This is a genomic window from Bacillus thermotolerans (genome assembly GCF_000812025.2).
Lineage (GTDB): Bacteria > Bacillota > Bacilli > Bacillales > Domibacillaceae > Quasibacillus > Quasibacillus thermotolerans.
Window position 1 is genome coordinate 57,437 of the sequence record NZ_JWJE02000008.1, and the last position, 57,671, is coordinate 115,107.

At 46.9% G+C, this 57,671-nt stretch carries 59 protein-coding genes and 1 pseudogene (2 of these 60 running past the window's edge); 19 read left to right on the forward strand and 41 right to left on the reverse strand.

What is annotated here, in order from left to right:
• The 18 genes from QY97_RS05180 to QY97_RS05265 all read right to left on the reverse strand — a co-directional run.
• Positions 1-455 carry the start of a 1-propanol dehydrogenase PduQ gene (locus QY97_RS05180; RefSeq protein ID WP_039235345.1) on the reverse strand. 679 nt of this gene lie to the left of the window's left edge, so only the first 455 of its 1,134 coding nucleotides appear in the window; the start codon lies at positions 453-455; the stop codon falls past the left edge of the window.
• Between the two features lie 39 nt (positions 456-494).
• The gene (locus QY97_RS05185; RefSeq protein ID WP_039235348.1) at positions 495-1,886 is read right to left on the reverse strand and encodes an aldehyde dehydrogenase family protein; all 1,392 of its coding nucleotides are present in this window, start codon (positions 1,884-1,886) and stop codon (positions 495-497) included.
• A gap of 5 nt (positions 1,887-1,891) precedes the next feature.
• On the reverse strand, positions 1,892-2,878 hold the full coding sequence (locus tag QY97_RS05190) for a cob(I)yrinic acid a,c-diamide adenosyltransferase (protein WP_039235351.1): 987 nt from the start codon (positions 2,876-2,878) through the stop codon (positions 1,892-1,894).
• Positions 2,878-3,168 carry a EutN/CcmL family microcompartment protein gene (locus QY97_RS05195; RefSeq protein WP_039235353.1) on the reverse strand — a complete coding sequence of 97 codons (291 nt, stop codon included), beginning with the start codon at positions 3,166-3,168 and terminating at the stop codon, positions 2,878-2,880. The genes QY97_RS05190 and QY97_RS05195 overlap by 1 nt, the downstream gene beginning before the upstream one ends.
• Positions 3,169-3,183: 15 nt before the next feature.
• Positions 3,184-3,960 carry a flavoprotein gene (locus QY97_RS05200; RefSeq protein WP_039235356.1) on the reverse strand — a complete coding sequence of 259 codons (777 nt, stop codon included), beginning with the start codon at positions 3,958-3,960 and terminating at the stop codon, positions 3,184-3,186.
• A gap of 10 nt (positions 3,961-3,970) precedes the next feature.
• Positions 3,971-4,798: an ethanolamine utilization protein EutJ gene (gene eutJ / locus QY97_RS05205; protein ID WP_039235359.1), complete on the reverse strand. Its 828-nt coding sequence runs from the start codon at positions 4,796-4,798 to the stop codon at positions 3,971-3,973.
• Positions 4,795-5,451 (reverse strand): phosphate propanoyltransferase, encoded by a 657-nt coding sequence (gene pduL, locus QY97_RS05210; protein WP_039235363.1) that lies wholly within the window; start codon positions 5,449-5,451, stop codon positions 4,795-4,797. Before pduL ends, eutJ begins: the two co-directional genes overlap by 4 nt.
• A gap of 30 nt (positions 5,452-5,481) precedes the next feature.
• Positions 5,482-5,766, reverse strand: coding sequence for a propanediol utilization microcompartment protein PduA (gene pduA / locus QY97_RS05215; RefSeq protein ID WP_039235366.1), 285 nt, complete (start codon positions 5,764-5,766; stop codon positions 5,482-5,484).
• A gap of 27 nt (positions 5,767-5,793) precedes the next feature.
• Complete coding sequence (locus QY97_RS20955) at positions 5,794-6,315, reverse strand: BMC domain-containing protein (protein ID WP_046128678.1); 522 nt, start codon at positions 6,313-6,315, stop codon at positions 5,794-5,796.
• Entirely contained in the window at positions 6,312-6,788 is a 477-nt protein-coding gene (locus QY97_RS05225) for a glycerol dehydratase reactivase beta/small subunit family protein (protein WP_232506246.1), read from the reverse strand. The genes QY97_RS20955 and QY97_RS05225 overlap by 4 nt, the downstream gene beginning before the upstream one ends.
• The gene (locus QY97_RS05230) at positions 6,779-8,611 is read right to left on the reverse strand and encodes a diol dehydratase reactivase subunit alpha (protein WP_039235369.1); all 1,833 of its coding nucleotides are present in this window, start codon (positions 8,609-8,611) and stop codon (positions 6,779-6,781) included. Before QY97_RS05230 ends, QY97_RS05225 begins: the two co-directional genes overlap by 10 nt.
• Positions 8,612-8,639: 28 nt before the next feature.
• Positions 8,640-9,167, reverse strand: a complete 528-nt coding sequence (locus tag QY97_RS05235) for a diol dehydratase small subunit (protein ID WP_039235372.1) — start codon at positions 9,165-9,167, stop codon at positions 8,640-8,642.
• A gap of 15 nt (positions 9,168-9,182) precedes the next feature.
• Entirely contained in the window at positions 9,183-9,872 is a 690-nt protein-coding gene (locus QY97_RS05240; protein ID WP_039235375.1) for a propanediol/glycerol family dehydratase medium subunit, read from the reverse strand.
• Between the two features lie 22 nt (positions 9,873-9,894).
• Positions 9,895-11,559, reverse strand: a complete 1,665-nt coding sequence (locus QY97_RS05245) for a propanediol/glycerol family dehydratase large subunit (RefSeq protein WP_039235379.1) — start codon at positions 11,557-11,559, stop codon at positions 9,895-9,897.
• Between the two features lie 30 nt (positions 11,560-11,589).
• Complete coding sequence (gene pduB, locus QY97_RS05250) at positions 11,590-12,372, reverse strand: propanediol utilization microcompartment protein PduB (RefSeq protein WP_039235380.1); 783 nt, start codon at positions 12,370-12,372, stop codon at positions 11,590-11,592.
• Positions 12,373-12,391: 19 nt separating this feature from the next.
• Positions 12,392-12,676: a propanediol utilization microcompartment protein PduA gene (gene pduA / locus QY97_RS05255; RefSeq protein WP_039235382.1), complete on the reverse strand. Its 285-nt coding sequence runs from the start codon at positions 12,674-12,676 to the stop codon at positions 12,392-12,394.
• A gap of 321 nt (positions 12,677-12,997) precedes the next feature.
• Positions 12,998-14,080, reverse strand: coding sequence for a helix-turn-helix domain-containing protein (locus tag QY97_RS05260; RefSeq protein ID WP_039235385.1), 1,083 nt, complete (start codon positions 14,078-14,080; stop codon positions 12,998-13,000).
• 10 nt (positions 14,081-14,090) lie between these two features.
• Positions 14,091-15,242: a PocR ligand-binding domain-containing protein gene (locus QY97_RS05265; RefSeq protein WP_052728926.1), complete on the reverse strand. Its 1,152-nt coding sequence runs from the start codon at positions 15,240-15,242 to the stop codon at positions 14,091-14,093.
• 162 nt (positions 15,243-15,404) lie between these two features.
• Here QY97_RS05265 and QY97_RS20375 point away from each other — a divergent pair, with 162 nt between their 5' ends.
• Positions 15,405-15,593: a hypothetical protein gene (locus QY97_RS20375; protein ID WP_157761881.1), complete on the forward strand. Its 189-nt coding sequence runs from the start codon at positions 15,405-15,407 to the stop codon at positions 15,591-15,593.
• A 201-nt stretch (positions 15,594-15,794) separates the two neighbouring features.
• Here the strand turns inward: QY97_RS20375 and fabG are convergent, their stop codons facing one another.
• From fabG to QY97_RS05315, 9 genes are all read right to left on the reverse strand, one after another.
• Entirely contained in the window at positions 15,795-16,532 is a 738-nt protein-coding gene (gene fabG, locus QY97_RS05270) for a 3-oxoacyl-ACP reductase FabG (protein WP_039235387.1), read from the reverse strand.
• A gap of 107 nt (positions 16,533-16,639) precedes the next feature.
• On the reverse strand, positions 16,640-18,031 hold the full coding sequence (locus QY97_RS05275) for a phenylacetate--CoA ligase family protein (RefSeq protein WP_039235389.1): 1,392 nt from the start codon (positions 18,029-18,031) through the stop codon (positions 16,640-16,642).
• 103 nt (positions 18,032-18,134) lie between these two features.
• Positions 18,135-18,527, reverse strand: coding sequence for a cobalamin B12-binding domain-containing protein (locus QY97_RS05280; protein WP_039235391.1), 393 nt, complete (start codon positions 18,525-18,527; stop codon positions 18,135-18,137).
• Between the two features lie 44 nt (positions 18,528-18,571).
• Positions 18,572-20,284 (reverse strand): acyl-CoA mutase large subunit family protein, encoded by a 1,713-nt coding sequence (locus tag QY97_RS05285; RefSeq protein ID WP_046128597.1) that lies wholly within the window; start codon positions 20,282-20,284, stop codon positions 18,572-18,574.
• Complete coding sequence (gene meaB / locus QY97_RS05290; RefSeq protein WP_039235396.1) at positions 20,274-21,248, reverse strand: methylmalonyl Co-A mutase-associated GTPase MeaB; 975 nt, start codon at positions 21,246-21,248, stop codon at positions 20,274-20,276. Before meaB ends, QY97_RS05285 begins: the two co-directional genes overlap by 11 nt.
• A gap of 30 nt (positions 21,249-21,278) precedes the next feature.
• Positions 21,279-21,986 carry a FadR/GntR family transcriptional regulator gene (locus QY97_RS05295; protein WP_039235398.1) on the reverse strand — a complete coding sequence of 236 codons (708 nt, stop codon included), beginning with the start codon at positions 21,984-21,986 and terminating at the stop codon, positions 21,279-21,281.
• 43 nt (positions 21,987-22,029) lie between these two features.
• A complete protein-coding gene (locus tag QY97_RS05300; protein WP_039235402.1) occupies positions 22,030-22,797 on the reverse strand; it encodes a sigma-70 family RNA polymerase sigma factor in 768 nt (255 codons plus the stop codon).
• A 117-nt stretch (positions 22,798-22,914) separates the two neighbouring features.
• Positions 22,915-24,228, reverse strand: coding sequence for an MFS transporter (locus tag QY97_RS05305; protein WP_039235404.1), 1,314 nt, complete (start codon positions 24,226-24,228; stop codon positions 22,915-22,917).
• Positions 24,229-25,176: 948 nt separating this feature from the next.
• Positions 25,177-25,833, reverse strand: a complete 657-nt coding sequence (locus QY97_RS05315; RefSeq protein WP_039235411.1) for a carboxymuconolactone decarboxylase family protein — start codon at positions 25,831-25,833, stop codon at positions 25,177-25,179.
• A 280-nt stretch (positions 25,834-26,113) separates the two neighbouring features.
• Between QY97_RS05315 and QY97_RS05320 the strand changes: the two genes are divergently transcribed.
• The 4 genes from QY97_RS05320 to kynB all read left to right on the forward strand — a co-directional run bounded on the left by QY97_RS05320 (position 26,114) and on the right by kynB (position 30,336).
• On the forward strand, positions 26,114-27,304 hold the full coding sequence (locus tag QY97_RS05320; RefSeq protein ID WP_039235414.1) for an N-acetylmuramoyl-L-alanine amidase: 1,191 nt from the start codon (positions 26,114-26,116) through the stop codon (positions 27,302-27,304).
• Positions 27,305-27,515: 211 nt separating this feature from the next.
• Positions 27,516-28,784, forward strand: a complete 1,269-nt coding sequence (gene kynU, locus QY97_RS05325) for a kynureninase (protein WP_039235417.1) — start codon at positions 27,516-27,518, stop codon at positions 28,782-28,784.
• A 29-nt stretch (positions 28,785-28,813) separates the two neighbouring features.
• On the forward strand, positions 28,814-29,668 hold the full coding sequence (kynA, locus tag QY97_RS05330) for a tryptophan 2,3-dioxygenase (RefSeq protein ID WP_039235420.1): 855 nt from the start codon (positions 28,814-28,816) through the stop codon (positions 29,666-29,668).
• 35 nt (positions 29,669-29,703) lie between these two features.
• Positions 29,704-30,336 carry an arylformamidase gene (gene kynB / locus QY97_RS05335; RefSeq protein ID WP_039235423.1) on the forward strand — a complete coding sequence of 211 codons (633 nt, stop codon included), beginning with the start codon at positions 29,704-29,706 and terminating at the stop codon, positions 30,334-30,336.
• 213 nt (positions 30,337-30,549) lie between these two features.
• On the opposite strand, the gene QY97_RS20220 is transcribed toward kynB, so the two are convergent.
• From QY97_RS20220 to QY97_RS21060, 3 genes and pseudogenes are all read right to left on the reverse strand, one after another.
• Positions 30,550-31,251, reverse strand: coding sequence for a permease prefix domain 1-containing protein (locus QY97_RS20220; protein ID WP_052728927.1), 702 nt, complete (start codon positions 31,249-31,251; stop codon positions 30,550-30,552).
• Complete coding sequence (locus QY97_RS05350) at positions 31,248-31,589, reverse strand: PadR family transcriptional regulator (RefSeq protein WP_039235427.1); 342 nt, start codon at positions 31,587-31,589, stop codon at positions 31,248-31,250. Before QY97_RS05350 ends, QY97_RS20220 begins: the two co-directional genes overlap by 4 nt.
• 141 nt (positions 31,590-31,730) lie before the next feature.
• A pseudogene (locus QY97_RS21060) lies at positions 31,731-32,747 on the reverse strand (insertion element protein); the annotation flags it as partial.
• Between the two features lie 312 nt (positions 32,748-33,059).
• On the opposite strand from QY97_RS21060, the gene QY97_RS05360 reads away from it, so the two are divergent.
• The gene (locus tag QY97_RS05360) at positions 33,060-33,293 is read left to right on the forward strand and encodes a hypothetical protein (protein ID WP_046128621.1); all 234 of its coding nucleotides are present in this window, start codon (positions 33,060-33,062) and stop codon (positions 33,291-33,293) included.
• Positions 33,294-33,415: 122 nt separating this feature from the next.
• Here the strand turns inward: QY97_RS05360 and QY97_RS05365 are convergent, their stop codons facing one another.
• Positions 33,416-34,846: a sigma-54 interaction domain-containing protein gene (locus QY97_RS05365; protein ID WP_039235430.1), complete on the reverse strand. Its 1,431-nt coding sequence runs from the start codon at positions 34,844-34,846 to the stop codon at positions 33,416-33,418.
• A gap of 246 nt (positions 34,847-35,092) precedes the next feature.
• Here QY97_RS05365 and QY97_RS05370 point away from each other — a divergent pair, with 246 nt between their 5' ends.
• From QY97_RS05370 to QY97_RS05390, 5 genes are read left to right on the forward strand one after another with little or no spacing between them, the layout of a single operon-like run.
• Positions 35,093-35,983 carry a carbon-nitrogen hydrolase family protein gene (locus QY97_RS05370; RefSeq protein WP_039235433.1) on the forward strand — a complete coding sequence of 297 codons (891 nt, stop codon included), beginning with the start codon at positions 35,093-35,095 and terminating at the stop codon, positions 35,981-35,983.
• Positions 35,958-37,211, forward strand: coding sequence for a Zn-dependent hydrolase (locus QY97_RS05375; protein WP_039235436.1), 1,254 nt, complete (start codon positions 35,958-35,960; stop codon positions 37,209-37,211). The genes QY97_RS05370 and QY97_RS05375 overlap by 26 nt, the downstream gene beginning before the upstream one ends.
• Positions 37,212-37,234: 23 nt before the next feature.
• Entirely contained in the window at positions 37,235-38,521 is a 1,287-nt protein-coding gene (locus tag QY97_RS05380) for an ArgE/DapE family deacylase (RefSeq protein WP_039235439.1), read from the forward strand.
• A gap of 46 nt (positions 38,522-38,567) precedes the next feature.
• The gene (locus QY97_RS20605) at positions 38,568-38,744 is read left to right on the forward strand and encodes a hypothetical protein (protein WP_166701675.1); all 177 of its coding nucleotides are present in this window, start codon (positions 38,568-38,570) and stop codon (positions 38,742-38,744) included.
• Positions 38,745-38,747: 3 nt separating this feature from the next.
• Positions 38,748-40,340, forward strand: coding sequence for a sodium:solute symporter family protein (locus tag QY97_RS05390; protein ID WP_039235441.1), 1,593 nt, complete (start codon positions 38,748-38,750; stop codon positions 40,338-40,340).
• Positions 40,341-40,483: 143 nt separating this feature from the next.
• Here the strand turns inward: QY97_RS05390 and QY97_RS05395 are convergent, their stop codons facing one another.
• Together QY97_RS05395 and QY97_RS05400 are read right to left on the reverse strand one after the other, a co-directional pair.
• On the reverse strand, positions 40,484-40,981 hold the full coding sequence (locus tag QY97_RS05395) for a 2,4'-dihydroxyacetophenone dioxygenase family protein (protein WP_039235443.1): 498 nt from the start codon (positions 40,979-40,981) through the stop codon (positions 40,484-40,486).
• A 190-nt stretch (positions 40,982-41,171) separates the two neighbouring features.
• Complete coding sequence (locus QY97_RS05400; RefSeq protein WP_039235445.1) at positions 41,172-43,451, reverse strand: sigma-54-dependent Fis family transcriptional regulator; 2,280 nt, start codon at positions 43,449-43,451, stop codon at positions 41,172-41,174.
• A 292-nt stretch (positions 43,452-43,743) separates the two neighbouring features.
• Here QY97_RS05400 and QY97_RS05405 point away from each other — a divergent pair, with 292 nt between their 5' ends.
• The 7 genes from QY97_RS05405 to QY97_RS20380 all read left to right on the forward strand — a co-directional run bounded on the left by QY97_RS05405 (position 43,744) and on the right by QY97_RS20380 (position 50,219).
• Positions 43,744-43,926 carry a hypothetical protein gene (locus QY97_RS05405; protein WP_039235448.1) on the forward strand — a complete coding sequence of 61 codons (183 nt, stop codon included), beginning with the start codon at positions 43,744-43,746 and terminating at the stop codon, positions 43,924-43,926.
• A complete protein-coding gene (locus QY97_RS05410) occupies positions 43,919-45,343 on the forward strand; it encodes an amidase (RefSeq protein ID WP_039235451.1) in 1,425 nt (474 codons plus the stop codon). The genes QY97_RS05405 and QY97_RS05410 overlap by 8 nt, the downstream gene beginning before the upstream one ends.
• Before the next feature lie 266 nt (positions 45,344-45,609).
• The gene (locus tag QY97_RS05415) at positions 45,610-46,881 is read left to right on the forward strand and encodes an ATP-binding protein (protein ID WP_082090278.1); all 1,272 of its coding nucleotides are present in this window, start codon (positions 45,610-45,612) and stop codon (positions 46,879-46,881) included.
• 11 nt (positions 46,882-46,892) lie between these two features.
• A complete protein-coding gene (locus QY97_RS05420; protein ID WP_039235454.1) occupies positions 46,893-47,786 on the forward strand; it encodes a response regulator in 894 nt (297 codons plus the stop codon).
• Positions 47,787-47,930: 144 nt separating this feature from the next.
• Entirely contained in the window at positions 47,931-49,211 is a 1,281-nt protein-coding gene (gene gltP / locus QY97_RS05425) for a glutamate/aspartate:proton symporter GltP (RefSeq protein WP_039235456.1), read from the forward strand.
• A 114-nt stretch (positions 49,212-49,325) separates the two neighbouring features.
• A complete protein-coding gene (locus QY97_RS05430; protein WP_039235459.1) occupies positions 49,326-49,751 on the forward strand; it encodes a MaoC family dehydratase in 426 nt (141 codons plus the stop codon).
• 327 nt (positions 49,752-50,078) lie between these two features.
• Positions 50,079-50,219 carry a hypothetical protein gene (locus tag QY97_RS20380; protein ID WP_157761882.1) on the forward strand — a complete coding sequence of 47 codons (141 nt, stop codon included), beginning with the start codon at positions 50,079-50,081 and terminating at the stop codon, positions 50,217-50,219.
• A 44-nt stretch (positions 50,220-50,263) separates the two neighbouring features.
• On the opposite strand, the gene QY97_RS05435 is transcribed toward QY97_RS20380, so the two are convergent.
• The 6 genes from QY97_RS05435 to QY97_RS05460 all read right to left on the reverse strand — a co-directional run bounded on the left by QY97_RS05435 (position 50,264) and on the right by QY97_RS05460 (position 55,874).
• Positions 50,264-50,623: a hypothetical protein gene (locus tag QY97_RS05435; protein WP_052725959.1), complete on the reverse strand. Its 360-nt coding sequence runs from the start codon at positions 50,621-50,623 to the stop codon at positions 50,264-50,266.
• 190 nt (positions 50,624-50,813) lie between these two features.
• On the reverse strand, positions 50,814-51,023 hold the full coding sequence (locus QY97_RS05440; RefSeq protein ID WP_039235462.1) for a helix-turn-helix domain-containing protein: 210 nt from the start codon (positions 51,021-51,023) through the stop codon (positions 50,814-50,816).
• 10 nt (positions 51,024-51,033) lie between these two features.
• Positions 51,034-51,525, reverse strand: coding sequence for a DUF2975 domain-containing protein (locus QY97_RS05445; RefSeq protein WP_039235465.1), 492 nt, complete (start codon positions 51,523-51,525; stop codon positions 51,034-51,036).
• Positions 51,526-51,762: 237 nt separating this feature from the next.
• A complete protein-coding gene (helD, locus tag QY97_RS05450) occupies positions 51,763-54,099 on the reverse strand; it encodes an RNA polymerase recycling motor HelD (protein WP_039235468.1) in 2,337 nt (778 codons plus the stop codon).
• 257 nt (positions 54,100-54,356) lie between these two features.
• A complete protein-coding gene (locus QY97_RS05455; protein ID WP_039235471.1) occupies positions 54,357-55,475 on the reverse strand; it encodes a metallophosphoesterase in 1,119 nt (372 codons plus the stop codon).
• Positions 55,476-55,601: 126 nt separating this feature from the next.
• A complete protein-coding gene (locus QY97_RS05460; RefSeq protein WP_039235556.1) occupies positions 55,602-55,874 on the reverse strand; it encodes a DUF1292 domain-containing protein in 273 nt (90 codons plus the stop codon).
• Between the two features lie 218 nt (positions 55,875-56,092).
• Here QY97_RS05460 and QY97_RS05465 point away from each other — a divergent pair, with 218 nt between their 5' ends.
• Positions 56,093-56,659, forward strand: coding sequence for a GNAT family N-acetyltransferase (locus tag QY97_RS05465; RefSeq protein ID WP_039235474.1), 567 nt, complete (start codon positions 56,093-56,095; stop codon positions 56,657-56,659).
• Positions 56,660-56,725: 66 nt separating this feature from the next.
• Here the strand turns inward: QY97_RS05465 and QY97_RS05470 are convergent, their stop codons facing one another.
• Together QY97_RS05470 and QY97_RS05475 are read right to left on the reverse strand one after the other, a co-directional pair.
• On the reverse strand, positions 56,726-57,475 hold the full coding sequence (locus tag QY97_RS05470) for an STAS domain-containing protein (protein WP_039235477.1): 750 nt from the start codon (positions 57,473-57,475) through the stop codon (positions 56,726-56,728).
• A protein-coding gene (locus QY97_RS05475) for a cobalamin B12-binding domain-containing protein (protein ID WP_039235480.1) crosses the window boundary here: on the reverse strand, positions 57,468-57,671 show its final stretch. It continues 456 nt past the right edge of the window; only the last 204 of its 660 coding nucleotides appear in the window; its start codon lies beyond the right edge, outside the window; the stop codon is at positions 57,468-57,470. The genes QY97_RS05470 and QY97_RS05475 overlap by 8 nt, the downstream gene beginning before the upstream one ends.

Here is a 57,671-nt window from a genome sequence, read left to right on the forward strand (position 1 = left end):
TCCGGCTGCATCCATTCATCCTGTAAAGGCATTCTCTTATCATCGTTTATGATGGCTGCATAAGGCGTCACCTCGGAACCCGTGCCGCTTACTGTTGGAATCGTAATCAGGAGCGGCTTCCTCTTCTCGGGGATCGCCATCTGACGATAGAAAAAGAGAACCGCTTTTGCCGCTTCGATGGCTCCACTGTCCCCGAGCGCCAGGATGACCTCCGGCTTTTCCTTCAGAAAGGAGGCCAGTCCCTTTTTGACAGCCGTTAAGGACGGTGTGCCTTCTATATCGGAAAACACATGGATCGACGCTTCCTTTAAACGGTTGATCACCTTTCCGGCAATGTGCGTATGGATGACCTGCTTATCGGCGACAAGGAATATCTTCTCTGCCTTTAATTTTTTTAAATACTGTAGTGAATCGCTGCCGTGGTAGATGCTCGGCTGCATGGAAAACATATTCATTGGCTCTCCTCCGACATACGCGGCTGCTTTTTCGCCCTGTTAGCGGACAGATAAACTGTCAACAAGCACACACTTGCGTTTTCTGGCAAAATCCTTCGCAGATGTGAGACCTTCTCCCGTCGGTCCGGCAATGGTGAAGCTTGTGTAGCCTTCACCGCCGACACCGAGCCCGGCATAGGAAGGACCGTTTTTCACAAAAATCGTCGTTTGGATCGCTTTCGCGAACTTCGTTAAGTTGTCGATGTTTTTCGAATGCATAATGGACGTATGGCGGAACCCGTGCTCGGCTTCTACCGCGAGCTCAATCGCTTCATCCACATTCGCTGTACGGACCACCGGAAGGATCGGCATCATTAATTCAGCTGACACTAACGGATGATCAGCCCCTACATCCATAATCGCAATGCGGGCATCCTGAGGAGCGTCCACGCCGATTTGCTTGAGGATATACTGGATGTCTTTCCCGACAAACTCTTTGTTCGCATGCCCGTTATCCACAACCAGCTCGGTCAGCTTCTCTACGTGCTTCGGATCGTTCAATTGAAAAGCACCATGCTTCTTCATATGGAACACTAAGTAGTCAGCGACCGCTTCCACGACGAACAGCTCTTTTTCTGCGACACACGGGATGTTGTTATCGAAGCTGCAGCCATCGACAATATCCTTCGCCGCTTTTTCCAGATCCGCCGTTTCGTCGACCACGACAGGCGGATTTCCCGCTCCGGCGCCGATCGCCTTCTTCCCGCTCGTCAGGACCGCCTTCACCACTCCAGGTCCTCCTGTAGCGACAAGCATTCTCACCTTTTTATGCCTCATCATAATATTCGCCTGGTCGATGGAAGGCTCTGCGATAGAAGTGATGAGATTCTTTGGCCCGCCTGCCTCGACAATAGCCTGGTTGATGATCTCGACCGCTTTTAATGACGTGTCCTTCGCCCCCGGATGAGGGCTGAAGACGACCGAATTGCCCGCCGCAATCATGCCGATGGAATTACAGATAATGGTTTCTGTCGGGTTCGTTGTCGGTGTAATGGAACCAATCACACCATATGGAGAAAGCTCAACGACCGTCAGTCCGTTGTCACCGGATACCGCCTCTGTCTTCAAATCTTCAATGCCGGGCGTTTTATCAATAACGAGTACATTTTTACGCACCTTGTCCTCGTAATTCCCCATGCCGGTTTCTTCGACAGCCATGCGGGCAAAGGTCTCTACGTGTTTCCTGGACGCTTCCCGGATCGCTTCAATAATGGCCCCTCTTTCCTCAAGCGACAGCTTGATCAGCTCTTTCTGCGCCTGCTCGGCCGCTTCAATTGCATCATTCATGTCCTCAAAAACGCCTTGTCCTGCTTCAGGGGTTTCCTCTTTCCTGCTCAGTTCCTCTAATACCTTCTTGACGATGCTTTCTAAATCTCTCTCTTGGACTGCCAATCTGTTCACCCTCTTTCTTGTTCAAATACTTTTAATGCTTCCGCAGCGATCGTCATGTCCTCTTCGACACTGCCGCCGCTTACACCGATGCCGCCGATAATTTTGTTGCCGAGTTTCAGCGGATAGCCCCCGCCAAACGTAACAATTTTGCCTTGGTTGGAAAGCTGCACGCCGTATAGCTCGCCGCCCGGCTGAATGAGCGGGACAAGCTCATGGGTCGCCATTTTTAAAGCAACAGACGTGTAGGCTTTGTTTGGCGAAATATCTAAGCTCGCGAGCAGCGCATCCTCCATTCGGTGGACGAGGATCGGATTTCCTGCAGCATCTGCTACCGAAAATACGACCGGCACGTTGATTTCCGCTGCTTTCGCCTCTGCGGCTCTTGCCATTTTATACGCCAGTTCCAGTGTCACAACCGCTGCTGTGCTTTGTGTTTCTTTCATTTTTTCTGCCACTTTGCTTTTGACCTCCTCTAACAAACTGAAATATACTTCTGCCCGGGCCAGCATAAACAGGACGTCGGATAAGCGGTTGACGTACCGGATCAGTTCACTCCGCACCTCGGTATGCTCACTCAATTCGACGATTAACCGCTCCGCCCGCCGGATGATCGACCGGGAAAAATGAAGGCTCGCTGACGCAGTCGTTTCACCCGGAATGATGAATTCGTGAATCGGACCGAGCTTTTGCTCATACCGATCAATCACCTCTTCAAACCATGCGACATTCTTTTCATTGACCTTCTTCTCCAGCAGCTGGCTTCCTTTTTCATCACTCGCCAGCTCCGCCCCAACCACAAACAGCTCCTGCTGGATGGTTCGGATAATGTTTCGTAATTCCTCATTTGTCACTAAGGAGTAGGCGACGCCCAAGGAAGCATTCGCCTCATCCAGCGTTCCGTAACAGTTGACCTTCAAGCTGTTCTTCGCAATCCGGCTGCCTCCAAAAAGGCCCGTCTCTCCTTTATCGCCCTTCTTTGTGTAAATTGCCATCAAGCTTCACTTCCCTGTTCATTTACTTCCATGGAATCAACGATCGCGACGATCGCCGCATCAATGACTGAAACGGAGGAGCCGAATACGTTTCTCGCTGCTCCTCCCGTGGTGACAAGAACGTGCTCGCCTGTTCCTGCGCCTACATTGTCGACAGCTACCTCCATGCGGTTGTCTACAGCTGTCCCCTTAGACGGATGGACCTTCTGCACGATGAGGAGCTTTTTGCCTACAAGATCATCTTCCTTCGTCGTAGCGACCACACTTCCTACCACTACTCCTACATACATCCTTATCACCTGCACTTATTTATGTCGGATCAGTTCTACTCCCAGCTCCTTGGCTGTGTCAAGAGCCAGCGGGCTTATAATCGTGGCAGAAGAAACGCGTAAAGCAAAAAATTTCTGCTTCGCTTCGATCACATCTGATCTTGTCAGCACTCTTTTCTGCACATCCTTGACTCTTGCGGAGCTGCCCGCTTGCGCTTCTTTGTGAAAACATGGGAGAGCACTTGCTCGAACCACATCAGACAACTCCTTTGCTTTTACCAGCTTGACGCCGAAGCTTTCAAGCTGATGAAGATATTGATCCACTTGATTGACGTAAGCCTGCGGCGCTTTATGCAAGCCAAACTCTTCTCTGATCGGGCTTCGCAGGTCACATCCGTCTCTCGCAGCGATGATCGGGATTCCCTTCATGATCACATGGGAAGCGAGGTTCGTCGCCAGGTTATCCGCGATGCCTAGCGATACCTTGACGGCTGTATTTAGCGTTAAGGTCGGAAAGATTAACGCGCTGATGCCGTCATAGTAAGGCTTCAGTCCTTTGACCTCACGCTCTACATGCACCTCCGAAATCCCAAGCTCCTCCTTGATCAATTGAGGGGTTAATACGTACGCCGCGCTGTTCGAGAGCAGGACGTTTAACTCCCAGCCTTCCTCCTTGAGCTGCTTGATTTGCTGCATGGATTCCTGAAATCCGTAAGCGCCTCCGGTAAAGAAAACCGTCGCCTTCTGCATTCTCTCCTGCAACCGCTTGATGACTTCATTGACAATGGCTTCAATCATTTCCTCCCCACTCATTCTCCTCACCTCATTTCGTGCTATGTAAAGCGATGCCTAATGGGGTGATGAGAAGAGGATGAGCCGGCTTGATAATGTCGATGCCGATTTCCTCATAAAAGACTTTCTCAAATTCATCGAAGCAGCTCGCTCCGCCAACCACATATATTTGATCAAGATCCCAGCGGCTGACATGCCTGTTGACAATAGAAGCCATTTTTTCAATGACAGGCCGGATAACCGGAAACACTTCTCGTTGCCTGTTAGGGTCCTTCTTCAGCTTATCGGCCTCCTCGAAAGACAGCTTGTAGTTGCCGGCAAGAACGAGGGTCATGTGCGTGCCCCCGGTCGGTTCATCCGCTGTGTAGACCACTTGATTGTTCTTCAGGATACTGATGCCTGTCGTCCCGCCGCCCACATCCACGACGGCTCCCTCTGAAATGCCTAACACGGCTGCTGCTGCCGTCGGCTCGTCGACAATACGCTTCATTTCCATCCCGGCTGATTCCACCACATTTGAGAAAGCTTTCATGTTGCCAACCGATGTACCGGGCGGCACAGCCGTGGCTGCATGTGTTAACGTCGTCCCAAGCAAACCCTCCACCTGACCTTTGAGCTCCTTGACAATTTCGACCGCTTCCACATAATCAACAACCAGCCCATCTCTGACAACGGACGCCGGCTGCAGCGCCCCGGCTACCGGCTGGCCGCTCTCATCCACGACCGCCAGCACAATATTCGCTGTTCCAAGGTCAACACCGACGTGCAGCTTCCCCTTGTACTCATTCGTCTTCTTCTCATCTATCAAGGCAGCAAAAGTATCAATATAGTCATTGACCTTGACTAAATCAATGGTCATGAATCTCCTTGGCCTTTCCGGATTTTTCCGATATCGCCCGTCTTGACTCCGGCGGCATTCGCCTCATCTGTATCCAGATGCATCTCTAGCGCATACTGCTCAGACACGCGAATAAGCACATTGCTGAAAATGACTTTTCGCTCTTTGCCAATCTCTACTTCTACTACATCTTTGTCTTTTAATTGATACTTTTCTGCAAATTCAGGCGGTACATGAATATGCCGATGAGCAACGATGACGCCTTCCTTCAGTTCAACCGTGCCTCTTGGTCCTTTTAACGTCATGCCTGGCGTGCCATCCACTTTTCCCGATTCTCTTACAGGGGCGAGGACCCCTAGCTTAAAGCCATCCGTCTTCGAAATTTCCACCTGCGTTTTGCTTCTAACCGGTCCAAGGATGCGCACGTTTGTGATTTCTCCTTTCGGCCCGGTAATCGTAAGCGTTTCATTAGCGGCAAACTGGCCTGGCTGCTTTAAATCTTTCATTTTCGTTAACTGGAAGCCTGGCCCGAACAAAGTCTCTAAGTCACTTTGGCACAGATGGATATGCCGGTTGGACACACCGATTGGTACATACGGCTCTTCCTCTAAGCCTTGCAATCTCTTAACGACTTCTTCAATAATTTGTTCCTGTGTTACTTGATCAAACGACATATTCATCCTCCCACCTTCCCCGTCTCTTCGTTAAACCGTTACAGGACTAAGAGGCAGCATTTTTTCTACATCCATGTGCGGTCTTGGAATCACGTGAACGGATACTACTTCGCCCACCTTCTCACTGGCTGCGGCCCCTGCATCAACGGCCGCCTTGACCGCTCCGACATCGCCTCTGACCATGACTGTAATGAGTCCTGAACCGATCTTTTCGTAGCCGATCAGTGTGACGTTCGCTGCCTTCGTCATCGCATCCGCCGCCTCAATCGCTCCAATTAACCCTTTTGTTTCGATCATTCCTAATGCATTGCTCATGTTCTCTTCCTCCTCGTGTTTTGGTCGTTATCCCTTCTTTTCCTCTTTGGCGCCTACAGACACAGCAGACTGTTCATTTGATTGGCTGGCCTCGTTCGTATCCTTCTTCTGTCTGCGGCCCCGCTGTTTTCCCTCTTGAGGCTTTTGTTCCACCTCCTGCTTCTTTTCTGCGGATGGAGCGGTTTGATCTTTGTCTTCTTCCTCTTTGATTAATTCAGGTTGATCCGCTGCCTTACCGGCGTCTTCTTTTTCCGAGGAAGAGGATTCAGCGGCTGCCTCTTCAGGAGAAATCAGCTTCTCCAGCTCCTTATGCGGTCTTGGAATCAAATGCTGGCTGACGACGGTGCCTATTCGTGCGGCTTCCATGGAAGCGGCTTCGAGTGCGGCCTTCGCTGCTCCGACATCGCCCTCGAACTTAATCGTGACCATGCCGCGGCCCTTAGCCAGTTCATAGCCAAGCAGCGTTACATTCGCTGACTTCACTGCCGTGTCCGCAGCCGCTATGGCCGCTGTCATGCCGATGACTTCGATCATTCCTAACGCATTCATCTCGTTTCCTCCTTCCTGTTCATTTCTTGAAGCTTTTTGACCACAATCTTCACAATGGCGGCAATTTCCTCTTTCGATACTATTTCTTCAGAAGCACTTGTATGCTCCTCGTTTTCATCAAATGCTTTAAATGGAATGCCTTTCACGAGCCTGGCGGCGTTCGCCCCGAGAATTCGCTGCTTAGCAGCTTCCGGCTGGTCGATTTCAAACAGCGGCCGGTCCTTCTTCAGCTTGGAATAGTGAAGAACGAGGCGTTCATCGACCCCAATCCCGACACCTAAGCTGGAATCGAGCGCGGCCTGATAGCCTAACTCCAGCGCTGTATTCTGCCTTCCTTCCTGCAGAAAGATGGGCACGCCTTCTTCTTCGATGCCGTGAAGCAGCGGCTGAAAAGACAGGGAGTCACGGTGCATCGGGTGATAGTACACGTGGATCGCCGGCATGTCTTCCTTCTTGTTTTGCTTCACACCCACTGTACGCTTCTCCCTTCACGGAGAGCTAAGACAAGCCCGGTGGCTACCGCATTTCGCGGCCCCTCTGTTCCCCTGATATTTCCTCTGCCGGCGACAACACCGTATTGAGATAAAGCATCGGTCACCAGTTGCGGCACTTCAAAGTCCAGGGCTGAACCGCCGACTAATACGACAAACTCCATTTCCCGTATATTTCCTGTCGGGGAGATCATGCTCAATGCCCGGATCGCATTTGTGACGAACACCTTTTCTTTCGCCCCGCGCCGGATGGTTCGAATCTTTTCGATGGAATGCTGACCCGGGATCGGAATCATGTACCCATCCTTTAAAATCACGACTCGAGCAAACACGTGCGGCTCGAGCGGTTCTTCAAAAAACTGGACCGCTCCGTCCTCATGGCGAATGTGGAATAAGCTTTCTACCTTCGCCAGCGGGTATTTTTTAATGTCTTCCGCTAAATCAATATCATCGAGCCCCAATTCAGAATTAATAAGCATTGTGACCATGTCGCCGGCTCCGGCTAAATGAACGGATGTAATGTTCCCTTCTCTTGTCATCGTGGACGCGTCGGTTGAGCCCGCTCCCATGTCTACGATCGCAACAGGAAGGTTCGTCCCGGGCGTAGAAAGCGCCCCGCGAACCGCCATATCCGCTTCAACACCGCCGACTTCCACCTCAATATCGACCCTTGATTGGAGTTCATCTGCGATCATTTGCATCTGTAATTTATCGGCTTTGACCATGGCGGCAATGCCCACCGCGTTTTCCATAGAAAACTCTTCGGCTAATCCGCCTTTCACCATCTGCGGGTTAAAGGTATTAACAGCTAACAAGTCTTGAATTTTAATAGCATCCGGCGGCTGTGACGTCAGCTCGGACATCACCTGCCTGACGCGCTCAAGCATTCCGCCCGCATTCGTTCCCGGCTCGCCTTTAATATCTTCAATCGGCGCGGAGGCGGTGAGGACAGACATCATTTTCTCCGCCCCCTCGTCGACATCAACCGTGGCCTTCTTTCTGCCAATGATGTTGATTTTTCCAGCCGGGATGCTTCTTGCCTGGACGTCTCCCTTCGGTGTTTTGATGACGACGGCTGACCGGTTGCCGATCAATGCCCGGGCAATCGGTACAATCAGCTTCGTCTCCTCGCCCGTTAATTCAAACACCGTCGCAATACCGTATGGGTTTGACAAGACTTCTACGACACCGCCAGGCGGGGCGACTTCAATGGCTGCTTTCATGCCAAGCGGCACCTTCTCGATCAGCGTCACTTCATCAATGATCGGCATTTTCTTCTTCACTCTATTGCTGATGAGAACACCGTCATCCTTCTGCGCAATCGCACCGGTAATGTTGATTCCTTTATCCAGGGCCTCATTCATTTTTCTGGCGGCGTCTTCGAAATCGACCTCCTTGCCAATCAGCACGATGACATCTTCTTCTCTGTCCGCCGCTTCCAGCTCATGAATGTTGATTGTTTTTCCGATACCTGATCCTATTCCGCCCGGTGTAGCGGGATTGTGGCCGATCATCGTCGATTCAGTGATAATGGTTTCCGTAATGGTTTCCATCGCGACATCCCCGATCACCGGAGCCGCTTCGTTAATCCGGATCAAGTCCAAGTCTTCTACTTTTCGATTGATGTCCTGAAGCGCACTCTTAAGGGTCTCAAGCACCCCATGAATATTCTGGCGGGTTCCTTTGATCCCCGTTGTTTTTACGAAGCCGCTCGTGAGAACATCGACCTGCTGGTCCTCTGTGACGGTCGCAATGGCTACCTCTGTCGTGGCATTTCCAATATCCACGCCTGCCACTAATTTCATGACGTTACCTCCCAACACTGCCAAAGGGTCAATCCTTTTTCAATCGGTCTCTCGTTTCATATACATCTGCTGCTTCACGCACTAACTTCGCATTGATCGTCGCATTATATTGCTGCTCCAGCTCATCGGCGATGGCTAACAGCTCCTCTTTCGTCGAACGATACGGCCGCAGCGCATTATAAATGTCCAGAATCCGGTCATCCGGAACAGCAATGAGCTCTGCTGCCCGGCGAAGGTTTCTCGCAAATGGGTCTCTTCCAATCGATTCTGCCACCTGGGCCTGCAGCTCCAGTGTTTCTGCAGAAATCCGTACATCCTCAGGCTTAACCTCTCCATTTAATACGCCTTGTAATGTCAGATCATCCAGTGTTTTGCCGGTCGGCGCCTGGATCAGTTCTGGCCGCTTTGTTGCTAACGGGTAATCCTCTTTCGTGACGGACTCTACGACAAGCTTCGGTTCAGCTACGGCGACAGCTGCTTCTTCCTGTGCTGTATTTGCTTGATTCATAGATAACATGACTTCTTTTACGATCTGTTCAATGAGTTGCTGGTTCACTCTGTCCACCTCCGCTTATTGAAATGTAACCTCTAATTCGACGGCTTTTTTATTTTGGTTTACGTGCTGTGTTTCTTTAATATGAAGCAATGCCGCAATGGCCTGGTACTTCGGACGGGCCATCTGATCATTCTTCGTTGGCACAGGGTTTGGCGATTCCCCCTTCGCATACTTCGCGGCGTTCTTGCCGATTAAGCGGAAGGTTTCCAAATCCAATAACGGTGCTTGCGGGAATAATTCCAGGTTATTTAATGGCTGTAAATCCTTTTGATGAATGACGGTCGTGCCTTTCGACTGAATGCCGATGCCAATGCCAGAGCCGCTGAGCTTCGCCGCTTCATGGGCGACAAACCCGACATCGGACGTGCGGTGTACGCGAATGACCCGGGCGGTTAATCCTTCCTCTTCAATGCCGGCGATGACTTCTCGTAACAGCTCGTCATGCGGAATGCCCACGATCGTTTTCGTTTGATGGATGCCAAATGCTGCGGTCAGCGCGATAACCACTTCATCTTTTCTTGTGCCGGGTACAGCGTTGTCTTTTTCCGCGAGCTCTAATTTCTTTGAACGATCCGCCAAAGAGGCGGGCTTCTCACTCACCGCCTCTTTGGCACTTCCAGCCTCGTTCTTTTTCTTCTCTTCCATGTTGAAGCTCTGTAACACCTCTTCGATCACTTCTCGGATTAACTTTTCGTTCATAGACATCTTTCTCCACCCCTCTCCTTTCTTAGTTCACGTCTTCCGGACGAATGGCGCGAGGAATATTTTTAATTTCTTCCCATCGTTCGTCGCTCATTCGATAGCCGGTGCCTGGCCCTGTGTAATCATTAATATCATTCACCGCACTAATGACATTAAAGTCCTTGTCAATAATGGCGGATGTGTGCAAGTAATCTCCGGATACACGCTGCTTTAACATGTTTAATAGGTTTTGAGCGACATCTTCAAAGCCGTGCTTGCTTAACGCCTTGACGACATCAATGCCGTTCACCGCACGCTTCATCATATCTTCCGCCGCCCGCAAGTCTTCAATGACATTCCGTTCTGGCATGTCTTTGCTTCCGTGTGCATACGTCGCTGCTTCCACTTCTTCATCCGTAATTTCAGGAAGACCGAGCTCTTCAAATACAGCCTGCAGGGCTTTTGCTGCTTTATTCCGGATGGCGACGATTTCTTCCTCCGTCACCGGACGCAGTCCCCCGTCGACCTTCAGATCACGCTGCAGGACATTGTAATCGTCAAAGTCCTCCGCATCGAAATTCGAGCCGGCAAACATATTGTCATAGTTTGGTACAGAGCTGTAGCCGGAGAAGATAAAGTCCGTGCCAGGAAGCATCTGCATCAGAGTACGAGCTGTTCTTCTAATGTCTGAATGTGAGAACGTCTGGTCGTTGCCGGACGCCACTTCCATATCGAGCATCGTCGTAAACAAGTTCTCCGCCAGCACCGCCCGGATGCCGGATGGCACGCCGCCCGGAACGCCGATACAGCTGATCGAACCGTTCTGTAAGCCTTGCGCTCCGGCACCTTTCGTGACAAAGACACAGCGGGCTTCTAAATAAAGCATCGATTTGCCTTCTGCATAACCCATCTGTACTTCTGAGCCCGTGCCTGAAGTAAAGCGCATTTTCAGCCCGCGAGATGCGTAAGCCGATGTCAGGAATGCTTTTGAGAACGGCGTGTCGTCCCCATCGACAAAGACTTGCTCAGTGCCATAAACGGAAACCGTTTCGGCGTAGCTCGTTAATCCTCTCATGCCCAGCTGCAGCTCGGTTGCTTCTTCTACTGAACATTGCGTTAAAATACCGCCGCGGCCCGTTTGCGAGCCAACTAATAAGCTTAAAGCGTTAAATGGATAGTAGCGAAGGATTCCAACCGTCGTCTCCATTTCGTCAAATCCTCTGACAGCCGCCTCAGCCGCGTCCGCTGCAATTTGAACCGGGTTATCTTTCACGCTTGTGACGTGACATTGGTTAGAAGGCGTCTTTCTCGCTCTCATTTTCTGAAGAGCCATCATCATCTCAACGACATTCATTCGGCCAACGATGTCACAAAGCTTCGCTGGTGTCATCGCTGTCGTCAGAGGAATAATCTCTTCCCTCGGCACGTTGATGTCTACAAGCATTCTCGAAAACGCTAACGAGTCAATCGACATCGCTTCTTCCGCTTTTTCAAGATTGATGCTGTGGTCCGCAATGAAATGATCAATGAAATCGAACTCTTCCCGTTTCTTTCCGTCTAACTCCACAACCTTGCCCTGCTCGATTTTGATGCTGGGCGTCGGATCGTTCGGTCCATCCATCGCAATTAAACCTACCTCCGGCCACTCAGCGACGAATCCATCTTGGTTGACCGGCCGTTCTGCTAATACTTGAAAACGTTTTGATTTCATGGTTTCCTCCCCTTTTGACGATTGATCTTTTTAAATATATGGAACAGTCGTAGAAGCCGGTTTGCCTCCAAGCGTCCCTAACAAGTCAAGGCCTACTTCTCTCGCCGTAATCAGCGCTTGGCGGACAGCTCCTGAATCACCACTAAATGTTAAAATCACTTCATTCGTAAAGCTCGTTCCTTTCGCAGGAGAGCTGTAGCTGATGACATCGACATTGGCCGCTTTCACGACCGTGTCAGCCAGCACAATGCCGATTGCAGCCGGAGCGCCGACAACGAGCCCGAAAGACTTTCCAATCGGCGCGTTAAACGCCTTTTCACACGCGTAGCTTGCGCGCGCTGTATATTGAAATTCCAGGTGGCCCGCTTCATTCGCATGGACATCCCCAAATGTCCGCTCCAGCTCTTTAAGCGCCACTTCGACCGCACGGCGGGCATCCGCCACATCCTCTGCGCCAAAAATAATCAAGCTGCCGTGCCCTGCGCCGCCTTTCGTATCACGCGCCAGCTCCACTGCTAAAATCTCCGTATTCGTCGCTTTCACTGCTTCATCCGCCGCCATGATCTGCGGGCCCGCTCCGGTGCGCGCACCTAAAATACCGATTGAACGATATTTTTTATCTAAGTTCATCGCTTCGTGGATACTGTGATCGACATTCGCAATGACAAGGCCGATCGAATCGCCAAGACCTGTGCCTACAAATTCCGTTAAGCTGCTGTGCTTCTTCTCTGCCTGCGGCGCTTCCTCCGTCGCCGGAGCATCCACTTTTTTAATGACCTCTTCCATAATTTTTTCAATTAATTGCTCTCTCATGATTTAACCTTCCTTCCTCTTATTCTTGTTCCGCTTTCGGCAAAATGCTTTCCACTTCCATGTGCGGTCTTGGAATCACATGAATAGATACAACTTCTCCGACTTTTTCTGCGGCCGCAGCCCCTGCATCCGTTGCTGCCTTTACTGCCCCGACGTCTCCCCGAACCATGACCGTAATAAGGCCCGATCCGATCTTTTGATACCCCATCAGCATTACGTTCGCTGACTTCACCATCGCATCCGCTGCTTCAATCGCACTCACTAAGCCCTTCGTTTCGACCATTCCCAACGCTTCTTTCACCATGCTGAATGCCTCCTAACAATCATTTTTTCTATCAATATTTCAGAGATGGATAAGAGATCGATGCCCTCATTCATTCTTTGATAACGCTTACACTCACTATATCGAAACGTTCGCTGATCTCTGCGATAGGTTCTTGTTCTTTGAGGGTAAATAATTGAAATATTCAGAAATAATTTTGCATTGCTCTTCTAAACATCAGGATCAATTCCGAAAAAAGATACTATTTTGCTGTGAGAGGGTAAATTTTTGTCCTCTTTCACTCATCGAGATAATAAAAAATAAAACCTTTCATCCTGCGATTAGACAAAAGGTTTTGTTCACTTATATAAACCATCTTCCATTTTGAATGGGATGGTGCTTTTTAAGGATTTCCGCTTCATGCTTTTCTTTTTCCTTCGCCTTTCTAAAATCCGACGGCGTCATGCCGGTGATCTTTTTAAATACCTTGCTGAAATAGTTGGCTTCCTGATAGTTTAATTCCAGGGCGATGTTTAAGATCGGCATATCCGTCGATTGAAGAAGCTCCTTCGCCTTCTCCATTTTCCTCTCGGTCACGTAGCTCACGAAGTTGACATCCAGTTCCTTCTTAAACAGCTTGCTCAAATAAAACGGGCTTAAGTGGACATGTTCTGCTACTTCCTCAAGCGTCACGCCTTCATGGAAGTGCTCATCAATATAATTGATTGCTGCTTGAATCTCTTTCTTCCCATGTATAGATTTATGCTCGATGATTTCTTGAAACAGCTCTTCTAAAAGGCTGATCAATGTGTTTTCGATTGTATGCTTATCGATGTATCCTGCTTTTTCCGCCCAATCGACCTTTTTGTTTGTGAATAACCCTTTTTCATAAGAGAGCCGCTCAAGATTTTTCGCCAGCATTCCTGCCAGCGAACGCAGGCGGTGGATGTCATGGCCAAAGGACGAAACCATCAGCTGCGTAAGCTTTCTTAATTCGTCCTTTGACTGTTTAAAATCGTTTTGGAACACGCTGACTGTAAACTCGCCTACCGCTTCCTCCAGCTTCTTACCGCTGATGCTATGTACGGATACATGACGGCTCACGTTCTCCATAATCTCTTGCTGGCTGATCGGTTTTCGAATGAAGCCATCTGCCTTCATTTTCACGATCTCATTCTTAGGAAGAAAGGAATCAAAGCCGGTTAACAGCACAATACGGTTCTTCTGACGGTTACTTTTCGTATAATTTATTAAATTCTGAATATTTTTGCGTGGCGTATCGATGTTAAGGAAAACGATATCCGGATCGCGGACATCGATTAAGGCTAATGCTTCTTCGTTCGAAGCGGCTTCGCCAATGACCGTCATGCCTTCACATTGACCTAACACACATTTTAACGCTTCTCTCATTAATACTTCATCATCTATTAACAGTACTTTATGCATGATACCGATCCTACCTCCCGCTCATTGGAATGCTCACCTTCACCGCTGTCCCTCCTTCTGGTCTTGAGTGGCCTGCCAGCGGATACGCTTGTCCATCATGTGCGGCCTCAAGGACATGAGTGGGCTGCTCATTCGAGACATTCATTCCTTCACTGGATACTTCCAGGTGAAAGTCATTCCCCGCCTGATATCCAGTAATCAGGATCGTTCCCTTCCCTGCTTTTGGCTCTATTCCGTTCTGAACGGCTTCATTCACAATCGAATAGAGCGTGCCAGACGGAATGGAAATCGACCGGTCTTCTTCGCGGATGTCCGTTAGAACCTGCAGCCTTCCATTAAATCTCAGATTCTGTAAGCGGACATACTGCTCTATATAATGCAGCTCCTCCTTCAAGGGGACAAATTCATCTTTATTGGTGATCATATACCTGATCATCTCAGCAAGGGTGAGTATCGTATCTTGTGTTTGCGGTGCCTTTTCTATGATGGCTAAACAGGATAGTGTATTCATCGCAGTCAATAAAAAGTGAGGGTCTATCAGTGGATGTGATGATTCATTCTGCTTTTCTGTTAAGGCTTTTTTCAAATCGGCCTGCACTTTCAGCTGGTTAATAATCTGCTCATTTTTCGCATTCAGTTCTTCCTGCATGAAATGCATCATGTCTTTTTCAAACATGTTGTTGATAACGTAAAACATCATCTCCGCAGCGGCATTTATTTTTTCATACGGAATGGCGGGAATGTTGGCATAGGCCCGCTCGATCTCCTTATGTCCCTCCCAGGAAGAGCGGTCATTAGTGATCGAAGTCAGCTTACTATCGTCATGTTCAGGCAGCTTCACCTGCCCCGCAAGCACGGAGCCTACGAGCTGGCCCTTCACAATGATCGGAATAGCGAAATCAACTAACCCCGTATGGCAATGATACACATGAGGCTTTTCCTTTCTGGCTGCTTCCAGCCCGCCGAACGCATCACACTTCAGGCAGGAATCCACCAGCTGGGGCTCTTGGCGCACAAGGCGGCAAAAAGGAGAAAAATTGCTATAGTCCGTAATAGGATTCCCCCGAAAATCTACCGTCACAGCAGCGAATCCAGTGGCTTTTGCAAAAGTATCCTGTACCTTCTGCAGGAACTCAATATCAATGATTTCTTGCAAATTCATCAGGGCATCAGCTCGCTTACTATTGATAGTTTACTTTTATTATAGACGATGCCCCCTCCTCACAACAATCCATACGAGAACCTTTTTCAATAAAATTTAGAATTTTCTTTTAAATGTATGGTCTTGCTAGAAAATAAACTTCCTTCTAAGTATATAGAGGCAGTGAATAATAAGAGGCCCTCCATAGCAGAGCCTGTTTATTCTATTAATCTAGTGTTCGGTCCCATTTATTCTCACATGCGCATCAAAAAGAAAAAGTGGCTGTCGCCCGCAGTACAGGGTTTTGCGAAGCTTGTTTTGCAGTCGATTGGTGAAGCAGATGAAGAAATGACCGCTTCAACTGCCTATTAAAATTTACGAAAACGGCTTTCGAGAAATAAGCGACACCCCCTCTCCTAGGCTGTGTCTGGCTGCCAGGCTATCCACTCTTGTTGATCGAAATGGAAAGCGAAGCGCCTGCCATGGAAATCAACCTCTCATTTACAGGCGAAATAAAAAGCAAAGAACACAGCCCTTGAGGGAAACTGTGTTCTTCGTTTTCATCATTCAATTCTACACCACCAGCCCGCCATCAACGCTCAAAATCGTCCCATTAATATAGCTGGCTTCATCCGACGCCAGAAATAAATAAGCGGACGCAATATCCTCCGGCTTGCCGAGCTTGCGGAGCGGTGTTTTGCTTTCCATCATGTCCAGTATTTTTTGCGGCACTTTGGCGGTCATGTCCGTCACGATAAAGCCGGGAGCTACCGCATTGACCCGGATGCCTTTAGGGCCAAATTCCTTCGCCCAGCTTTTCGTCAGTCCAATCACGCCCGCTTTCGTGGCAGCATAGTTCGTCTGGCCAATATTTCCGTGGATGCCGACGACGGACGAAGCGTTCAGAATCACGCCGCTTCCCTGCTCAAGCATGGCCGGAGCTACCGCTTTTGTGCACTTAAATACTCCGCTTAAGTTCACGGAAATGACCTTCTCCCACGACTCTTCATCCATCTTCGTCAGCAAGCCGTCAATGGTGATCCCGGCATTATTGATCAATACATCTATTCTTCCGTACGTATCCATCGTGTCCGCCACCATTTGTTCAACCTGCTTCGTATCCGACACATCTGCCGCTGTAAACGAGATGTGCCCGTATTCCCTTAATTCACTCACTGTCTGTTCGCCCGCTTCGGCGTTAAAGTCACTAATGACCACTTTGGCCCCTTCCTGCAAAAATTTCCTGGCAGTGACCTTGCCGATCCCGTTGGCTCCGCCCGTAATTAGAGCTGTTTTTCCTTCGAGTCTCATAAAATCCTCCTCACTGATTGGCTTCCTCATGAATAGAGAAGCCGCGCCCTCTATTCATTTGCACGACTTCTCTTTGTATTCTCGATTGTGTACGCCATTTCCCCCTATTAACTTCTAAAATTGCGCTCATCCATCACTCGCTTCGCCTTAAATTGGGTTCTTTCCAGCGTACCCAGCGGCTGCAAATCAATCTTAAAGCTGACACCTGTTTCCCTCTTTAGTTCTCGGGAAATTTGGTCCCTTAATTCCTGTTCCTCTCTCGTCCCCAGCGTTTCGCATCGCACAGTCACCTCATCCATGATATGCTCACGGGTGACGACCATCACAAATTCCTCACTGAGCCCATCGATTCGCCGGATCACGTTTTCTATGAGACTAGCATATACATTGACTCCTCGAACCGTTACCATGTCATCGATTCGCCCGTAAATGCCTTTTGGCAAACGCGGGTATACACGGCCGCAAGGACAAGGCTCGTCGGTCCATGTCGTTAAATCTCCTGACCAGTAGCGGATGACTGGCTGGGATGTTCGTTCTAAAGGCGTATACACAGGCACTCCTTCTTCGCCATAGGGGACAAGCTTCTTGCTGTGCTGGTCGACTACCTCTGTATACACCACATCCTGCCACAGGTGCACTCCTTGGCGATGCTCACATTCCGTATTGCTCATCCATGGCGTCACTTCCGCCATCGTGCCTGAATCAATACAAATGCCGCCAAACGCGTCTTCAATTTTTTTCTTCGTTGAAGGAACGCCCGCTCCCGGCTCACCAGAGAAGAATAAAATTCTAAAGCCGAATTCCTTTGGATCTACTCCTAGTTCCTTTGCCTTTTCTGCTAAATACAAGGCATAGGACGGCGTGCCGTAGAAGACCGTCGGCTTGATTTCCTTTAACCAGGACACGGCTTTCTCCGTTTGCCCCGGCTGTCCTGCACCAAACGGGAAGGTTTTGGCGCCCAGCCTTTCCGCTCCGATCAGTGCCCCCCAGCTGCCGATATATAAGCTGAGCGGCGAGGCAATAAATACGAGATCGCTAGGCCGCATGCCAAAGCTCCACATGATGCGCGCGTGCTGGTGGGCAATTCGTTCCCAATCCTCCTTCCCGAAGGAAAACACAGTCGGCTTGCCGGTCGTGCCCGAGGTTCCCTGGATGCGATGAACCTCTGAAGGCGGGACGCACACATTGGAACCAAACGGTCCGTACTCTTCCAAATCCTCTCTAATTTCCGCTTTTGTAGTGATAGGCACTTGTTCGAAGTCTTTTAAACTCTTAACATCGTTTGGATGAAACCCAGCCTTCCCCCATTTCCTTTGATAGAACCCTGACTTTTCATACGCATACTGCATCACATTTTTGAGCTTAAAAAAGATCAGTTCGTCTAAATCCTCTTTTGAAGCTGTTTCAATCTCCGGGTACCAGTATGTCTGGTCGTGATCCGGTAAATAATCGAGCTCATATTTGGGCGGCCATTGCTGCAACAGTGACGTCTTCATCATACGGATTTCCTCCTCCTATTTAAAAGCTTCTATTCGTAAGATCAGTGTATATCTGTTTTTTATGAACAGTGATGAGAGGGACCCCTCATCACTGTTCCGGCATTTAGGCGATCGTGTTTTTGACGTGTGAACGAATGAAGTCAGCGATGCTTTCAATTCTCGTTTCAGGACCAAACACCTCAGCAATTCCCGCTTCTTTAAGGGCAGGAATATCATCCTCAGGAATGACTCCGCCCATAATAATCAGAGCATCCACCCCTTTTTCGCGGGCAATTTGAACAACCTTTGGCCCTAGTGTTAAATGGTTGCCGCCGAGAGTACTTAAGCCGATGACGTCCGCTCCCTCCTGAATGGCCGCATCAACAATCTGTTCCGGGAACTGGTTTCCTAAATACACAACTTCCATCCCTTCATCTCTCAGCATTCTCGATACGACCAATGCCCCGCGCCAATGAATATCTAGCCCCAATTTAGACATGACGACCTTAATTTGCATGAAAACGTCCTCCTTCTCTCATTTTGTTCTAACTATTCAGTCAGTTAAGCTAACGGGAATTGCCAAAGGCCAAATTCTTCGCGGAATACTTCTTCAATTTCTCCTAACGTCGCATAGGCCAGGACAGCTTCTTTAATGTACGGCATTAAGTTCACATCTTCATGGCACTTCTCTCTTAATACGTTTATCGCCGCTTCTACTTTTGCCTGGTCTCTCTTCGCGCGAAGCTTCTGGAGCTTTTCTTTTTGACGTCTTTCCGCTGATTCAGGATATCTGAACACTTCTACCTTTGTCTCACTCTGTTCAGAAGGGAAGTAATTCAAGCCCACTATTTTATGTTCGCCGTTCTCAATGTTCTTCTGCATTTCATAGGCGAAGTCGGAAATTTCCCGGTGCAGCCAGCCGCTCTCAACGACGGAAACGATACCGCCCTTCGATTCAATTTCAGCAATATAATCCCGGATTCTCTGGGCCATCTCTCGTGTTAAATGTTCAACAAAGTACGAGCCGGCCAAAGGATCCACCGTGTTGACGACATTCGTTTCCGTCTGGATGATTTGCTGTGTCCGGATTGAAATGAGCGCCGATTCTTCTGTCGGGGCCGAATACGCCTCATCATACGAATCGACATGCAGGGACTGGGCACCGCCTAATACAGCCGCGAGTCCTTGAATGGCGGAGCGGGCAATGTTATTCAGCGGCTCTACCTTTGTCAGCGTAATTCCTGCTGTTTGTACGTGGAACCGCATTAAATGCGATTTCGGATGTTGCGCGTTAAACCGGTCCTTCATGACTTCGTGCCAAACCAGCCTGGATGCCCGGCACTTCGCGATTTCTTCGAAAAAGTCATTGAATAAGTTCCAGAAGAAGGACAGCCGCTTCGCAAAGTCATCGATGTTGTTTCCTCTTCGAATCAGCTCTTCCGATGTCGCAATGGCGTTGGCAATGGCACAGGCCACCTCCTGCACAGCAGTCGTTCCGGCTTCACGCAAGTTGTAGCCGTTGTAGCTGACCGGGTTCCATCTAGGAAGGTTTTGGCTTGCATACTCAATAGCGTCACACTGCAGCCGGAAAGACGCTTTCGGCGGCAAGACCTCAAGAGAGCTGCCGATGGCCGTTTCCATTAAGAAGTCATTTTGATTCGTGCCGGACAGCTTCTCGAGCGGGATGCCTTTTTTCTCCGCCATCGCCGCAAACATCGCCATAATGACGACTGTTGTACTTGGCAGATGGGTCACGATGTTGCTTGAAATTTCATCAATCGGAATGCCGTCGTACAGTGCTTCTATATCCTCAATGGAATCAATCGCGACACCCGCCGCACCGACATGCCCCTCTCCTTCCGGGTCATCTGAATCGTATCCGCGGATCGTGGGAAGGTCTAATACCACACTTGTGCCGGTCGCACCATTTTTCAGAAGGAACTTAAAGCGTTCATTCGTATCCTCCGGTGTTCCGTAACCGGCAATTTGCCGTACGGTAAACAGCCGGCCCCGGTACATATTTGGATACACGCCGCGGACATAAGGGGCCTGCCCGGAGAACCCAATGTCTTTTAGATAATCAATATCCTTAATATCTTCCGGTGTATAAAGAAGATCGATAGGAATGCCTGAATCAGAATAATAGTCTCCTTCTCCTACTTTTCCTTTTACTGTATTCTCTTGCCAGCGTTCTTTCTGGGCTTTAATTTCCTTGATAACCTCCTGATCAAAGAGCTTCTTTTCCTGGTTGATATTCGTTGTATTATTTGACATAGCGACCTCCAGATTTAGAATTATTTTTATGAATTAAGCCATTCACGATTTCGTGTGAAACAGTAAATGGATCCGTTTTCCCTTCCTTTACTTCTTGAATCCTGTGCTGCCAGCCATCCTCTTCTTTGATGTACTCCTCTACCTTTCTAGACAGCAGTCCCTGGATCATCGTATCAAGCCTCGCCACATTTCTTTCCTGTCTCTTTTCCTTCCATAAGTTCGTGCTTTTCAGGTGGGCCTTATGCTCGTGAATGCTTTCGATCAGCTCTTTGACCCCTTTTTCCTCCGTCGCTACCGTTTGAAGAATAGGTGGCTGCCAGCCGACTTTTCCCGATTCTCTGATCATCATTTTCAAATCTTTTACACTTTCATTCGCACCCGGCCGATCAGCTTGGTTAATCACATATAAATCCGCAATTTCCATAATGCCAGCCTTCAACGTTTGCAGCGTATCTCCTAGACCGGGCACATTGACTAACACAATCGTATCGGCGATGCCTAACACATCGAATTCTACCTGGCCAACCCCTACCGTTTCGATAAGAATGACATCTTTCTCATAGGCATCCAGCACTTGAACCACATCTGCAGCAGAAGCGGCCAGCCCTCCTAAGTTACCTCTCGTTGCCAGACTTTTAATAAATACATTGGGGGTCTTCGCCAATTCCTGCATCCTGATTCTGTCGCCTAACAGGGCTCCTTGGGTGAAGGGACTGGTAGGGTCGATGCAGACGACGCCGATTTGAAGACCTTTCGCGGCGAGCTGCTTACAAATCTTGCTGACGAGCGTGCTCTTGCCTGATCCCGGCGGACCTGTAATGCCGACGATATGCGCCTTGCCCTTCCTCATGGAGCTATGCTTAAGGATGTCAAAGCTGATCGGCGTTTCATTTTCCACTTCCTTAAGCAGCTTGCCTAAAGACACGTCATCTTTTTTATCAAAGTACTCAGCTATTTTTTCCAAGAAGACACCTCCCGCATCAATTGATAGGTGTTACTTGCCATACTTTAATTCCGCCTGTGCCCGCTCGAGATGAGAAGACATCAGCTGATTTGCTCTCACTGAATCCTGCTCCTTGATCGCTTCATAAATCGCCCAATGCTCCTCTTGGAAACGTTTCAATACCTCACGGGACGTCGCTAATTCATTCCGGGTCGCTCGAATTTGTTCTCCCAGCAAATCAGAGATCACCTCGATCAGCATAACGAGCATCCGGTTTTGCGACGCTTTCACAATCGCCTGGTGAAAAAGAAAATCAGAATGAACCTCCGCTTCCTCGTCCTGGTTGACGTAATGATGGTCCATCTCTATCAAAATATTGTTGATTTCCTGCAGGTTTTGTTCGGTTCTTCTTTTCGCCGCGTAACCGGCTGCGGCCATTTCAAGCGTCACCCGCACCTCAAGCAGTTCATTCGTATCTAAGCCTCTAGACACCGCCACCAAGGACATAATCCCCTTTAAATTTTCCGGGTTTGCCTGCTTGATGATCGTCCCTTCCCCCGATTTTCCTTCAATGATGCCGAGCATGCTTAGGATCGTAAAAGCCTCCCTTAAAGAGGAACGGCTGATGCCCATCGACTCCGACAATTCAATCTCATTCGGCAGCTTCTGTCCCACCTTTAACTTTTTCGTAATGAGCAAATGCCTGATCTGGTCCAGCACCTCTTCGAACTTCTTCTTCTTACCTATTGTTTTAAACATGAACCTCCCCCTCTCTTGTTTGATTGTCAGACAAAGGGTGTACTCATAAAGACGTACTAAGCTCCTTTCGTATCTTTTTAAAAGCGGCGGCCAGATGCTTCGTCACCATGGATTGCGAGCACCCGATCATTCTGGAGACTTCTGCTTTACTAAAGCCTTTGAAGTAATGAAGATAAAGGATGTTCCTTTGCTTTTCACTCACTTGATCGAGAAACACCTTTACCATCATCCTATTGATCGCCTGGTCCTCGACGCTTAATGTCCTGCTCTTTACATGTTCGTACGACTGAGTGACCGTTCTTCCTTTTATGGTTTCTCTAGTCTTTTGATAGATCATTTCCTGCATTCCGTACACCAGGTCAAACGCATCATCCTTGCTTATCCGGAAAAACTGCATCGTCTCTGCAATCGAGGGATCTTTCTGATAGCGAACCCAATACTCCTCATGAAATTTCCGGTACTTCGGATACAGCTCCCGAATTCGCTGCGAGATGACCACCATATTGGAGTCGTTGGACCGTGAGAAATTCCGAAGCTCCCCTTGTATCGATAAGAACGAATACCTGATCCACTCGTTAACAGACAAGTTTAAGTTGATTTTCTTTATTGCTTTAAACAATCCGATATAGGCTGCCTGCAGTAAATCCTCCCATTCTACTTTGTTGACGGCCATAAACCGCGCGGGTGACTTTGTATATTCTTTGATCACATATTTCACAAATTTATGAGCTTCCTCGCTTTTCATCAGCTCATTTAAGTAATCCGGGTCCTTCTTTGCTAAAGCCAATGTCTCCTTCGTCATTAACAACATCATTTTCTCCCCTATCTTTATAAAAAGAGGGAAAGAATTGCTGCTTTCCCGCTACTGTTATTTGTAGGGTAAAAAGCAAGGTCAGCAGCCCTCTTCACCTCTATGAACGTACGTGTTCTAATCTAGTACTTGCTTGGCAGAAATCATGAAGCGTGTTAAGAGGGCTCCCATCAAGGCGAGTGCCGCGCCCAGGAATAACACGTATTGCCAAGAGCCAAACAAGACAATCAAAAACCCTGTTAAAGCCGGCGCAATAATTCCTGCTACTGTACCTGATGTATTCATGATCCCTGATAATGTTCCAGCTGACTTTGGCCCGATATCAATCGGCAGTGTCCAGAACATCGTGAAGTTAATCCCGAGGCAAGTGACGGATAACGTAATGTACGCCAGAGCGGCCCATTCATTAGGTGTATATGCGCCTAATGCCATAAATATGGCTGTTCCTAAAAAGGAGATGTAAATCGGTATTCTTCTCGACTGTGTAAGGGTGTACCGTTTCGATAGGTAATCAGAGAAGAGCCCTGCCACGTTCATCGCAATAAAGGCGCCTAACCACGGAAGTGCCCCGTATATGCCGACGTTTAAGATCGTGAATCCTCTTTCTGTCATAAAATAAGCCGGCAGCCAGGTGAGATACAAATACCAGTTATAGTTCTGGAAGAAGTAAATTAACGTGACGCCCCAAACTTCCTTCACCCGAAAGATTTTCGACCACGGAATTTTTACTTCTTCTTTCTCTTCCTTGTGGCTCGTGCCATCTTCCATCTCGGCTAACTCTTCCTCCGTAATGAACGGATGATCCTTTGGCTCATCGGTAGCGATTTTGAACCAGATGATAGCCCAGATAATACCTAACACCCCGAAGAAGTAAAACGACGCATGCCAATTGAATTGTGTCGTTAACCATGTTGTGATAGGAGCGGTGATCATCACACCAACGGCCATGCCGGACATATTGAGCCCTTGCCAGCGCCCTCTCGTGTGCAACGGTGACCACTTTGAAACGACGGCCGTATGAGATGGGAAATTCACCGCCTCACCGACACCAAGCAGGAAGCGGATCATCAGCATCGAAGCAAAGCTCCAAGCCAGCGGCGTCGCGATCGTAAAGACCGACCAGATGATGACGCCGATCGCTAGGAATCTCACTCCGCCCCATTTATCCGACATCCAGCCTGCCGGGATCCCCAGCAGCAAATAACCAACGAAGAAAGCAGATGCTAAAAGGCCGAATTGCTGCTCATTCCAGCCAAACTCCTCCATCATCGTGACAGCGACAATAGAGATATTTGAACGGTCTGTATACGCAAGGACGGTACTCAAGAAGATGAAAAACATTACCCACCAGCGAGCCTTCACCTTTCGTTTACGAGGGGATTTCGGGTTTGGATCTCTGACTTCCGCAGTTTCTAACGGGAGTTTTTCCACTAAACGTGTCCTCCTTTATACAGAATAGGTTCCGTCTTGATCTTGATGTTTGGTGGTTTGCTAGATTGAATGATCCTCCTTTCTTATCCTTTTTTGAAAGCGCTGTCATTTTTCTCGCGCATATCTCGAAAACAAACAGGCCCTGCATGATATTTTTAAAGAGGTGAAACCCTCCCTAAAACCTTAGTAAGATTGTCAGACAAACAGCTCAGGATAGTCACTAGTAAGATTGTCAGACAAACGGCCAGAGCTTTTGAAGTGAGTCATAGTTCAAACATCACTTTTTGAACTATACGAGAAATAAATAACATTTATGAAAAAAATAATTTCTATTTTTCATTCGCCAAATAAGAGTTCTAGTATGGAATGGAAAAAAGCAGATCGATTGAATGTTTGATTGGAGTGAAACGTTGATGAGCGATCTTCAGACTGTGCGGCGTCCCCTTTCCCGCATTCGCTTAGAGGATGCTAACGGGAGAAGGTCTAACGCTTTTAACAGATTCACAAGAATGAATGAACAGCTTCAACAAATGCGGAAAATAGAGTGGTTTCTTAAGAGGTTTAAGCTATGTGCGATAGCTTACAGGAAAATGATTAACGATTCCTAGTATAGATCAATCTAATAGGCTGGTCAATATATTATTTATAATTTTCAGAATGTTGTGTATATTTTGTTCAACTTGTCCATTACTCCTCCCTGAGCCGCTTTGTTGCAGGTCATATTTTCGTGCAGTTTAACTATAAACCTTGTTCGTTTGCATGCTCTAAACCATTTCTACGAATACACTCTTTTAACTATCAGTCCGTACAGCTACATAGAAAAGCTCCTTGATAGAAAGGGTGATTGAACTTTGACTTCGGCTAGCTCCAACCGCCGGCCTCTACCCCCACCAAAAACAAAAAACCGCCAGCAGCCGCTGACGGTCTAAAACAAACCCTCTTCAACACTTAGGAATCATACGCATTCAGTGCGTTCACACTGTGGGCGATGGCAGATCCTGCCTTCAGCGCGGTCGCAACCAAAATAGATTCGGCGAGTTCCTCGCGGGAAACGCCCAGCTTCTTGGCGTTTTTCGTATGGATTTCGATGCAGTACGGGCAGCCGGTGACGTGGGCGACTGCTATAGCAATCAGCTCCTTGTCCTTGCCGCTGATGAGCCCCGGCTTCATTGCTGCCTGGTCAAATTGATTGAACCCGTGGAAGCCGTCCGGGCTTAATTCCGTGAATTCCTTGAATCTCGATAGGTTGCTCTTTTGGTAAAGGTCTTCATTGTTCTCCCCGTCAAAGGCCTGCAGGGCGTTTAAGCCGTGGGCCATGGCGGAGCCGGCTTTTAATGCAGTCGCGACCATAATCGCTTCGGCCATCTCTTCCTTTGACACTTCCAGCTTTTTCGCATTCGTCACATGCAGGTCAATGCAGTACGGGCAGCCCGTTACATGCGCCACCGCTACGGCAATTAACTCCTTCGTTTTCTTCGTCAGAAGCCCGTCCGACAAAGCGAGCTTGTCAAACTGCGCGAAGGCCTTGAAGGTGTCAGGCGCAAGCTCGGCGAGTTCCGGCAGCCGGCGAAAGTACGATTTCTGGTACAAGCTATTATTTTCCATCCTTATCCCCCTCTTTTTTATGCCTCTTTGTCCGTCCATTCTTAGCTGTTATGAATAGTATATAACCCCTTAAGACAAACAGCTAATGAAACACTCACTTAACTGCAGCTGTACTGCGAGACTCCTTCCTTTGTTTCAGTTTCATTACATTTTGTGAATTCACTTCAAGGACAAGTTGCCTGTTTCATACAATGGTTTGTCAAGACGGCGGCAGTGTGGAGTCTTCTGGGAGGGAAAATTGGAGCGGTAAATAAAAATTGATCCATAAAGGAGAAAGCGCATGAAAAGAATTTTCGTAGTGGCTACGTTAGTCTTTTCTCTTGTTGTTTCTCTCGTTCATTTTCACACAGCTGTACAGGCAAACGGGTTTGTCGATGTTCCTGCCCGAGCAGCCAAAGAAGTCAACTATTTGGTGGAAAGAAAAGTGGCGAATGGGTACTCCTCCTCTATCTTCGGATCGACACGGACCGTTACGCGTGCAGAAGCCGCTGCCTTCATTGGTCGCGCGCTGCAATTAAACGGCACGCAGCGAAACACACGCTTTAGGGATGTAGGCTCTGGCCACTTCGCTTCCGGTTATATTCAGTCCGCTGTGGAGAGAGGCATTCTGTCCGGCTATGGCGGCGGGTATTTCCGGCCAAACGAGGCGGTTACCCGAGGAGAAATGGCCGTAATGATTTCTAAAGCCTTTGGCTATTCATATGGGGGCAGCCTTTCTGGGGCAGCGAGAGCCCTTCTGTCACGCGGAATTGCGAACGGGTTAGAAGACGGCACATTCGGAGCCAGCCAGCGGGTCATTCGGGTAGACTTTGCGGTGGTTTTGGCGCGAGCGATGAATCCGGCCTTCCGGAGCGGCTATACCGTTGATCCGCGCTTATCCAATCAAGTTGTTATTATTGATCCTGGCCATGGAGGCAGCGATCCCGGTGCGAGCGGCTTAGGCTTAAACGAGAAAGATGTTGTGCTCGATACCGGCCTCCGTTTGAACGAACTATTGAAGCAAACCCCTCTCACCGTCCATATGACCCGCACGAATGACACGTTGCCATCGCTGGCCGACCGGGTCAACTTTGCCAAAAACCGAGGCGGGAACGTATTTGTCAGCATTCATGCCAATGCACTGAACGGATCAGCGACCGGTACGGAAACGTATTATTATTCCGAAGCCAATACGAATCCGCATGTCGCTGACAGCCGGCTGCTGGCGGAAAAAATCCAGCGCCGCCTCGTCATGGCGTGGCACCTGCGGGACCGGGGCGTGAAACAAACGAGCGAGTTGTATGTACTGAAAAACAACAGCATGCCGGCGGCCCTCGCCGAGCTTGGCTTTATTGACCATCCTGAGGATAACCAAAAGCTGAGATCCGACTACTGGCGGAATGCCGCAGCAAAAGCGATTTACTACGGGATTATCGACTACTACAACGAAAAGGGCTATGACGTGGATGCCCTGTATGATATAGCGAGATGATCAAAAAAGGTGAGCAGCTTCCTTCTGCTCACCTTTTTTACGTCTATCCTATTGAAACACTTCTGCAGCCCCGTCCAGCGGAAGCACACCTTCATCCAGTATCATATGAAGTCTTTTCTTTTTCTTAAAGGACAGGCATTTTATTTACAAAATTGTTCCTGACGTACTATCATCAAGTAAAAGAGGTTCATGGAGAAAGGAGCCAACTCATATGAATACAAGAGAATACGCTCAGCAGCTGGATCGCAAGGATCCGCTGAAGCAATACCGCGCTGAATTTTATCTGCAGCCTGGCACCATTTATTTCGATGGAAACTCTCTAGGCCTGCTTTCCAAGCGGGCGGAAGCATCCCTGTACAATGTCCTTCATGCCTGGAAGGAACATGGCATTGATGGCTGGCTGAAAGGAGAGCATCCGTGGTTTTACCTTTCTGAAAAACTCGGTGAGATGACCGCGCCGCTGATTGGAGCCAAGCCTAGCGAAGTGGTTGTAAGCGGTTCCACCACTGTTAACCTGCACCAAATCATCTCTTCCTTTTATAAACCAGCCGGAAAAAGAACAAAGATTTTGGCGGATGAACTCAATTTTCCGACCGATATATACGCCTTGAAAAGCCAGCTCATGACGCATGGCCTGGATCCTGATGAACATCTCATCCAAGTGAAAAGCCAGGATGGGCAGACACTTCGCGAGGAAGACATTATAGAAGCAATGAACGATGAGGTCGCCTTTCTGGTCCTTTCCGGCGTACTGTACCGAAGCGGCCAAATCATCGATATGGAGCGCTTAACGAAGGAAGCCCATCAGCACGGCATCTTGGTGGCCTTTGATTTATGCCATTCGATCGGGGCGATCCCCCATTCCTTGGACGATTGGAACGTCGACTTCGCTTTCTGGTGCACGTATAAGCACTTGAACGGGGGACCTGGCGCGGTCGCTGGCATTTATGTGAATGAAAAGCATTTCGGGACCCACCCTGGCCTTGCCGGCTGGTTCGGTTCTCATAAAGAGAAACAGTTTGATCTGGAGCACGACCTCACCCCTGCTGCTAATGCAGGAATGATGCAGATCGGCACCCCGCATGTATTGAGCGCCGCGCCCCTTCTCGGCTCGTTATCGATATTTGAAGAAGCCGGCATCGGTCAAATCCGTGAAAAGTCTGTGAAATTGACGGATTACTTGATTCAGCTTGTAGACGCGGAGCTTAGCGAATTTGACTTTCAAGTAAGAAGTCCGCGCGATGCTTCATTAAGAGGCGGCCACGTCTTCCTTGAGCATAAGGAAGCCGCCCGCATTTGCAAGGCCTTAAAAGCGGAGGGCGTCATCCCAGATTTCCGGGCACCAAGCGGCATCCGGCTGGCGCCTGTGGCTTTATACAATACGTTCGAAGAGGTATGGGAGGTCGTTCAAATTTTGAAGAGAATCATGAAGGAAGAGCTGTATAAGAAGTTTGAGAATAAGCGTGACGTCGTGGCTTAACCGTAAACCTACCTGGAGGAGGAGCTAGAATGTCAAAATCGATATCCGACTTGTATAAGAATCTTGAGAAAGAAAAAGGCATTCACACGGATTTCAAGGACAATATGACGTACGGCGAGTATTTGCATTTAGACAAAATCCTCACGAGCCAAAAGCGCCTGTCCAGTCACCATGACGAGATGCTGTTTATCATTATCCATCAGGTCAGCGAGCTTTGGATGAAGCTGATCCTGCATGAGCTCTCTTCAGCCATTGAAGCGATCCAGAAGGATCAGCTGCACACCGCCTTCAAAATGCTGGCGCGTGTATCAAAAACCCAAACACAAATCATTCAGGCGTGGGATGTATTGTCCACCTTGACGCCGGCTGAGTACCTGCAATTTCGCGACTTTCTTGGAAAAGCGTCCGGCTTTCAGTCGTACCAGTACCGGCTGATCGAGTTTGCTTTAGGCTATAAGTCCACGCCTATTTTAAAAATATATGAAAAGGATCCAGCTGTGCACGAAGCGCTGAAGGCCGCTTTTCAAGCACCGAGCATTTATGACGTATCCATTGAGGCGCTGGCCCGCGCCGGCTTTGACATCAATCCAAAGCTGATCAATCGCGACTATTCAAACGTGTACGCAGGCGACCCGTCTGTCGCCAAGGCCTGGCAGGAAGTATATCGGAATGTCGATCAATACTGGGATTTGTATGAGCTGGCTGAAAAGCTGGTCGATATTGAAGACTGGCTCCAGCAATGGCGCTTCCGTCATATGAAGACCGTCGAGCGGATCATCGGCTTCAAGGCAGGCACCGGCGGCTCCTCAGGCGTTCAGTACTTAAAGCAGGTGCTCGATCACCGCTTCTTCCCCGAGGTTTGGGACTTGCGAACGGAATTATAACGCTTCAAAACTTTCTTTAAATGGTGGTGTTATTGATGAAAGATCGGAAATGGATCGATATCTCCCAGCCTTTCACCCCTGACATTGCCTCCTGGCCGGGAGATATCCCTTTTACCTTTAAGCTCAGCTTTACAAAGAAACAAACCGGATCCGTCAATATTGGCCAGATCCATACAGGCGTCCACACGGGCACGCACATTGACGCCCCCTTTCATTTCGATGAACAGGGTAAACAGGTGCATGAATTGGATATTCAGCTATACGCAGGCAAAGCCCGGGTCATTGACGCAGCCGGCCATGACAGGATCGGAAAAGAAGAGCTGGAGGGGTATAATTTGCAGGGAGCAGAGCGGCTCCTGATAAGGACAGCGAAAGGAAGAGATTGGCGAACGTTTCCGGACAGCTACACGGTCTTTCGCGACAATATCGGCCCCTATCTGAAGGAACAAGGCATCTTCCTGCTCGGAACGGATGCCCCGTCGGTTGATGCCGTAGACAGCAAAACGATGACCGCTCATCACTCGCTGCACCAGAACGGTGTACATATCCTAGAGAATATCGTACTGGATCATGTGGAACCCGGCGATTATGAGCTGATGGCTCTGCCGCTGGCGATTGAGGGAGCGGACGCCAGCCCGGTGCGAGCCGTGCTGCGAAGGCTTGAATAGGACCTCGCCATCATCACCTTTCTTTAAAAATAAAGGAAGTTGAGTTTTATTAACGGGTTCGGTTGGTGAGGAGAAAAGTGCTAATAACAATAGAATTCACAATCTTATTAGCGTGGAATTCAGCAATGAATCAGCATATTAAATAGCAAGCAAAAACGCTCAGAGAAAATCTGAGCGTTTTTGATGATATATTAAAATCCATATTTAACGTGTTTAGTTAAGTAGCTTAGTTTTTTGTTTATTGTATGCTTTAATTATTGCCCATAACATAGCAAACAGCGCAAAGGTTGTTCCACCGACTAACAACACCAATAATCCTAAAAATGAATAATCCTTTGATTCAATAAATACACCATGCAGTCCTGAACCTGTGAAATAAGAACTGTATAATTTACTCATAAGAGGGTTATCGTACGTTGTGTATTCATATATGACCTCATCTCCATTTGAATAGTCTTTAACTACCACCGTCCCAACAGAAAATTTCGCATCCTCCAAAATTCCTTCTATCTCGATTTTATTTGCTTCAGACAACTGCCCATCTGTCGGAATAATTTCAAAAATATCGTTAACAATAGCAGCTTGTTCTTTGTGAATATCATTGATTGGGATTATTGTAATAATAAAGATGATGAAAGAAAGAACAAAAATACCTAATCCAGCATTTAATAGTCTTTTTCCAAATGTTTTTTGTGTTTGAAATACCTGATTTATCAGTGATCGGAGTTCATTCTCTTTACCAAATCTTTCGATAGCGATTTCAACAGCTTCCTCTTCAGTTTTTCCCTCGGATACTAATTCGTGAACAGATTCGAGTAAATGACTTTTCATTTCACTTTTTAAATCTTGGATTTCATCTTTGTTGCCTTTCGCATTCCGATAAACCTTGTTAACGTACTCTTCAACTTGTTTCAATTATTTTCTCCCCTTTCAAGAAACGAATCAATCATATTTTTCAAAAATTCCCATTCTTTGCGCTTTTGTTCAAATCCCTCTTCACCCGATGGAGTTAATCGATAATATTTCCGCCTCCCTCCTGGTCCTTGCTCATCTCCCCAATAGGACTCTATCCACATGTTTTTCTCTAGGCGCTTTAATGATAAATAAAGTGTTCCTTCTTTCAATTCGAATTGTTCTTCGCTCTTTTCTCGAACAAACTTGGCAATTTCATATCCGTACATATCCTCATCCCTTAACAAGGAGAGAATGATGGTATCAATATGACCTTTTAAAACATCTTTGTTTATTTCCAAATATACCGCCTCCTAACCATACCATAAAATATAATACCTAATAATGCAAGGTATTTATTCAAAAAAACATCGCTAATTATTAGCGATCTACCTTAAATAGATTATTTGATTCAAATCAAAAATTTTATCTGTTATATCCAATCATTGCGCAGGAGTCTCCCTTGTTCCGTTTGATTTAAAAGGGAAACAAAAATTGTAATATGTTCAAAGGATAGTGATTGCCATCTGTGCATACTTTGGATTGAAATTTGAATAGATATAACTTTTTCCATCGCCACGGGCGGTAGTCAATGGTCTTTCCAAAATAGGTAGCCTTCTTCGAACCTGTTGAATAAAGGCGTTTGTAGCATTGTCATTAACATTTATTATTAATGACGCAACAGCTTTCGGCTCCAAAGAGGAAAGGTTTGTCAGGCAATCTACCGAACGCAATCCTCTATCGATTGTAGCAAGAGGGTGTGAGATTGGATTATCAGCGTATTCAAGATGAGTTCCAAAAGCAGTGGTTACTTCTTTATGAAAGGTGTGGGTTTCGAATGATTCAGTTAATTGTAGATACGCTAGCTTTCTTAATGACCTTGTTCCGTATCCTCTCCTAGTTCCCCAGTCAATTAAATCAAATTTTGCTTGTTCAAATTCTTCACGCGCTTGTTTTCTTGTTTTGGTCTTATCAGTTTGACTAAGAAAGCGATGGGCGTCAGATAGCCTAATTTCTTTTGAGAAGACACGATTGAAGGAAGTTATTAGCGATTGATCTTCATCGGTCACAAAACGCCACTCAGAAGCATTTACAAGCTGTTTAATCAACCATAAATGCGCAATGGTTGATTAGCAGAAGGGGGTTGCGGATAGTGGCTATACTTTGGATACTGAGCATATTTTTTCGCAAATTCGTTAAGATGGTCTTCTTTTTGTAATGTCCCAATCATAAGCCACGTCACTACGCAAAACATACCTGGATAAAACATCAGCCGATACTACAACATGAGTAGGAAACTGGTTTTCTTCCACATCATCATAACGATGTCCGCCCATCCCTTTTTGACGCATATTATTTAGATAGTAAGTCATCTTGTCTGTGTTCAACCACATTTCTTTAAACTCAAGTTTTTGAAAAGGTTTAGTCTCTTGTTTTTCTAGAAATTCCAAACATCTTCGAATTTGAGATAAACATTGGTATATCAATAACAAAAGAGACACCAATTCATATGCGAATTGTGTCTCTAATTGATATGTTTTTTATTGTTTTCTCCCCAGCAACCGAACCCGTTAGAGTCTTATATAGGTGTGAAAATGACTAAAACTTCTCAATAAATGGTTCCCTCTACTAAACTCAGCTTTGATCATTAGCTGCGAACTTTCTAGACATTATTGCTGTAAAACCGTTAGAAGGGAAGTCTAACCGGGAAAACCTCTGTACAAGAATATCTTTCTTCAATCAACATCCTAGAACACAAGGAGGAAACTACATTGAAAAAAGAAGATTTGTTTGATCAAGAGGCTAGTGAAGCAAACTTAAAATTAAACGAAGAGCTGAATGATGACATGACGATTCTGCATGAAGCGGAAGGGTCGGACTCCAGTGCAGAGGCTAACCTAAAGATACAAGAAGAGTTTAATAGCCATCGACCAAAAGAAGAAGTGTTCCCGACGTATTTATACAACAACACACCGGCGATCCGAGTGACGAGAAAAGATAAATAAAAGCCAGGCGGCTGGAGGGGATTCTTCTGCCTCCCCTCCCCCCATCTCTTGTTCTTATCCATTTTTTCAAATACCCTCCTCGATATGTCTAACATGGATGACCCCGAACAGGATATATGAATCTATTCTTCTTCCTCTTCCACGAGCTGAATATCATATTTCTTCACCCTTCTCATCAGCAGTGATTGAGTAACCCCGAGGTGCTTGGCGGCTTTTCTTGTCGATTTCTTTTTTCTTAACGCGTCTATGATCATCCTTTTCTCCATCTGTTCTAGCACGTCCGGCATGGTGGTTTGATCGAAGGAAGAAGTGAACTCAGAGAAGGATGTGTGCTGCTGGGTCATTTTCTGCGGAAGATCCGTTTCCTCAATTTGTTCATCTGATAAAATCACAAGCCGCTCTACTAGGTTTTCTAATTCCCGGACGTTTCCCGGCCATGCATACTGGCGGAAAGCCTCCTTCACTTCCGCAGAAAACGTTTTTCGAGTGCGATACTTGTCATTGAACACCTCTAAAAAATACAGAGCCATTTCCTCAATATCCTCTTTGCTTTCTCTTAACGGCGGCAGTTTAACCGCCAGGACATTCAATCGGTAAAACAAATCTGATCGAAACGTCCCCTTAGCCACCATGTCCTCCAAATGTCGGTTGGTCGCTGCGATAATCCGAACATCGGCCTGCTTATACTCCCTTGCGCCAATCGGCAAATACGTTTTGGACTGAAGAAAATGAAGCAGCTTTGTTTGCAGGTGCAAAGGAAGCTCCCCTATTTCATCCAGAAAGAGAGTCCCTTGCTCTGCTGCTTGAATCAAACCCGACCTTCCCCCTGAAGCCGCTCCAGTAAATGATCCTCTCTCATAGCCAAACAGCTCAGATTCCAATAGAGCCTCAGGCAAGGACGCACAATTAATTTGCACGAACGGTTTGCTGCTTCTTTTGCTTAATACATGAATTCTCTCAGCAGCCAGACTTTTGCCTGTCCCTGTTTCACCCGTAATTAACGCAGTCGTATCGACCGAAGCGATTTTTTCAATAATTTTCTCCGCCTCCACACGATGATGGCTTTTCGGAGACAGGCTCCTTGCTTTAGAGCTCTCTTTCCGCAATGGAACATTCGTTAACTTCCTAATTTCTTCGCTGTATTTCTCTAATAATTCCTCTGTCTCTTTCAATTTCGAGGTGTTTTTGACTGCCTCTGTAATATCGCGGCAGTGGGCAATGGCGACAACGACCCTTCCTTCCTGGTCTTTGACTAAATGACCGGTCGCAATATACTTTCTTCCTTCATGCATGACCTGTACGGTGCTGACATTTCTTCCCGTTTCCAACGCCATTCGGGAAACAGATGGATTGAACACCCCTTCTTTCTCAAGCTCTCTCACATTTCTTCCGATCATTTTCTCCCTCGGCATTCTGCACATCGCTTCGCTGGCAGTATTCATCCACAGGGTGACGCCTTCATGATCAGAAATATAAATAGCATCTTTAATGGATTCTAAAATATCCGTAAAAAGGGCAGGGTTCTCCTTTGTTAATTGTAAAAGCTTCTCCATACTTGCTCCTTCTTTGCTAAAGTTTGAATTGATTTCGATTCACATTACCGGATTACTAAAATATGAACCATCTAACCGAATCAATTTCGATTCATTCGAATCGATTTTAAAGGAATCATACATAATATTTAGAATATTTTCAATAAATTGTTTGATTTTCAGCTGAAATCTGGCCGTTTTCCTCTTGTCTTTCTCCCTTTCCGTTGGCATGAATCTTGCTTTATTACGGCAAGGAGGTGCTTTTCAATGAATCATATAACCATTGCTGCCGTTCAAATGGATCCGAAGCTTGGCGAGCATAGCCAAAACATGGACAGTATTTTACGCTTGGCAAAAGAAGCCGTACAGAAAGAGGCAACGGTCATTGTCTTCCCGGAATGTGCCCTAACCGGGATTAGTGCCGACTCGATCGAAGAAGCAAAAAACATCGCCCTGCCCCGCCATGGCGACTGGACTCAGCCATTTAACCAGCTGACAGCCGATCACGATGTGTATCTCGCTATTGGACTTTTAGAGTCGGCAGACGGCCAAGTCTTTAACTCTCTTTATCTCTTCGGCGAAGGAAAGGTTCTGCACATGTACAGAAAAGCTCATTTAACGAATTTAGGAGCCGATCGTTTTGTCGCAAAAGGAGACACTCCTTTCGTACCCGTCGAAACAAAGATTGGCAAGCTCGGATTATTGATTTGCTACGACAGCCGCTTCCCTGAACAGGCACGGGTATTAAGCCTGCAGGGCGCTCAAATTTTACTTCACAGCACGAACCTGCCGATGACGGCAAGCGATCATGTCGAGTTGCTTCTGCCGTCAAGGGCGAACGAAAACAGAGTGTACGTCGTATCAGCCGGGAGAGTTGGCGTGGAAAGAGGAATGCGCTTTTTAGGAAGAAGTACGGTTTATAACTTGGATGGCGCAGTCCTTTCCGAGGCAGATGGCCAGACCGAGACCATTATTTATGCAGCGGTCGACATAGACGCAGCTAAAGAGAAGGACGTTACCTTCCCACCAACACCTGATAAACCTTGTACACAGGTAAACTCCTTATTTTCCTCCAGAAGACCTGATTTATATGGAGAAATCACGAAAACAGACAACAGAAAGGTGATCACTCATGGAACAGCAAATGTACAAAATTAATTCAAACCGCCTCCTCTCTTCTATTCAGACGAGCGCCAAATACGGCACGCTGCCAAACGGCGGACTCGGACGAGTAGCTTTAAGTAAAGAGGATCAGCAAATAAGAGACCTGCTAAAAAGCTGGATGGAAGACTGTAATCTTGATGTCCGCGTAGACGACTTTGGCAACATGTACGGGCGGCGCGAAGGGAAAGACCCTCATGCTTCTCCGGTTGTCATCGGCTCTCACCTGGACACGCAGCCCATCGGCGGAAAGTACGACGGCGTGCTCGGCGTCATGGCAGCGCTGGAGGTGATCCGCACACTCAATGATGAAGGGGTAGCGACGAATAGACCGATTGAAATGGTCAACTTCACAAACGAGGAAGGAGCAAGATTCGAGCCCGCCCTGCTTGGATCCGGCGGGATTGCGCGCGTCTTTTCAGCGGAAAGCATTATGAACACGAAGGATAAAGACGGAAAAACATTCGGCGAGGAATTAGAAAACATCGGGTACAACGGATCAGCGCAAAACCGTTTATCGGATCCGTATTGCTATGTCGAACTGCATATTGAACAAGGGCCCGTCCTTGAAGACAGCGGTGCCTCTATCGGCGTCGTGACCGGGATTCAGGGCATCAGCAGCCTAGAGGTCACCATCCATGGCCGCACGAGCCATGCCGGCACTACCCCAATGAAAAACAGAAGAGATGCTATGCTGTTAGCGGCCAAGATGATTCAGCAAACCTATAAAACAGCTGAACATACCCCTGACCTGTTAGTTACTGTCGGGCGCATCCAGGCATCTCCTAACGTCACGAATTCACTCGCTGAACAAGTCGTCTTTTCTATTGATGTCCGCCACCCAGAAGATACCGTCCGAGAACAGTACACGAATGAGATCAAAGAAAAGATAAGCACCCTTGCCTTAGTCGAAAAAATGGATATGCACATTAAAGACATCGTGGAGATGAAAGCAGAGATTTTCGCTAAAGACATTGTTGAAGGAGTGGAAGCGGCGGCCCGCAAGCACGGCTATTCATCGAAAAGGGTTATAAGCGGCGCCGGGCATGACGCCATGTACATGAATAAACTGGCACCAACTGGCATGATTTTCATCCCAAGCATCGGCGGTGTCAGCCACTGTGAAGAGGAATTCAGTGAAGAGGCAGATATCGAAAAAGGCGCCCAAACCCTCTTGGAGCTGACGTTGACACTGGCCAACCGGGACAAAGAGCTGCAGCGATAAACTTTCTATACGAGGTGAACATAATGGAAAATACAGTAACGAACGTAATGGCGAAAGTATTTGAAGAAGTAGAAGCGTCTTGGGAAGAGGAAGTGCGCTTCTTACAGGATCTCGGGCGTTTCCCTTCTACACTCGGCAATGAGGAGCCGATTCAGCGTTTCATTGCCGACTTTTTAGAAAAGGAATTAAAATTAACCGTTTCTAAAGTCATCCCTGATCCGGAAAAATTATCTTCCCATCCGGGGTACTCTAAGCCTGAATGGTCCTACGAAAACAGACCAGTGGTTGTCGGCGAATACCGTGCCAGCGGAGAGAAACAAGGAAAAAGCGTGATTTTCCAAGGACACATTGATGTTGTCAGCCCTGAACCCACGTCCACCTGGAGCTATGATCCGTGGGGATCTACCATCGTCGGAAACAAAATGTACGGACGCGGGATTGCTGATATGAAAGCCGGCGTCGCCGCGATGATCTTTGCCCTAAAAGCGATTCGCTCGGCCAATGTGGAGCTCTCGTCAGACGTGCTGATTAAAACGGTCACAGAGGAAGAATGCACAGGAAATGGAGCTTTAGCGGCCATTGAGGAAGGATTCAAAGCCGATGCTGCCCTTATCCCTGAACCTCTGGGCCAGCAAGGGTTAACCGCTCAGGTTGGCGTCATCTGGGTTCGAATCAACGTCAAAGGGTTAGGCGCCCACACAGAAAGAGCCGATCAGGCTGTCAATGCGATCGTGCAAAGCTACAAAATGGTCGACGCTCTCTTAGAATACGAAAAAGAATTAAATAACCGCCCGAAGCATGAGGCGTTTGCGCAGCACCCTCACCCAAACAACATTAACATCGGGAAAATTCACTCCGGAGACTGGCCTTCAACCGTTCCTTCTGAATGTACGATTGAAGCGAGAGTCGGCTTTCCGCCAGGGGTGAATCCACAGGAAATAAAGGATGAATTAAAGGCCTTCTTGCTGAAAGCCGCTGAGAAGGATGAATGGCTCCGTGAAAACCCGCCGGAGATCAGCTTTTACGGCTTCCACGCTGAAGGGTTTGCGATTGATCCAAATCAAGACTTGTTCAAGACACTAGAGAAGGCTCACCAGGTCGTAGAGGAGCGTCCGCTGACAACCGCTTCTTTTACCGGCACAACAGATGCACGGTTTTACAATCTCTACTATGATATTCCGTCTACCTGCTACGGGCCTACGGGGGCGAGTCTTCACGGTCCCGATGAATGGGTGGACTTAGAGAGCGTGAAACGGGTCACCAAAACATATGCTGCCTTTTTACTAGAATGGTGCAAATACAAAGCTTAATTGGACGACCATGATGTTTATTCACTCTTAAAGGGGGCTGATTCCAGTGAATACCGGTGCATTGCTATTATTTGTTAACGCCATTTTAACGACTCTGCTGTCCGCTGGCATTGTTATTTGGATTCTGCGAAAAGAATACTTGCCAACTATTAAAAGATTGGAAGAGGAAGAACAAACAAATAAAAATATGGAGTTTCGTAATCAAATGAAGAAGGAGAGTTAATAGATGGAGAGGATTGTATTCTTTATCGTAGTGGCTATCTATATCCTTGCTGGGGTGGCTGTTACTAGATATGTAAAGAACAAAGACGATTTTTATGTGATGAGTGAGAAAGGGTCGACCCTTTTAATTGTCGGAACGCTGGCGGCTACTTATTTAAGTGCCGTTACCCTCCTTGGGATCGGCGGCATGGTGTATAACGAAGGCCCTGTCCCTCACGTAGCCTTCGGTTCCTTTGGCGCCTGGTTGGGAACGTTATTTGCTGTTATTTACGTCGGCAGAAAGATGAAATCATTAAATTGCCAAACGATTCCTGACTTTTTCGAAAAGCGGTTTAACAACAAATGGGTAACTGTCATTGCGGTTTCCATCATGATCATCGCCCTCTTAGGATACGGGGTGGTCCAGTTAATCGGTGCCGGAGTCGTGCTGGCAGAGATTTTAGACATCCCATTCCCGGTTTTGATCTTGCTGTTCACAGGGGCTCTTTTAATCTTTAGCGCCTTAGGCGGCATGTTTGGTGTCGTGGTAACCGACACGTTAATGTTTTTCACGATGCTGGCTATTTCCCTTATCATTGCTCCATTAATCATTGGCCAAGCTGGCCTGGACCAGATTAAGAGCTTAGGTGAAGTGATTCCAAATTATTGGGGAGTCACGGGAGCAGAGGAAAGGCCGATGGGCTGGGTCGTTTCCCAGTTTTTAATGTGGATTTTGTTCTTCGGCTGCACACCTGCATTAGTATCGCGGGTATTTCCAGCGAAAAATGACTTTGTTGTTTTAAAAACAGCCGTGATCGGTATTTTCTGTGCGCCATTAATGCAAATTTTTATATTCCTGGCAGCGGCTGCGATGCAAGTCCTCCAGCCGGGCATTGATCCAGCTGACCGGATGTTCATTGTCGGCTTAATGGATTACACCCCTTCTGCCCTAGCAGGAGTTGGACTAGCCGGACTGATGGCTTCCATTATGTCTACCGCCTCTACCCTCTTTGTCTTAACAGGCTTTGCCTTGGCGAAAGACTTATTTGAAAATGTGCTTCATAAGGATATAGATGAAAAGAAAGGGCTCATTCTAGGTCGGGCGGCTCAAATTGTGATTGCGGTTGTCGTTTGCATTATTGCCATCATGCAGCCTTCCTCGATCTTTTGGATCTCAATTTATGCAGGCTCCATTTTCGCTGTTTCCTGGATGCCGACCATCATTGCCAGCTTTGAATGGAAGCGCATGAACAGCAAAGCCGCCATTGCCAGCATGTCAGCCGGAGTCATCAGCTTTATTGTACTCGGAGAACTGAACAAAAGAGAAGTGATCCATTTATCGCCGAACTTTGATCACTTTTACGTCTCCATTATCATCTCGATTGCTGCCCTGCTGCTAACAGGGTTTCTCACCAAGCCCACCGAACATGAACAGTTTTACTATGAACAAATGAAAACATCGAAGCTTTCTACTTCTACGATTCAATCCATCCTGGCCAAACCGAACGGACTGGCGGAATTAAGAAGCGAATACAAGAAGACATTCACCTATGCGGTTTCATTTGTTGTTATTTCTGTTGTTCTCTGGGGATATTTTATTGTAAATATGGCTCTTTAATGATGAAGCAACCCCCTCTGGTGAGTGAGGATGCCAGGGGGGGAATGAATCGTCTTAAAAAGCAGCTGAAAAAACCACTAACGCAGACAGTTAGTGGTTTTTTCATCCCATTCACTATTCAATAGAAAATGCATTTATTCACCTTACAAAAACAGTTCCTTGTTAATCGGAATATTATTTTCCCGGCAATACGTTTCATAATGATTGATCATCCAAAAGGTATCCATAACAAGATTCGTGTTTTCATCTTCATCCAAAAACTCTAAGACCCCATGTACATGGAAATATATTTTTGCTCCATGATCTGACACAAGGGTATGCGTTCTGCCCGGACTCTCGCATACAAAGTCTCCCGCTCGAGACACCCAGTCATATTCTTCATATCTCCAGCTGCCCTCTAGTGTCATCGCTTGTACAGGTCCGCGGTGGCGATGAATGCCCAGTCCCCCATAACCGTCCACTCTTAAAATGACAGCCGTTGAGTTATTGCGCACATCAAAGTTGAGATAACGAATATACACGTTTTCAGACAAAAATGGCATCCACGGTGATGTTTCCTCTGATGAACTGATATAGCCTTCCTCTACGGCATACTTGTCCCTTGCTTGGTCCACCGCACGCTCAATTTCAATTAAAGACATCTCCCTACACCCCTCATCGTTAGACTCTACAGCTTCTATAGCTTAATATAAAATTCAGAATATTTCAAATAAATTGATTAGAATTCTCTCAACTTACCTCTTTTAATTAGATGATTATACAGCTAAACAGGAACTTCCTAATAAAACAGAGATTAATAAAGAATAAAAGAAGGGTACCTCCACCCTTCTTTTAAACAATGACACCGTACTCTTTTATTTTACGATATAAGGTGCTTCTAGCAATGCCTAAGCGCTCGGAGGCATCCTTTACCGTTTTTGCTTCTTTTAAAGCTTGCTCAATGAGCTGCTTTTCGTAATTCTTCATGGACGTCGGCTGGCGCTCTTTCCGCTTGTAATAGCCTAATAGTGTTTTTGGCAAATGGTCAAGTTCAATTTGCTGATGGTCTTTCCCGGCAAGCAGGAATGCTCTTTCCAGTACATTTTTCAGTTCTCTAATATTACCTGGCCAATGATACTGGATGAATGCTTGCACCACTTCATTACTGATACTTTCAGGTCCCTCCCCATATAACTGAACGAACTGCTGCAGGAGTTCGCGTGAGAGGTGTGCAATATCTTCCGTGCGCTCTCTCAGCGCTGGAATCGTAATAGACAATACGTTTAACCGGTAAAATAAATCTGATCGAAAAGAGCCGTTATAGGCGATTTCCTCGGCGAGGTTGCGATGAGTGGCGGCTATAATTCTCACGTCGACTTCTCTCTCTTTCGTGTCACCGAGACGGACGATCCTCTTCGTTTCGAGTGCTCTTAACAGGACAACCTGCAGCTCGAGCGGCATATCGCCAATTTCATCAAGAAACAATGTTCCTCCATGGGCCGCTTCAAATTTCCCTATGGATCCTCCCCTTTTAGCACCTGTAAACGCGCCATCCACAAAGCCGAACAGCTCACTCGTAATGAGTTCTCTCGGCAGCAAACCAGTATTAACAGCAATAAACGGACCTTGTTTCCGGTCGCTCTGCTCATGAATGGTTCGAGCCATTACCTCCTTCCCTGTTCCTGTCTCTCCAAGAATTAAGACATTTGCTGCAGAGCGGGAGGCTAGCTTCGCCACCTCAAGCTCTTGCCGATACCCCTCACTGAATGTCTCGATATGACCGAATGCAAACAACGAATCTTTAACGACTTCGTTTCTCTTTGGCTTAAGCATGTATACGTGCTGATGGCTCGCTTGATAGTGCTGTGTATGAAAAGACTGGTAAATATCCTGAAGTCTCTTTCTAGTAAGAAGTTGCTCTTCATGAAGTCCCGTCATTTGAGCGGCCTTGCTGCTCAGATAGAGAACTTCCCTCCGCTCGGACAACACGAGGATTGCCTCCTCACTCACCCTGCCCCACGTTTCAAGCACCACTTCATTTAAACGTTCGGTTTGACTGAGTTTCGCTCTAAATGGCCTTGGAGGAATGCTTCCCTCTGAATCCCAAACAATCTCAAACTGGCCATCCGCTTGAGCCTTGCCGATTTTTACCGGCCTGGCTAAATGGCGGTGATCGGCATCCACATACACTTGACCGCCTGCTGTTTCAAGCGTCCTGGCGCTCAAATGATGAAATACATGACGATAACCTGTACTTTTCCCTTCTAGCACACTGTCAATCACCAGTTTCGTTCCTAAATACGTATTAAACATAACAGAGGAAATAGCCCGGTCTTTCCCAACTGCTCGATGAAATTTAGTAACAAACTCTGCATTCAAAGGACTTGCAATCGACTGAAAATACCCGGCAGAACTATAATGTCCTGCCCCGTACTCGTGTCCCATGGCAGCGATTTCTGTCTCTTTCGTAATCGGGCTGAAAATAGGCAGTTCTTCTGGCTGAACCCCCACCCTCTTATATTGACGGTAAAACGAAATGACACTGTTCCCCACAAGCGTCGAAAAAATAGCGTCCGGCTTTTTCAAATGGATATCCTCTAAAATTTTATAAAAATTCCTTTGTCCAAAAGGAACATAGGCCTCTCCAACGACCGTTCCTCCGACCTCCTGCAAATAAGTTCGGACCTGATCATTGGTTTGCCTTGGATAAATATAATCCGTTCCTATGCAATACACTTTATTACCATATTGGTTTGTAAAGTAATCTAGAAGGGTACGAACTTGCTGATTGGGCACTTCCCCGGCGTAAAATACATTCGGATGGCATTCATGCCCCTCGTACAAAGTAGGATAGACGAGTAGACAATCATATTTTTCTAATATCGGTAAAATGGCTTTCCGGCAGGCCGACGTGTAACAGCCTATAAAAATCTTGACTCCTTCTTTGGCAAGCGCCTCTGCTTCTTGGGCACTCTTAAGCGGATCTGAGCAAATATCACGGGTGATCGCTTCAATCGCATATCCTTTCTCCTGATACTCACTCATCGCAAACACGGCCGCTTCATATTGCCCCTTTTCAGTAATGGACGTCGTCCCTGTGAGCGAAAACAACAAACCAATTTTTATCTCCATGTCGTTTCCCCATCCCCTTGTCTCATTTTAAGAAAGCTGTCTCAAAATAGGACAACCTACATTCTTCCTTATCATACATATTTCCATATAATTTTACGAATATTCTGTCTCATTTTGAAACACGGCTATTTACACCCCATCCTGTTATGTAAGCATTTTAACGTGGCACGGAACTTGCGAGTATAGTGATGAGAATCACCACCTAGTCACTAAACATCTATCTCATAGAGTATGTTCCTATACTTACTGAAGAAGCTTTACCGTACTTAAGATGAAAAGGAGAGGGTTAACAATGAAATTATCCGTGCGTGAGAGACTGGAAGACCAAGGAATCAGCGTAAAAGAAGATCATATTTCCGTTCTTGAAAAGCGCTGGCAAGCCATTGAACAAATGAAGGTCCAAACGAAGGATGCATCCTTGGCCGACTATGACATTTCGCTTCGCAATATTCCTGGAGGTGACCACATTGAGTAAAGAACTGATCGCAAAATCTGTAGAAGAACTAGCCCCTTTAATTAAAAACAAAGAAGTATCGTCTCTTGAATTAACAAAAGCTGTATTGGATCATGCAGAATCTCAAAACGAGAGTATTAACGCTTATATCAGCTTTACGCGTAAACAGGCAGAAGAAACCGCTAAGCAAATGGATAAAGAACTTTCTGCGGGGAATTACCGCGGTATGTATCACGGCATTCCAATGGCCATTAAAGATAACTTGTACTTCAAAAATGAAGTGACGACGATGGCCTCGAACATTCATAAAGACTTCGTTTCCGACTATGACGCCACTATTATCAGCAAAATGAGAGAAGCCGGAATCGTATTTACCGGAAAGTTGAACATGCATGAGTATGCATGGGGAATCACGACAAACAATCCTCATTACGGAGCTTGTCGCAACCCATGGGATTTAGAGAAGATTCCTGGGGGATCCAGCGGCGGATCCGGCGCAGCAGTAGCGGCAGACATGAGCGTAGCCTCACTTGGAACGGACACAGCCGGCTCCATTCGCATTCCTTCTTCCGCATGCGGCATTGTAGGCCTAAAACCGACGCACGGCAGAGTAAGTAAATACGGCTGCTTCCCTCTTTCCTGGTCACTTGACCATATTGGGCCGATGACGAAAACGGTGAAAGATGCGGCTGGGCTGCTCGAAATTATTGCCGGTTTTGACCCAAATGATCCGACTTCGGTAAATGCCCCGGTCGACCGCTACGTAGAAAAATTGACAGGAAATGTGAAGAACCTGGTCATTGGAGTGAATGAAGAATATTTCTTCAATAATGTAGATGCAGAAGTAGAAAAGCTTGTCAGAGCTGGAATCCAAGCGTTAGTGGATCAAGGCGCAAAGGTGAAGGAAGTCAGCATTCCTGCATTGAGACATGCAGAATATGCAGAAATGATCACGATTTTAACAGAGGCGGCAACCATTCACCACAAAAACCTGCAGGAACGCCCTGAAGACTTCGGAGACGATATCCGCTTGCTGTTTGAATTAGGTGAACTCCCTTCTGCTGTTGATTATCTACAAGCACAGCAGTTAAGAAGACAAATCAAGCTGGATTTCCAAAAGGCGTTTGAGGAAGTCGATGTATTAATCGCTCCTACCCTGCCAATTATTGCTCCGAAAATCGGCGAGGATCTTGCGGACCTAAATGGCCAGAAGGTTGATTTAATTGACCACATCATACGCTTCACCGGCCCAGGAAACCTAACGGGGCTTCCTGCTTTGACGGTTCCATGCGGACTTGTTAATGGCATGCCGGCTGGCCTCCAAATTATCGGTAATGTGCTCGAAGAAGGAACGGTATTGAATGCTGGTTACGCCTTTGAGCAAACGAACCCTATGAAAGGAAGGAAGCCTGGGTTTGCTAGCTCCTTACAGGGATAAATAGGTCTCGCTTACAGCTTAATATAGAAAGCCGTGGCCACCGCTGGCAAGCTAATTGTTGCTGGCGGCGGCTTTTTAATTCCTGTCTATTCGATACTATTCGACACCTCTATATAACCTGCTTTTTTTCTGCCTAACCAGCACTCTTGCCGCCCCTCTCTCTCCCCCTTCCCCGCCGCTCCGCCTTGACGCCAGAATCCATCGTACTATAATTGTTCCATGGCCGTTATGGCTGTATGTTGAATTTATATATAGAGGAGATATTCATGCTTTCTCACCGCAAATTATTTAGTACAGATCTTCGTGAGATGGATAAAGCGGCCCTGATCCTGACCGCCCTGTTAACAACGGTGGCGGGCGAGGTAAAGGTCGTGCCGTTTGAAGGCGAGGATTTCCGTTTGGGGCTGGGCAGCATTACGTTCTTTCTGCTGATCCTTATTTGGCCTCCCCTCTCGCTCGTTAGAACCGGGATCGTGACAGGAATCACGGTGATGTGTTTCCGTCTATTCAAGGACACGGTGATTCATGATATACCGGCGCCGGTCAGCCTCGCCCATGAATGGCCTGCTTTTTTATTCTATTTCCTGTTTGCGCTCGGCCTTCATATTGTGAAGATAGAGAAGTACAAAACCCTCCCCCTTGCTTTAGGCGCCTGGGCCTTCTTGTTCGAATCTATCGCCAATGGCGCCGAACAGCTTGTCCGGCACGGCTCCCTGTATGAAACACCGTTGGATACCCGGCAATGGACGTTGTTAATTGGTGTTGCTTTGCTGCGGAGCTACTTTGCCGTGGGTCTATACGCTTCCATTACGGTGTCCGAACAGAAGAAACGTATGCAGGAAATGCTGCAGGTCGGCTCTGAGCTTTATACAGAGACCCTTTATTTGCAGAAATCTATGAATCATATTGAACAGATCACCGCTCAAAGCCACGACCTGTATCGGAAGCTAAAGAAGCAGGAATTGCATCAGCTAAGCGTTCAAGCGCTGTCCATTGCCCAGGAAATTCACGAGGTAAAAAAAGATTCCCAGCGGATTCTATCAGGACTGACGAACATTACTTCAGAAAAGAAAGAGGACCCTATGCTTCTGTCATATGTAGGAAACCTTGTCATGATTGCGAATGAGAAATACAGCAAACTGTTAAAGAAGGACATTGCCTTTCATTTTCATACGTCTATCGATTTCCAAACGGATCAGCATATTCCCCTTCTCGCTCTCTTAAATAACCTTACAGCCAATGCGGTTGAGGCCATTATAGAAGGCGGAGAGGTGGAGCTGGAGATATTTGAGGAGGCCTCTTACACCTGTTTCATCATAAAAGATTCTGGCAAGGGCCTGTCAGAAGACGAGGTCTCTATTATTTTTGAGCCTGGCTACACGACAAAGTATAATGAGCAAGGTGTGGCTGCGACGGGAATCGGCCTATCTCATGTAAAAGAAATTGTTCAAACACTAGGCGGGCACATCCAAGTGGAGACCCTTGAAACAGGGACTGTTTTTCGAACTTGCCTGCCAACTAGCAACATACGAAAGTGAGCTGAATCCTATTGCGCTTTTTTATTGTAGATGATGATACAGCCAGCAGGACTATGCTGAAGAAAATTATCACAGAAAGCGACCTTGGCATCGTCACAGGCGAAGCGACAAGCGGGGCAGACAGCCTCGCTCCTATTCTCGCCATACAGCCTGATCTCGTCCTCATTGATTTATTAATGCCGGAATTAGACGGCATTGAAACGATGGAACAGCTGAGAGCGGAAGGATTCCAAGGTCAGTTTATTATGATTTCCCAGGTCGTCAACAAAGAAATGGTCGGAGAAGCTTATACAAAAGGCGTGGAGTTTTTCATACATAAGCCGATCAACCGGATCGAGGTGCAAAGTATTTTAAAGAAAGCCGCCGAACAGTACCGGCTGAAACAATCCCTGTTGACCATTCAAGAATCCCTGGCCAGCCTGGCATTCAGTCAAACGCCTAAAAAGCCGGCAAGCATTCGAGAAATGGTCTTGTCGACTCTTGGCCATATGGGCATTGCCGGAGAAACAGGCAGCAACGACATGATCGCTATTATCGAATGGCTGGTTACGCAATATCATGGCGGTTCCCAGCTGCCTCCTTTAAAGGACTTGTATGAGATGGCAGCCATGAAAGCCGCCCCCCATCAGGCAGATATCAAAAAGGAAAGCAAAGCCATTGAACAGCGGATTCGCCGAACCATTCTTGCGGCGATTCATCATCTAGCATCCTTAGGAGCCGTTGATTATACGAACCCTGACTTTGAATACTATGCTCCCCGCTATTTTGACTTTCAGGAAATAAGAAATTATATGAAGAACCTAGAAGATGGCCGAAGCGAGTCATCGAAAGTCAAAGTAAATATCAAGAAATTCCTGCAGGTGCTCTATCTTGAAATCAAAGAAAGATACCATGCCGCTTATTAGAACCATTCTTTACCTGCAAAAAAGAAGAAATTTCATACACAAATGTAGGATTTCGTAGAATTCTGTAGGTTGCCCGTATACTGATTTATGTATTGACTCCTTCAGGTGGGAGGATTTTTACATAAAAAGGGGGCAACTTATTGAATGAAGAAAAAATTTAAATTTTCGCTGGCCTATCAAATTCTGGTCGGCTTAGTGCTTGGTATTATTGTCGGCGCCATCTTTTATGGAAATCCGGCGGTTGAAACGTACCTGCAGCCAATTGGCGACATTTTCATCAATATGATCAAAATGATCGTCGTACCGATCATTATTTCTACATTGATTTTAGGCGTAGCCGGAACAGGTGATATTAAGCAGCTCGGTAAACTTGGCGGAAAAACGATCCTTTATTTTGAAATCGTTACCACGATCGCCATTGTGGTCGGCCTGCTGGCGGCTAACATATTCCAGCCTGGTGAAGGCGTGGACATGTCCAGCCTTTCAAAAGGAAACATTGACCAATATGTTCAAACAACAGAAGAAGTACAGAACGAAAGTCATGGCATTTTAGATATCCTTGTCGGCATCGTTCCAAGCAACGTGATTGACGCCATGGCCCAAGGCGAAATGCTTCCAATTATCTTCTTCTCTGTATTGTTCGGTTTAGGAATCGCCGCTATTGGCGAAAAAGGAAAACCCGTGCTGGCTTTCTTCGAAGGCGTGGCAGAGGCCATGTTCTGGGTAACCAACCTCATTATGAAATTTGCGCCATTTGGTGTATTTGCCTTAATTGGTGTAACCGTTTCGAAATTTGGCTTGGAATCGTTACTCCCTCTGGCAAAGCTAATGATCCTCGTCTATGGAGCGATGGCCTTCTTTATCGTGGCTGTGCTCGGCGGGATCGCCAAATTAGTCGGCATCAATATTTTCCGTATCATTAAGGTATTAAAAGATGAACTGCTTTTAGCCTATTCTACTTCCAGTTCAGAAACTGTCCTGCCAAAAATCATGCAAAAGCTGGAGAAGCTAGGATGCCCGAAAGATATCGTTTCTTTTGTGGTTCCAACTGGTTATTCCTTTAACCTCGATGGTTCTACCCTCTATCAAGCGATCGCCGCCATCTTCATTGCTCAAATGTACGGCATTGATTTAAGCATCACGCAGCAGGTTACACTCGTTCTTGTATTGATGGTCACTTCTAAAGGTATTGCTGGTGTACCGGGCGTATCTTTCGTCGTTTTACTAGCTACCCTGGGTACAGTCGGTATTCCTCTTGAAGGACTTGCCTTTATCGCCGGAATCGACCGTCTCCTTGATATGGCACGCACCGTGGTAAATGTTGTAGGTAACTCATTGGCGGCGGTGGTTATGTCTAAGTGGGAAGGCCGATTCGATTTGAAAAAAGGAAGAGCCTACTACGCTTCTTTCAAAAAAACAGCCTAATAGTTTAGGAAAAAGGCGCATCACCGCCATCGAGTGATGTGCCTTTTTGTTTTGCCCCCCTCCTAAATAAGCTAATATAATGAAGAAGAGCAATTATGAAGTAGAGGTGTACAAATGAAACTGGATGAGTTTACGGTTGGACAGGTATTTACAACAAAATCATTGAAACTAACAAAAGAAGCGATTATGGAGTTTGCAAGTGAGTATGACCCCCAGTACATGCATATGGATGAGGAAAAAGCGAAACAAGGAAGATTCAATGGAATCATTGCTTCCGGCATACATACGCTGGCTCTCTCCTTTAAGCTGTGGGTAGAGGAAGGGGCTTACGGTGAAGACATCATCGCGGGCACACGGATGAATAACCTTAAATTTGCGAAGCCCGTGTATCCCGGAGATGAGCTGCATCTAACGGTTGAAGTGATTGATAAGAAGCCGATGAGAAATCAAACAGGCATCCTTACAGTTTTATTATCGACGTTCAATCAGAAAGAAGAAAAAGTATTTGAGGGCGAGCTGTCCGTATTGATGAATCAGTAAATGATAGTTGGGCCCCTCTCCGCTGCATAAAAAAGGAGCTTGGATACCCAAGCTCCTTTCAGACTGTAGACAAACTCGATGGAAATCGAGCGTCTGCAGTCTTTTTATTTTGCCTGTAAGTGTGTTGATTTCCACTCCAGACGCTTCGCTTTCCGCGGGGCGGGCGGTGAGCCTCCTCAAGCTCCACTTTGCGGGGTCTCACCTATCCCGCTGATCCCGCAGGAGTCTGCGCGTCTTCCGTTCCAATCAACAAGAGTAATCAAGTTCATATAGCCGTACAGTCAGCCTTGTTTTAAAATGATAGAAAACAGACTTGAGGTGACGACAGTGATTTCGAAACATTATTCCATTCAGCGAGACCAAATAGAGATGATTGCTTTAGACCAGCTGGTGTCCCAGGGCCATTTGGTCCGTAAAATGGCGGCAGCGATTGACTTTTCTTTTATTTACGAGCTCCATTTAAAATAATTTTCATGACTTTTTCTTCAACTAAAGCACCCATTGCCTCATCTTTACATATGCGATAGCCCGTTTAGGAATAAAGCGAAAACAAAGCTGATAAAGGTAAAGCCTGCCAGTGGAACGGCAAAGGCTTTGTTGTTTCTAAACTCAAGCAGCGCAAACACAGCACTTAAAGCACAAATAGTCAACCACATCGGGATAAACATTAAATCTGCCACATTGGCAGGAAGCAATGTATAAAAACCTGTCACGTATAATATCCAATTGATGATTAGCAGGCCGAATAGACAATAAGACCCCTTATAAGGAGATGGACCTTTTCCGTGTTTTTTAACCATTAACAGCGGCAGAAAGAAAGTCATCACCAATATCATTCCAAATAAACCCATTAAGATCGAAGTTAGCCCCAAGAGTCTCCCTCCTTTTGCATGGAATGCCTAAACGATTCTGCCTTTTGGTGTAAGAGCATTATTTCACCAGCTCTATCTTCGTTTTGCATGAAACTTCCGTTTACCTTCAAACATAGCCCACTATCCTGCAGTGAGCTATGTTAGATGCATTTAGGCAGAGGCTTTAAATACTTAGCCAACCATCTCTGAATTAATCCTCTTCCCTGTATTCCAAAATATCTCCCGGCTGGCATTCTAGCGCCTTGCAAATCGCCTCTAATGTGGAAAACCGAATGGCCTTGGCCTTTCCATTTTTCAATATAGAAAGGTTCGCCATGGTGATCCCCACCTTCTCCGAAAGTTCCGTCACGCTCATTTTCCTCTTTGCCAGCATCACATCAATATTGATGACAATTGCCATATTATTCACCTCAGACCGTTAAATCATTTTCGGATTTTATATCGATGGCTTCCTGTAAAAGCCTTTGAAGAACAGCCGCGAAAACGGCAACCACCAGGGGCGCAAAAATCATGACCATTCCGATGAGTATGAGACCCGGAGCGTCGTCTACCTCCGCTAAGGCATAAACGAATGGCAGGCCTGCCACATACAAGCCGCTGATTATAAGGGCACAGTTTTTGATTTTCTTTAGAGCTCTTACAGATAACTTTGAGAAAGCCAGGTTCTTGTCAATATAATTCAAAAGGTTAAAGGATTGATACAAAGCAAAGTAAAATGGGACGGCTGACACATACATCACCATTAAAAGAGCATAGACCGCAAAAGCTATGTCTGCTCCCCTTCTTGCCGCTTCATTCGCCTCCCCCGCTATCTGAGGCAGCAAAAACAGGCACATCGCCAAAACTGGAATGCCAATAAAAATAACAGCTGCCCTTAAAAAGAGCGTTGAACTTCGTTTCATAGAAAAGCACCTCACTTATTTGTTTGCGAATTTGATTTTAATACATTATTTATCGTTTTACAATAAATAATTATTGATTAATATTATATTTTTATTGTTGAGTAAATATCCCTTTCATTTCAGAAAAACGATTTGCCCCGCAAGAGCGCTGAAGATCTGGACATAAAAAAAGACCATCCTTTCGATGGTCTTCCCTAACTAAAGCACCCCGTTACCCGGGATCATTTGCTTGTCTTATCAGGCCTCGATGAACCCCTCCTGTAATGCGCTTCTTACAAACGGACTCGGCTCCCCTACGCTGTAGAGCTGCAGGTTATGCATAGCTCTAGTGCAGGCAGTGTAGAACATTCTGCGCAGGCTTTCCTCACCATATACTTGCTCCGATGCGTCATAAATGATCACGGCATCGAATTCAATTCCCTTGGATAAATACGCCGGTATGACCACTACGCCTTGCTCATATTCAAGCGAGTTGCTCTTTAAAAGCTTTATGCCGTCGATACCAGACAAGGATTCATAGGCACGCATACTCTCCTCAGCAGATTTGCATATGATCGCAATGCTATTCAGCCCCTGATTCTGTAAATCTGCAACCTTGGCGGCAATGCAGCTGTGCAGCTCTGCGTGATCAGCCACCTGTTTCAGCGCAGGACGTTCACCGTCGCGTTCAAAAGGAATGATCCTTTCTCCATTAGGCACGAGTCTTCGTGTGAATTCAATGATTGGTTTGGTCGACCGGTAACTCCGTGTAATATTGATCCACTCTGTTTGATCCGGTCCGTACAGGCTGGTAAGCATGTGAAAATCAACCTTTTCGCTCGCATGGGCAAATATCGCCTGATTAAAGTCGCCGAGCACGGTCATCCTTGCCGCCGGAAACAAACGCTTCAAAAACTCAAATTGAAACGGAGAATAATCCTGCGCTTCATCCACAACAATGTGCTTGATCGAGCTGTTCGTCTGGAAGCCTTGAATCAGCTCCTTCAGAAGTAAAAACGGAGTGGCATCTTCATAAAACAGCTTCTCTTCATCCAGCATGTTCAGCGTCTCCTCGCAGATCGCTGCCCATTCCGCTGGTGTCTCCCCTTTCATCCAATGTGTAATCTGCTCAGGGTCAGCGAAAAGCTGCTTGTATATGCCCTTAAAGTCGACAAAACGAAGCGCGCGGACTCGTCTTCGCAGCGGCTTCAATTTTTGATGAACAATCAATTGGGCAAGTGCTTTTGGCTCCATTTCATAGTCGGCCATCTCTTCCCTTTTAAAGCCTCGTTTCTCCGCTAAGTACGCATGTGCCTCGTGGTACTCCTCGTTGCTGAGCAGCTCGATTTCCTCCTGCACCCACGGCTTTTTCCTTTCAGCTTTCTGAACCTCATTGATTTCTTTAATAAGCCACTCCCTCAACTTCTCAAGCCGATTATGGAAGCGAAGGGATGTGTCATGACTATAAAACCGTTCTGCTATTTGCTGGGCGGTCACGACCGGCTCCCCTCTGAAGGTAATGTCCTTAAACAGCATGCCCGATGATTCCAGTGACTGTCTATATGACTGGATCGCTTCAAAAAAATGGGCAGATGCTTTAAAACGGATACTCGCAAGCCTTGAGCTGTACAAAGGAGTATGCGGCGCGGTTAACACATATTCCAATTGTTCATAAGGAGTTTCAACATGAAATTCTTTGCTCAGGCGATGATCCAAGTATTCTTGAAAGGTGACCTGCTGCATATTCTCTTCACCGAGTTCGGGCAGTACATTGGACACGTAACTGCTAAACATGGAGTTAGGCGAAAAAAGAATAATTTGATCAGCATTCAAATGATCCCGATATTTGTAGAGCAAATAAGCAATCCGCTGCAGGGCGGCCGATGTCTTGCCGCTGCCTGCTGCACCGTGAACAATAAGCAGCCTTCCGCGGTCATGGCGGATGATCCGGTTTTGCTCCTGTTGAATGGTTGCTACGATATTGTGCATCTGTTTATCATTGCCTTTGCCCAGGACCTGCTGCAGAATCTCGTCTCCGATGGTGAGACTCGTATCGAACATAGATTGAAGAACGCCACCACGGATCAGATACTGCCACTTTTTCTCCAATATGCCTTGGACTGTGCCCCCGGGTGTTTCATACTTAGCCGGACCGGGCTGGTAATCGTAGTAAACGCTCGAGACAGGAGCCCTCCAGTCGTAAATCAGGAAGTCTTCTCCATTCGCATCACTCAGCGAGGAAATACCGATATAAATTTGTTCCTGAGCGGGCTCTCCCTCTTCAAGAAAATCGATCCGACCGAAATAGGGAATCTCCTGCATTCGGTGCAGCGTGGATAAACGCTTAGAGGCTTGTCTATGGGTGCTTTGGTTGACGGACAGTGCTTGGGCCTCTTGCCTTAAGCCGATAATGGTCTCTAGATAATCATCAAACGTATCCGTATTCACCTTCACCTCATCCCAGAAGTGCCTGCGGATCCGAACCACTTCATCCTTACGTCTGGCCGTTTCTTTTTCCAACCTGCTGATTTCCTCCGTAATGATCTCCATTACATTGTCTACTCGCTCTTGCTCCCGCTGAAATTCCGAATTCACAGCACACACTCCTTAAAAAGTTTATAAAAGGGTTGACTAGCGCATCAATTACGTCGTATAATTATAATAGGGATAATACATAAAAAAATAAATAAACAGCATATATCTATACAACTTTATCATAAACGCGTATTTTTTTCAACGTTTATAGAAAGAGCAGTATTTACGTTGAAAACGTTAAACACTGCTCTTTTTTATTTCCACAAATGAGCCAGCAAAAACCTATACGCCTTCCCCAGCTGCACCGCTTGTTCTTTTTAACCTTCTGTCTCTGCCTCGAATGTCACATCAATTTCTACCACTTCTGACCGGGTGCCCAGGCGAATTGGCGGTCCCCAAAAGCCGAATCCTGACGTCACAATGGAATGCAGCTGTTCCTTCTGCAGGTATCCCCAGTCGTTTTCATATATCGCATCGGTGATCAGGTTTCCCGGGAATACTTGTCCGCGGTGAGTATGGCCGGAGACCATTAAGTCGACTCCATCATATTGCGCGATACCGAGCTCGTATGGCTGGTGGTCCAATAAAATGACCGGCTTAGAATGGTTCACCCCTTCCATCAAATAAGAGAGGGCCACACGGTTCGGGTCGCTTCGGTCTTTTCGCCCTATTAAGGTGAAGGTGTCGTCCACTGTGACCGCTTCATCATATAAGACGCGCATGCCGCTCCGTTCAAGAAGCTCGATCAGCTCCTCCATCGTCCCGTCATACTTATCGTGATTGCCAAGCGTCGCATACACCCCGTAAGGCGCCTCGATCTGAGCGAGAAGGCGGTCGATGCCCTGATCCTTATAAGGCTCAATGTCATCATCAAAAAGGTCTCCCGGAAACAGAACGATATCAGGCTCCAATGCATTTACCTCCCGCACTAAACGAGCAGCATGGTCTTTTCCGGAAAGCACGCCAAAGTGCATGTCCGCAGCCATCACCACCTTCAAGGATGAAAGCGAAGAGGCTTGCTTCGGAATGTGGACCTCATAGGAGCGGACGACTGGACTATATGCCTGGTAGGACCCGTAAGCAAGAAGGAACACGACAAGCACCAGTGTCACCACGCCTGTCCAGAGCCGTGTCCGGTCATGCGGCAGCTGCGTATAGCGCAGCAGCCAGACGGTCACGCGTGCTAAAGGCACAAGAATCAGCAGCAAATAAAAAATAGCCAGCCAGTACGCGCTGATCATGCCGAGTATCCGGTGGTTAGAAGACAGCTGACCGAGAAGGAAGGAACTCGCTACAACGGCCAACACGACTATGTATAAATAGGAAAACCGCCTGGAGGAAGTCCACAGCTTAATCCAGCTCATCCCCCTCCAGCCGATATAAAACACAAGCGCCGCATATAGTAAAAGTGCAACAAACCCTATAAGAATGAACATAATTTGCCTCTCCTATCGATCATCCAATCAGGCAAGCTGTATGGATCATTATCCTATACTTTAGCATAAAGCGTCCTGAAGAGAAAAACAGCAAAAAACCTTGCCTCAGCAAGGTTTTTTGCCTCTTCAATCTTCCTTCATGATCTCGTCAAAGGCAGCTGACACTTTATCGAATTCCTCATTGCTTTCCACCGCGCTGAAATCGCCATCCTCGTCCACCTTTAGGAAAAATACATCCAGGTCTTCCTCTGTCCCTTCCTGGATATCCTCCACAAAGCCGACTGCGGCGTATTCTGTTCCCTCCAGGTTGATCACTGACAGCACTTCCACTTCCTGTTCCTCATCGTTCTCATCGACAATCGTAAAAATCTCGCCTACTTCAATGTTTTCCTTTTCCATGGAACGGCTCCTCTCCTTTTTCAAAAGAAAATTTTCATCCATCTAATTGGATTCCTACTCATTGTATTTCCAATCAGGAAGAAAATCATGCAGAAACTACCGGTTTCCCAATATTCCCGTTCTGTCCCCCGCTGCTTCATCAAACGGATCGTGCTTTCCGGGAGGAATCGGCTGAAACATATGGAACATATATCTTTAAGATAAAGGAGGGTTTGAGAATGGTTCACGTCACATTAGTTCCCCATCACCCAAAATATGCAGAAGCAATGTCACACTTATCTTCCGCTCCTCAGGTCAAGGATGCTTTAGGCCTTAGTGATGACCAAACATCGGTAGAGGGTACGACATCCTTCATTGAATTTATCATTGAACAGGAACGGGCAGGGACACAATATTCGAGAGTGATTTTAAACGAAGAGAAGCATCTTGTAGGTGTCATTACCCTTAAAGACATTAACACGGACAATAAAACAAGCCATATCGGCACGTGGATCGGCTATCCGTATTGGGGCAAAGGGTACAATCAGCTAGCTAAAAAAGAAATCCTTTATACGGCCTTTACTCAATTGGACTTGGAGTATGTGTTCGCGGGCGCTCAAGTGTCTAATATTCGTTCTCAGAAGGCACAGGAGAAGCTCCCTTACATTAGGCTGAACGTAGAGAAAGAATTCCCTGAAGAGCACAAAAAAATAGAAGCCCAAGTGAAGGCTGAGTGTGTGCTGCATGTGATTGAAAAAGAAGCGTTTTTAAAGGATTATACTCACACAGCCAATCAGTCAGGTTAAGGACCCCCTGTCGCTCAGACGAAAAAGAGAAGCCCTCCTGCTGGGAAGGGCTTCTCTTCTATTCTCTTATTGAATCGTTTCTTTAATCGCGTCTCGCAAGCTCTTAATGAACGAAGCATCAATATCCACTCCGGCGTTATTCACTACAAAGGCGTGCTGCGGCTTAACGCCGGTGACGATCGAACGCGCGCCCATTAGCTTCAGCTGGCTAATGAGCTGTCCGAAGGCGCCCATCCCCTCTTCGGTGATGTCGCCCACTCCGTGGAAGTCAAAAATCACCTGCTCATAGTCCCCTTTTGCTGCTTCATGTGTGAACCTGAACTCATTTTGCACAATCAGAAGGTGGTCGAGCGTGCCAAACAGCGGAACGAGCGCTGTCTGCTTAGAGAGTTTAATAAAAGGGCCGGACAATTCCCGAATGTTTCGGAGAGATTCCTCAAGCGCCTCTTTCTTCTCAAACAGCTCAAAGTTTGTCTCAGATAAACGAAGACGCTGCTTCTCGACGGTCTCTATTAAGTCATTGAGGCTTTGAACCTTTTCCGTGCATATAATGTATCCCCATTCCTTATGCCAATTGATGCGAACCGTGAACAATGAAAATGGCGAATCCTTTGTCGCCATTTTCAGCTCCCCTTCAGCGGATTTGAAGCCATTCTTCAACAGACGCTCTGCCTTTTTTCTGCTTTCACTGTCCACCAGCTCAAGGAAGTTCATCGCAGGACCAAACGTGAAGCCCGATGATTGGGAGCGCTCCATAATATATAAATGCTGATCAACGACAAAGCAAGGATAAGGTAAAAATTCGATACTAGACATGATGATCCTTCCCGCATACAAAGATGGGCATCCACCTTTGTATGTCTTCCAATTTTTCTATGAATATTGCAGAGCTGGAAGTGTCCGAGCTAAAATCGTACTTCGGGATGAGCCGGCCGCCTACAAGGAGAGCCGGCGAATGCGCCAGTTCTTCAAGGGCAGCTATATACATAGACAGCTTGTCCGCACTGTAAAG

Coding starts and splice junctions, on each gene's coding strand:
- QY97_RS05400 (WP_039235445.1), bottom strand. CDS start 43,451: ATGGAGATAAAAATTGGTTTGTTGTTTTCGCTCACAGGGACGACGTCC.
- gltP (WP_039235456.1), top strand. CDS start 47,931: ATGAAGAAAAAATTTAAATTTTCGCTGGCCTATCAAATTCTGGTCGGC.
- QY97_RS05315 (WP_039235411.1), bottom strand. CDS start 25,833: ATGGAAAATAATAGCTTGTACCAGAAATCGTACTTTCGCCGGCTGCCG.
- kynB (WP_039235423.1), top strand. CDS start 29,704: ATGAAAGATCGGAAATGGATCGATATCTCCCAGCCTTTCACCCCTGAC.
- QY97_RS05275 (WP_039235389.1), bottom strand. CDS start 18,031: ATGATGAAGACGTCACTGTTGCAGCAATGGCCGCCCAAATATGAGCTC.
- QY97_RS05295 (WP_039235398.1), bottom strand. CDS start 21,986: ATGTTTAAAACAATAGGTAAGAAGAAGAAGTTCGAAGAGGTGCTGGAC.
- QY97_RS05195 (WP_039235353.1), bottom strand. CDS start 3,168: ATGTATGTAGGAGTAGTGGTAGGAAGTGTGGTCGCTACGACGAAGGAA.
- QY97_RS05230 (WP_039235369.1), bottom strand. CDS start 8,611: ATGAAATTAGTGGCAGGCGTGGATATTGGAAATGCCACGACAGAGGTA.
- QY97_RS05365 (WP_039235430.1), bottom strand. CDS start 34,846: ATGGAGAAGCTTTTACAATTAACAAAGGAGAACCCTGCCCTTTTTACG.
- QY97_RS05300 (WP_039235402.1), bottom strand. CDS start 22,797: ATGTTGTTAATGACGAAGGAGACATTGGCTTTAGCAAAGAAGGACCCG.
- QY97_RS05190 (WP_039235351.1), bottom strand. CDS start 2,878: ATGGCAATTTACACAAAGAAGGGCGATAAAGGAGAGACGGGCCTTTTT.
- QY97_RS05390 (WP_039235441.1), top strand. CDS start 38,748: ATGGAGAGGATTGTATTCTTTATCGTAGTGGCTATCTATATCCTTGCT.
- QY97_RS05280 (WP_039235391.1), bottom strand. CDS start 18,527: ATGCAAATTAAGGTCGTCATGTCTAAATTGGGGCTAGATATTCATTGG.
- QY97_RS05445 (WP_039235465.1), bottom strand. CDS start 51,525: ATGAAACGAAGTTCAACGCTCTTTTTAAGGGCAGCTGTTATTTTTATT.
- QY97_RS05405 (WP_039235448.1), top strand. CDS start 43,744: ATGAAATTATCCGTGCGTGAGAGACTGGAAGACCAAGGAATCAGCGTA.
- QY97_RS05320 (WP_039235414.1), top strand. CDS start 26,114: ATGAAAAGAATTTTCGTAGTGGCTACGTTAGTCTTTTCTCTTGTTGTT.
- QY97_RS05395 (WP_039235443.1), bottom strand. CDS start 40,981: ATGTCTTTAATTGAAATTGAGCGTGCGGTGGACCAAGCAAGGGACAAG.
- QY97_RS05380 (WP_039235439.1), top strand. CDS start 37,235: ATGGAAAATACAGTAACGAACGTAATGGCGAAAGTATTTGAAGAAGTA.
- pduL (WP_039235363.1), bottom strand. CDS start 5,451: ATGTCGTTTGATCAAGTAACACAGGAACAAATTATTGAAGAAGTCGTT.
- pduA (WP_039235382.1), bottom strand. CDS start 12,676: ATGGTGAAAGAAGCGTTGGGAATGGTCGAAACGAAGGGCTTAGTGAGT.
- kynU (WP_039235417.1), top strand. CDS start 27,516: ATGAATACAAGAGAATACGCTCAGCAGCTGGATCGCAAGGATCCGCTG.
- QY97_RS05260 (WP_039235385.1), bottom strand. CDS start 14,080: ATGCATAAAGTACTGTTAATAGATGATGAAGTATTAATGAGAGAAGCG.
- QY97_RS05440 (WP_039235462.1), bottom strand. CDS start 51,023: ATGGCAATTGTCATCAATATTGATGTGATGCTGGCAAAGAGGAAAATG.
- QY97_RS05370 (WP_039235433.1), top strand. CDS start 35,093: ATGAATCATATAACCATTGCTGCCGTTCAAATGGATCCGAAGCTTGGC.
- QY97_RS05375 (WP_039235436.1), top strand. CDS start 35,958: ATGGAACAGCAAATGTACAAAATTAATTCAAACCGCCTCCTCTCTTCT.
- QY97_RS05200 (WP_039235356.1), bottom strand. CDS start 3,960: ATGAGTGGGGAGGAAATGATTGAAGCCATTGTCAATGAAGTCATCAAG.
- QY97_RS05455 (WP_039235471.1), bottom strand. CDS start 55,475: ATGTTCATTCTTATAGGGTTTGTTGCACTTTTACTATATGCGGCGCTT.
- QY97_RS05240 (WP_039235375.1), bottom strand. CDS start 9,872: ATGTCTATGAACGAAAAGTTAATCCGAGAAGTGATCGAAGAGGTGTTA.
- QY97_RS05465 (WP_039235474.1), top strand. CDS start 56,093: ATGGTTCACGTCACATTAGTTCCCCATCACCCAAAATATGCAGAAGCA.
- fabG (WP_039235387.1), bottom strand. CDS start 16,532: ATGAGACTCGAAGGAAAAACAGCTCTAATTACGGGCGGAGCCAACGGG.
- eutJ (WP_039235359.1), bottom strand. CDS start 4,798: ATGACCATTGATTTAGTCAAGGTCAATGACTATATTGATACTTTTGCT.
- QY97_RS05285 (WP_046128597.1), bottom strand. CDS start 20,284: ATGTCAAATAATACAACGAATATCAACCAGGAAAAGAAGCTCTTTGAT.
- QY97_RS05265 (WP_052728926.1), bottom strand. CDS start 15,242: ATGAATTTGCAAGAAATCATTGATATTGAGTTCCTGCAGAAGGTACAG.
- QY97_RS05245 (WP_039235379.1), bottom strand. CDS start 11,559: ATGAAATCAAAACGTTTTCAAGTATTAGCAGAACGGCCGGTCAACCAA.
- pduB (WP_039235380.1), bottom strand. CDS start 12,372: ATGAGAGAGCAATTAATTGAAAAAATTATGGAAGAGGTCATTAAAAAA.
- pduA (WP_039235366.1), bottom strand. CDS start 5,766: ATGAGCAATGCATTAGGAATGATCGAAACAAAAGGGTTAATTGGAGCG.
- QY97_RS05460 (WP_039235556.1), bottom strand. CDS start 55,874: ATGGAAAAGGAAAACATTGAAGTAGGCGAGATTTTTACGATTGTCGAT.
- QY97_RS05430 (WP_039235459.1), top strand. CDS start 49,326: ATGAAACTGGATGAGTTTACGGTTGGACAGGTATTTACAACAAAATCA.
- QY97_RS20955 (WP_046128678.1), bottom strand. CDS start 6,315: ATGAATGCGTTAGGAATGATCGAAGTCATCGGCATGACAGCGGCCATA.
- QY97_RS05470 (WP_039235477.1), bottom strand. CDS start 57,475: ATGTCTAGTATCGAATTTTTACCTTATCCTTGCTTTGTCGTTGATCAG.
- kynA (WP_039235420.1), top strand. CDS start 28,814: ATGTCAAAATCGATATCCGACTTGTATAAGAATCTTGAGAAAGAAAAA.
- QY97_RS05415 (WP_082090278.1), top strand. CDS start 45,610: ATGCTTTCTCACCGCAAATTATTTAGTACAGATCTTCGTGAGATGGAT.